The 55,389-nt window shown below is 70.6% G+C and carries 58 protein-coding genes (1 of these 58 only partly in view); 19 read left to right on the top strand and 39 right to left on the bottom strand.

Going from position 1 to position 55,389, the window contains the following annotated elements:
• Positions 1 to 144: 144 nt before the first annotated feature.
• The 4 genes from KZC57_RS13350 to KZC57_RS13335 form a co-directional block, all read right to left on the bottom strand.
• The gene (locus KZC57_RS13350; protein WP_247641959.1) at positions 145 to 1,911 is read right to left on the bottom strand and encodes an ABC transporter ATP-binding protein; all 1,767 of its coding nucleotides are present in this window, start codon (positions 1,909 to 1,911) and stop codon (positions 145 to 147) included.
• On the bottom strand, positions 1,908 to 2,873 hold the full coding sequence (locus tag KZC57_RS13345; protein ID WP_025104413.1) for an ABC transporter permease: 966 nt from the start codon (positions 2,871 to 2,873) through the stop codon (positions 1,908 to 1,910). The genes KZC57_RS13350 and KZC57_RS13345 overlap by 4 nt, the downstream gene beginning before the upstream one ends.
• Positions 2,874 to 2,907: 34 nt before the next feature.
• Positions 2,908 to 3,912: an ABC transporter permease gene (locus tag KZC57_RS13340; protein WP_060922593.1), complete on the bottom strand. Its 1,005-nt coding sequence runs from the start codon at positions 3,910 to 3,912 to the stop codon at positions 2,908 to 2,910.
• 83 nt (positions 3,913 to 3,995) lie between these two features.
• Positions 3,996 to 5,669, bottom strand: coding sequence for an ABC transporter substrate-binding protein (locus KZC57_RS13335; protein WP_060922594.1), 1,674 nt, complete (start codon positions 5,667 to 5,669; stop codon positions 3,996 to 3,998).
• 167 nt (positions 5,670 to 5,836) lie between these two features.
• On the opposite strand from KZC57_RS13335, the gene KZC57_RS13330 reads away from it, so the two are divergent.
• The gene (locus KZC57_RS13330) at positions 5,837 to 6,757 is read left to right on the top strand and encodes a sugar kinase (RefSeq protein WP_247641958.1); all 921 of its coding nucleotides are present in this window, start codon (positions 5,837 to 5,839) and stop codon (positions 6,755 to 6,757) included.
• A gap of 12 nt (positions 6,758 to 6,769) precedes the next feature.
• On the opposite strand, the gene KZC57_RS13325 is transcribed toward KZC57_RS13330, so the two are convergent.
• The 5 genes from KZC57_RS13325 to KZC57_RS13305 are packed head-to-tail and all read right to left on the bottom strand — an operon-like array spanning position 6,770 to position 12,274.
• Entirely contained in the window at positions 6,770 to 7,645 is an 876-nt protein-coding gene (locus KZC57_RS13325) for a MurR/RpiR family transcriptional regulator (protein WP_025104417.1), read from the bottom strand.
• A 14-nt stretch (positions 7,646 to 7,659) separates the two neighbouring features.
• A complete protein-coding gene (locus KZC57_RS13320) occupies positions 7,660 to 9,168 on the bottom strand; it encodes a glycoside hydrolase family 3 protein (protein WP_247641957.1) in 1,509 nt (502 codons plus the stop codon).
• On the bottom strand, positions 9,165 to 9,998 hold the full coding sequence (locus KZC57_RS13315; RefSeq protein WP_025104419.1) for a carbohydrate ABC transporter permease: 834 nt from the start codon (positions 9,996 to 9,998) through the stop codon (positions 9,165 to 9,167). Before KZC57_RS13315 ends, KZC57_RS13320 begins: the two co-directional genes overlap by 4 nt.
• On the bottom strand, positions 9,995 to 10,969 hold the full coding sequence (locus KZC57_RS13310; protein WP_025104420.1) for a carbohydrate ABC transporter permease: 975 nt from the start codon (positions 10,967 to 10,969) through the stop codon (positions 9,995 to 9,997). The genes KZC57_RS13315 and KZC57_RS13310 overlap by 4 nt, the downstream gene beginning before the upstream one ends.
• Before the next feature lie 15 nt (positions 10,970 to 10,984).
• On the bottom strand, positions 10,985 to 12,274 hold the full coding sequence (locus KZC57_RS13305; RefSeq protein ID WP_105949318.1) for a sugar ABC transporter substrate-binding protein: 1,290 nt from the start codon (positions 12,272 to 12,274) through the stop codon (positions 10,985 to 10,987).
• Positions 12,275 to 12,421: 147 nt separating this feature from the next.
• On the opposite strand from KZC57_RS13305, the gene KZC57_RS13300 reads away from it, so the two are divergent.
• The 4 genes from KZC57_RS13300 (at position 12,422) to KZC57_RS13285 (ending at position 15,721) form a co-directional block, all read left to right on the top strand.
• Complete coding sequence (locus KZC57_RS13300) at positions 12,422 to 13,687, top strand: LCP family protein (RefSeq protein ID WP_247641956.1); 1,266 nt, start codon at positions 12,422 to 12,424, stop codon at positions 13,685 to 13,687.
• Between the two features lie 30 nt (positions 13,688 to 13,717).
• Positions 13,718 to 14,578 carry a spermidine synthase gene (locus KZC57_RS13295; protein WP_247641955.1) on the top strand — a complete coding sequence of 287 codons (861 nt, stop codon included), beginning with the start codon at positions 13,718 to 13,720 and terminating at the stop codon, positions 14,576 to 14,578.
• Positions 14,579 to 14,660: 82 nt separating this feature from the next.
• Entirely contained in the window at positions 14,661 to 15,188 is a 528-nt protein-coding gene (locus KZC57_RS13290) for a hypothetical protein (protein WP_105949315.1), read from the top strand.
• 44 nt (positions 15,189 to 15,232) lie between these two features.
• A complete protein-coding gene (locus tag KZC57_RS13285) occupies positions 15,233 to 15,721 on the top strand; it encodes a SprT-like domain-containing protein (RefSeq protein WP_060922339.1) in 489 nt (162 codons plus the stop codon).
• Positions 15,722 to 15,752: 31 nt separating this feature from the next.
• On the opposite strand, the gene KZC57_RS13280 is transcribed toward KZC57_RS13285, so the two are convergent.
• The 11 genes from KZC57_RS13280 to KZC57_RS13230 form a co-directional block, all read right to left on the bottom strand.
• On the bottom strand, positions 15,753 to 16,295 hold the full coding sequence (locus KZC57_RS13280; protein ID WP_308194423.1) for a DUF3054 domain-containing protein: 543 nt from the start codon (positions 16,293 to 16,295) through the stop codon (positions 15,753 to 15,755).
• 26 nt (positions 16,296 to 16,321) lie between these two features.
• Positions 16,322 to 16,981: a 2-phosphosulfolactate phosphatase gene (locus KZC57_RS13275; protein ID WP_247641954.1), complete on the bottom strand. Its 660-nt coding sequence runs from the start codon at positions 16,979 to 16,981 to the stop codon at positions 16,322 to 16,324.
• Between the two features lie 18 nt (positions 16,982 to 16,999).
• Positions 17,000 to 18,460: an ABC transporter permease gene (locus tag KZC57_RS13270; protein ID WP_247641953.1), complete on the bottom strand. Its 1,461-nt coding sequence runs from the start codon at positions 18,458 to 18,460 to the stop codon at positions 17,000 to 17,002.
• Positions 18,457 to 19,218, bottom strand: coding sequence for an ABC transporter ATP-binding protein (locus KZC57_RS13265; RefSeq protein ID WP_025104429.1), 762 nt, complete (start codon positions 19,216 to 19,218; stop codon positions 18,457 to 18,459). Before KZC57_RS13265 ends, KZC57_RS13270 begins: the two co-directional genes overlap by 4 nt.
• Positions 19,219 to 19,386: 168 nt before the next feature.
• Positions 19,387 to 20,022, bottom strand: coding sequence for a response regulator transcription factor (locus tag KZC57_RS13260; protein ID WP_144880676.1), 636 nt, complete (start codon positions 20,020 to 20,022; stop codon positions 19,387 to 19,389).
• The gene (locus KZC57_RS13255) at positions 20,019 to 21,200 is read right to left on the bottom strand and encodes a histidine kinase (protein WP_247641952.1); all 1,182 of its coding nucleotides are present in this window, start codon (positions 21,198 to 21,200) and stop codon (positions 20,019 to 20,021) included. The genes KZC57_RS13260 and KZC57_RS13255 overlap by 4 nt, the downstream gene beginning before the upstream one ends.
• Before the next feature lie 54 nt (positions 21,201 to 21,254).
• On the bottom strand, positions 21,255 to 22,046 hold the full coding sequence (locus KZC57_RS13250; protein ID WP_060922344.1) for a class I SAM-dependent methyltransferase: 792 nt from the start codon (positions 22,044 to 22,046) through the stop codon (positions 21,255 to 21,257).
• A 105-nt stretch (positions 22,047 to 22,151) separates the two neighbouring features.
• Positions 22,152 to 23,303: an AMP-binding protein gene (locus KZC57_RS13245; RefSeq protein WP_082750067.1), complete on the bottom strand. Its 1,152-nt coding sequence runs from the start codon at positions 23,301 to 23,303 to the stop codon at positions 22,152 to 22,154.
• Between the two features lie 15 nt (positions 23,304 to 23,318).
• The gene (locus KZC57_RS13240) at positions 23,319 to 24,239 is read right to left on the bottom strand and encodes a 1,4-dihydroxy-2-naphthoyl-CoA synthase (protein WP_247641951.1); all 921 of its coding nucleotides are present in this window, start codon (positions 24,237 to 24,239) and stop codon (positions 23,319 to 23,321) included.
• 5 nt (positions 24,240 to 24,244) lie between these two features.
• Positions 24,245 to 25,207: a permease prefix domain 1-containing protein gene (locus KZC57_RS13235; protein WP_247641950.1), complete on the bottom strand. Its 963-nt coding sequence runs from the start codon at positions 25,205 to 25,207 to the stop codon at positions 24,245 to 24,247.
• A gap of 1 nt (position 25,208) precedes the next feature.
• On the bottom strand, positions 25,209 to 25,541 hold the full coding sequence (locus tag KZC57_RS13230) for a PadR family transcriptional regulator (protein ID WP_060922352.1): 333 nt from the start codon (positions 25,539 to 25,541) through the stop codon (positions 25,209 to 25,211).
• A gap of 89 nt (positions 25,542 to 25,630) precedes the next feature.
• On the opposite strand from KZC57_RS13230, the gene KZC57_RS13225 reads away from it, so the two are divergent.
• The gene (locus KZC57_RS13225; RefSeq protein ID WP_105949307.1) at positions 25,631 to 26,617 is read left to right on the top strand and encodes an o-succinylbenzoate synthase; all 987 of its coding nucleotides are present in this window, start codon (positions 25,631 to 25,633) and stop codon (positions 26,615 to 26,617) included.
• Here KZC57_RS13225 and KZC57_RS13220 read toward each other — a convergent pair.
• Entirely contained in the window at positions 26,614 to 27,240 is a 627-nt protein-coding gene (locus KZC57_RS13220) for a TetR/AcrR family transcriptional regulator (protein ID WP_025104438.1), read from the bottom strand. The genes KZC57_RS13225 and KZC57_RS13220 overlap by 4 nt on opposite strands.
• 129 nt (positions 27,241 to 27,369) lie before the next feature.
• Between KZC57_RS13220 and KZC57_RS13215 the strand changes: the two genes are divergently transcribed.
• The 3 genes from KZC57_RS13215 to KZC57_RS13205 all read left to right on the top strand — a co-directional run bounded on the left by KZC57_RS13215 (position 27,370) and on the right by KZC57_RS13205 (position 32,834).
• Positions 27,370 to 30,156, top strand: a complete 2,787-nt coding sequence (locus tag KZC57_RS13215; protein WP_247641949.1) for an efflux RND transporter permease subunit — start codon at positions 27,370 to 27,372, stop codon at positions 30,154 to 30,156.
• Complete coding sequence (locus tag KZC57_RS13210) at positions 30,153 to 32,120, top strand: YhgE/Pip family protein (RefSeq protein ID WP_247641948.1); 1,968 nt, start codon at positions 30,153 to 30,155, stop codon at positions 32,118 to 32,120. Before KZC57_RS13215 ends, KZC57_RS13210 begins: the two co-directional genes overlap by 4 nt.
• A 123-nt stretch (positions 32,121 to 32,243) precedes the next feature.
• A complete protein-coding gene (locus KZC57_RS13205) occupies positions 32,244 to 32,834 on the top strand; it encodes a 2'-5' RNA ligase family protein (protein WP_247641947.1) in 591 nt (196 codons plus the stop codon).
• Positions 32,835 to 32,940: 106 nt separating this feature from the next.
• Here the strand turns inward: KZC57_RS13205 and ccsB are convergent, their stop codons facing one another.
• The 5 genes from ccsB to KZC57_RS13180 are packed head-to-tail and all read right to left on the bottom strand — an operon-like array spanning position 32,941 to position 37,623.
• On the bottom strand, positions 32,941 to 33,921 hold the full coding sequence (gene ccsB, locus KZC57_RS13200) for a c-type cytochrome biogenesis protein CcsB (RefSeq protein WP_247641946.1): 981 nt from the start codon (positions 33,919 to 33,921) through the stop codon (positions 32,941 to 32,943).
• A 9-nt stretch (positions 33,922 to 33,930) separates the two neighbouring features.
• Positions 33,931 to 35,712 carry a cytochrome c biogenesis protein ResB gene (locus tag KZC57_RS13195; protein WP_247641945.1) on the bottom strand — a complete coding sequence of 594 codons (1,782 nt, stop codon included), beginning with the start codon at positions 35,710 to 35,712 and terminating at the stop codon, positions 33,931 to 33,933.
• A gap of 16 nt (positions 35,713 to 35,728) precedes the next feature.
• A complete protein-coding gene (locus KZC57_RS13190) occupies positions 35,729 to 36,496 on the bottom strand; it encodes a cytochrome c biogenesis protein CcdA (RefSeq protein WP_247641944.1) in 768 nt (255 codons plus the stop codon).
• A gap of 16 nt (positions 36,497 to 36,512) precedes the next feature.
• Positions 36,513 to 37,163, bottom strand: a complete 651-nt coding sequence (locus tag KZC57_RS13185) for a TlpA disulfide reductase family protein (protein ID WP_082749996.1) — start codon at positions 37,161 to 37,163, stop codon at positions 36,513 to 36,515.
• A 55-nt stretch (positions 37,164 to 37,218) separates the two neighbouring features.
• A complete protein-coding gene (locus KZC57_RS13180; RefSeq protein WP_105949300.1) occupies positions 37,219 to 37,623 on the bottom strand; it encodes a MerR family transcriptional regulator in 405 nt (134 codons plus the stop codon).
• Positions 37,624 to 37,678: 55 nt separating this feature from the next.
• Here KZC57_RS13180 and KZC57_RS13175 point away from each other — a divergent pair, with 55 nt between their 5' ends.
• On the top strand, positions 37,679 to 38,572 hold the full coding sequence (locus tag KZC57_RS13175; protein ID WP_247641943.1) for an NAD(P)/FAD-dependent oxidoreductase: 894 nt from the start codon (positions 37,679 to 37,681) through the stop codon (positions 38,570 to 38,572).
• A gap of 66 nt (positions 38,573 to 38,638) precedes the next feature.
• Here the strand turns inward: KZC57_RS13175 and KZC57_RS13170 are convergent, their stop codons facing one another.
• A complete protein-coding gene (locus KZC57_RS13170) occupies positions 38,639 to 39,280 on the bottom strand; it encodes a histidine phosphatase family protein (protein ID WP_101847304.1) in 642 nt (213 codons plus the stop codon).
• Position 39,281: 1 nt separating this feature from the next.
• Entirely contained in the window at positions 39,282 to 39,671 is a 390-nt protein-coding gene (locus KZC57_RS13165) for a DUF5684 domain-containing protein (RefSeq protein WP_025104449.1), read from the bottom strand.
• Between the two features lie 132 nt (positions 39,672 to 39,803).
• Between KZC57_RS13165 and aspS the strand changes: the two genes are divergently transcribed.
• Positions 39,804 to 41,582, top strand: a complete 1,779-nt coding sequence (gene aspS, locus KZC57_RS13160; protein WP_025104450.1) for an aspartate--tRNA ligase — start codon at positions 39,804 to 39,806, stop codon at positions 41,580 to 41,582.
• A gap of 105 nt (positions 41,583 to 41,687) precedes the next feature.
• On the opposite strand, the gene KZC57_RS13155 is transcribed toward aspS, so the two are convergent.
• Positions 41,688 to 42,461, bottom strand: coding sequence for a TSUP family transporter (locus KZC57_RS13155; protein WP_060921721.1), 774 nt, complete (start codon positions 42,459 to 42,461; stop codon positions 41,688 to 41,690).
• Between the two features lie 105 nt (positions 42,462 to 42,566).
• Here KZC57_RS13155 and KZC57_RS13150 point away from each other — a divergent pair, with 105 nt between their 5' ends.
• The 5 genes from KZC57_RS13150 to KZC57_RS13130 all read left to right on the top strand — a co-directional run bounded on the left by KZC57_RS13150 (position 42,567) and on the right by KZC57_RS13130 (position 47,168).
• Positions 42,567 to 43,082 carry a GNAT family N-acetyltransferase gene (locus KZC57_RS13150; RefSeq protein WP_247641942.1) on the top strand — a complete coding sequence of 172 codons (516 nt, stop codon included), beginning with the start codon at positions 42,567 to 42,569 and terminating at the stop codon, positions 43,080 to 43,082.
• A 135-nt stretch (positions 43,083 to 43,217) separates the two neighbouring features.
• On the top strand, positions 43,218 to 44,357 hold the full coding sequence (locus KZC57_RS13145; protein ID WP_247641941.1) for an ABC transporter substrate-binding protein: 1,140 nt from the start codon (positions 43,218 to 43,220) through the stop codon (positions 44,355 to 44,357).
• Positions 44,354 to 45,292 (top strand): ABC transporter permease, encoded by a 939-nt coding sequence (locus tag KZC57_RS13140; protein ID WP_374206613.1) that lies wholly within the window; start codon positions 44,354 to 44,356, stop codon positions 45,290 to 45,292. Before KZC57_RS13145 ends, KZC57_RS13140 begins: the two co-directional genes overlap by 4 nt.
• The gene (locus KZC57_RS13135) at positions 45,289 to 46,080 is read left to right on the top strand and encodes an ABC transporter permease (protein WP_247642186.1); all 792 of its coding nucleotides are present in this window, start codon (positions 45,289 to 45,291) and stop codon (positions 46,078 to 46,080) included. Before KZC57_RS13140 ends, KZC57_RS13135 begins: the two co-directional genes overlap by 4 nt.
• Positions 46,077 to 47,168, top strand: coding sequence for an ABC transporter ATP-binding protein (locus KZC57_RS13130; protein WP_247641940.1), 1,092 nt, complete (start codon positions 46,077 to 46,079; stop codon positions 47,166 to 47,168). The genes KZC57_RS13135 and KZC57_RS13130 overlap by 4 nt, the downstream gene beginning before the upstream one ends.
• 100 nt (positions 47,169 to 47,268) lie before the next feature.
• Here KZC57_RS13130 and KZC57_RS13125 read toward each other — a convergent pair whose 3' ends face one another.
• The 10 genes from KZC57_RS13125 to KZC57_RS13080 all read right to left on the bottom strand — a co-directional run bounded on the left by KZC57_RS13125 (position 47,269) and on the right by KZC57_RS13080 (position 52,851).
• Entirely contained in the window at positions 47,269 to 48,024 is a 756-nt protein-coding gene (locus KZC57_RS13125; RefSeq protein ID WP_060921706.1) for an amino acid ABC transporter ATP-binding protein, read from the bottom strand.
• The gene (locus tag KZC57_RS13120; protein ID WP_060921705.1) at positions 48,021 to 48,818 is read right to left on the bottom strand and encodes an amino acid ABC transporter permease; all 798 of its coding nucleotides are present in this window, start codon (positions 48,816 to 48,818) and stop codon (positions 48,021 to 48,023) included. Before KZC57_RS13120 ends, KZC57_RS13125 begins: the two co-directional genes overlap by 4 nt.
• A gap of 34 nt (positions 48,819 to 48,852) precedes the next feature.
• Positions 48,853 to 49,665: a basic amino acid ABC transporter substrate-binding protein gene (locus KZC57_RS13115; protein ID WP_060921704.1), complete on the bottom strand. Its 813-nt coding sequence runs from the start codon at positions 49,663 to 49,665 to the stop codon at positions 48,853 to 48,855.
• A 143-nt stretch (positions 49,666 to 49,808) separates the two neighbouring features.
• Positions 49,809 to 50,111, bottom strand: a complete 303-nt coding sequence (locus KZC57_RS13110) for a Dabb family protein (RefSeq protein ID WP_025104460.1) — start codon at positions 50,109 to 50,111, stop codon at positions 49,809 to 49,811.
• Positions 50,108 to 50,404 carry a glutaredoxin family protein gene (locus KZC57_RS13105; protein ID WP_060921703.1) on the bottom strand — a complete coding sequence of 99 codons (297 nt, stop codon included), beginning with the start codon at positions 50,402 to 50,404 and terminating at the stop codon, positions 50,108 to 50,110. The genes KZC57_RS13110 and KZC57_RS13105 overlap by 4 nt, the downstream gene beginning before the upstream one ends.
• Entirely contained in the window at positions 50,401 to 50,703 is a 303-nt protein-coding gene (locus KZC57_RS13100) for a rhodanese-like domain-containing protein (RefSeq protein WP_247641939.1), read from the bottom strand. Before KZC57_RS13100 ends, KZC57_RS13105 begins: the two co-directional genes overlap by 4 nt.
• A gap of 79 nt (positions 50,704 to 50,782) precedes the next feature.
• Positions 50,783 to 50,881, bottom strand: a complete 99-nt coding sequence (locus tag KZC57_RS13095) for a 30S ribosomal protein bS22 (protein ID WP_003792170.1) — start codon at positions 50,879 to 50,881, stop codon at positions 50,783 to 50,785.
• A gap of 114 nt (positions 50,882 to 50,995) precedes the next feature.
• Positions 50,996 to 51,187, bottom strand: a complete 192-nt coding sequence (locus tag KZC57_RS13090) for a helix-turn-helix domain-containing protein (RefSeq protein ID WP_025104463.1) — start codon at positions 51,185 to 51,187, stop codon at positions 50,996 to 50,998.
• A gap of 75 nt (positions 51,188 to 51,262) precedes the next feature.
• Positions 51,263 to 52,189, bottom strand: coding sequence for a cyclase family protein (locus KZC57_RS13085; protein ID WP_105949293.1), 927 nt, complete (start codon positions 52,187 to 52,189; stop codon positions 51,263 to 51,265).
• A gap of 245 nt (positions 52,190 to 52,434) precedes the next feature.
• On the bottom strand, positions 52,435 to 52,851 hold the full coding sequence (locus KZC57_RS13080; protein ID WP_060921700.1) for a helix-turn-helix transcriptional regulator: 417 nt from the start codon (positions 52,849 to 52,851) through the stop codon (positions 52,435 to 52,437).
• Between the two features lie 104 nt (positions 52,852 to 52,955).
• Here KZC57_RS13080 and KZC57_RS13075 point away from each other — a divergent pair, with 104 nt between their 5' ends.
• The 3 genes in view from KZC57_RS13075 to KZC57_RS13065 are tightly spaced (at most 58 nt apart) and all read left to right on the top strand, a layout consistent with a single transcriptional unit that may run on beyond the window.
• Positions 52,956 to 54,386, top strand: a complete 1,431-nt coding sequence (locus KZC57_RS13075) for a TrkH family potassium uptake protein (RefSeq protein WP_025104469.1) — start codon at positions 52,956 to 52,958, stop codon at positions 54,384 to 54,386.
• The gene (locus KZC57_RS13070; RefSeq protein ID WP_025104470.1) at positions 54,379 to 55,050 is read left to right on the top strand and encodes a TrkA family potassium uptake protein; all 672 of its coding nucleotides are present in this window, start codon (positions 54,379 to 54,381) and stop codon (positions 55,048 to 55,050) included. Before KZC57_RS13075 ends, KZC57_RS13070 begins: the two co-directional genes overlap by 8 nt.
• A 58-nt stretch (positions 55,051 to 55,108) precedes the next feature.
• On the top strand, positions 55,109 to 55,389 hold the start of the coding sequence (locus KZC57_RS13065; RefSeq protein ID WP_247641938.1) for an ABC transporter ATP-binding protein. It continues 496 nt past the right edge of the window; only the first 281 of its 777 coding nucleotides appear in the window; the start codon lies at positions 55,109 to 55,111; its stop codon lies off the right edge, out of view.

The raw sequence follows: 55,389 nt of genomic DNA, 5'->3' as shown, positions 1-55,389 counted from the left end.
GCGCAATCCTTGACCAATCTTCGATGCTGCGGTAATGGGACCGCCGAGACCCCGCCTGCGCGCCGAAACCCCGCCCTCGCCGCGGAGGCAGGGCGGGGTTTCGACGTGAAACCGGGGTCTCGGGTCAGGTCGGCTCGGCGACGGTCAGGAGGCGATGTTGAGCTCGTTGCCGGGGATCGAGGCGAGGAGGCGGCGCGTGTAGGGGTCACGGGGGTTCGTGAAGATCTCCTCCGACGACGCGGCCTCCACGAGCTTCCCGTCCTTCATCACGCACACGTAGTCGCTGATGAGCCGCACCACCGCGAGGTCGTGCGAGATGAACAGGTAGCTCAGCCCGTACTCGCGCTGGAGGTCGCCGAGCAGCCGCAGGATCTGATCCTGCACGAGCACGTCGAGTGCCGACACGGGCTCGTCGCACACGATGAGATCCGGCGAGAGGGCCAGGGCCCGCGCGATCGCCACCCGCTGACGCTGCCCGCCGGACAGCTCGGACGGGTAGCGCCGCAGCATCGACTGCGGCAGCGCGACGTCGTCCAGGAGCTGCCGCACGCGCTTGCGCCGGTCCGCCCCGCTCCCCCGCTTGTAGAACTCCAGCGGCTCCGCGATCAGGCGCTCGATCGTGAACATGGGGTTCAGGCTGGAGTACGGATCCTGGAAGATCGGCTGCACCCGCTGCCGGAAGTCCTTCGTCTCCGCACGGCTCAGCGTCGAGATGTCCTTGCCCTCGTAGCGGATGAGGCCGCTCGTGGGCTCGATCACCTTGAGCAGCATGCGCGCGGTCGTGGTCTTGCCCGATCCGGACTCCCCCACGATCGCGACGGTCTCCCCGCGCGGGATCGCGAGCGAGACGTCGTCGACGGCCACGAAGTCCTCGTGCTTGCCACGCACGGGGTACACCTTCGTGAGGTTCTCGATCTCGACGATGTTGCCCTTCGACGAGCTCAGGGACCCAGGCCCCTCGTGGGTCACTGAGCCTGTCGAAGCGCCGGACTGGGTCGCTGAGCCTGTCGAAGCGCCCGCTGAGCCTGTCGAAGCGTCCCGCACGAAGGCCTCCGGACGGAGCCGCGCCACCGCCACCGACGGCGCGGCCTTCACGAGCGACTGGGTGTACGGGTGCTGCGGGTCCTCGAGGATCCGCCGCGCGGGGCCCTGCTCCACGACCTTGCCGCGGTGCATCACGATCACCCGCTCGGCCCGCTCGGCGGCGAGCCCGAGGTCGTGCGTGATGAGGAGCACGGCCGTGCCCAGCTCCCTCGTCATCTCGCCGATCTGGTCGAGGATGGTCTGCTGCACCGTCACGTCCAGGGCGCTGGTGGGCTCGTCGGCGATGAGCAGCCGCGGCTTGCACGCCAGCCCGATGGCGATGAGCGCCCGCTGGCGCATGCCGCCGGAGAACTCGTGCGGGTACTGCTTGGCCCGACGCTCCGGATCAGGAAGACCGGCGGCGGTCAGCGCCTCGACGACCTTGGCCTGCACGTTCTGCCGGGTGGCGAGGCCGTGGGCGAGAAGCGTCTCGGCGACCTGGGTGCCGATCTTCGCGACCGGGTTGAGGTTCGACATGGGGTCCTGCGGCACCAGGCCGATGTCCCGTCCTCGGATCGATCGCAGCTCGTTCTCGGAGGCACGGGAGATGTCGCGCCCGTCGAGCTTGATGCTGCCGGCGGCCACCTTCCCCCCGCCCGCGAGCAGCCCGATGATCGCCATCGCGGTGGTCGACTTGCCGGAACCGGACTCGCCGACGATCGCCACGGTCTCCCCCGGGCGGATCTCGAGGTCGACGCCCTCGACGGCGTGCACGACGCCGTCCATGGTGGCGAAGTCCACCGCCAGGCCCTCGACCGACAGCAGGGGTTCGTCCGCCATGCCGTTCTCCTTCGCGGCGCGCACGGCGCCCTCGTCGCGGATGTTCATCGTGCCCTCGTCCTCGGGTCCATGGCCTCACGCAGCGCCTCACCGAGCAGGGTGAAGCCGAGCGCGGTGACGGCGATGCAGATGCCGGGGAGGAACGCCAGCCACGGGGCGATCGCCAGCTCCGCCTGCGCGTACGTGAGCATGCGGCCCCACTCGGCCGTCGCGGGGCCGCCGCCGCCGAGACCGAGGAACGACAGCGCCGCCGCATCGATCACGGCGGTCGCGAGGGTCAGGGTGCCCTGCACGATCACGGGCCCGATCGCGTTCGGGAGGACGTGCGACATCGTGATCCGGCCGCGGCCGAGACCGAGCGTCTGCGCCGAGAGCACGTAGTCGCTGGAGCGCTGCTGGAGCATGGACGCCCGCAGCAGGCGCGCGAAGATCGGCACCTGGGAGGCCCCGATGGCGATCATCACGGCGTACGGCGTCTGTCCGAGGATCGCGGCGATCGACACCGCCAGCAGGAGGTTCGGCACCGAGAGGATGATGTCGACGACGCGCATGATGACCGTGTCGACCCAGCCGCCGAACGTGCCGGCGAGGAGTCCGAGGATCATGCCGCCGACGAGGCCCATCGCGGTGGAGACCACGCCGATCAGCAGCGACGCCTGCGCGCCCCAGATGAGCTTCGACAGCACGTCGCCGCCGAACCGGTCCAGACCGAGCGGGAACTGCGGCAGCTCCCCCGGGCCGGGGATGTGCGTCGGCGTGATCTCCTTCGCCCCGGGGAGCGCGGTCTCCGGGTACGGGGCGAGGACCGGCGCGAGCACCGCGACGAGGAGGAAGAGGAGCACGATGACGGCGCCGATCCACGCCGTCGGATTGCGGCGGAGCCGGCGGAACACGTCCCGCCAGAACCCGCCGCCGCTCTCCTTGAGGTCGGCCTGGGCGATGGCGACGGTGTCGATGCTCCCGCCGCTCTCGGCGGACGGCCCCTGTGCGGGAGGGAGGGCGATGCTCATGCGAGCGCCTCCTTTCGGATGAGGGAGGAGGACATCACTGCACCCTCACTCTCGGATCGATGAAGCTGTACGACACGTCCACGGCCAGGTTGATGAGGGCGTAGGCGATCGCGATGAAGATGATGAACCCCTGCAGCACCGGGAAGTCGCGCGTGAAGATGGCCCGCGCCAGGAACGACCCGATGCCGGGGAAGGCGAAGACCGTCTCGGTGAGCACCGCCCCGGAGATGAGCAGTCCGGTCTGCAGGCCGATCGTCGTGATGACGGGGAGCATGGCGTTCCGGAGGATGAACCGGCTGCGCAGCGTCGCCGAGCCCACGCCCTTCGCCCGTCCCGTGCGCACGTAGTCGGCGTTCTGCACCTCCAGCACGCTCGCCCTGGTGATGCGGACGATGATCGCGAGCGGGATGGTGCCGAGGGCGAGCGCCGGGAGGATCAGATGGAGGATCGCATCCCACGCGGCGTCGAACTCCCCCGTGATGATGCCGTCCCAGACGTAGAACCCGGTGGGATGGGTGGCATCGATCCGGGGATCCTGCCGACCGTCCGAGGGCAGCCACCCCAGCTGCACGGCGAAGACGTACTTGAGGATGAAGGCCAGGAAGAAGACCGGGATCGTGATGCCGATGAGGCTCAGCACGACCGACGCGTGATCGGTGAACTTGCCGTGACGACGGGCAGCCCAGTATCCGAGCGGGATGCCGACGCCGATCGCGAAGATGAGCGCCGCGACGCTCAGCTCGATCGTCGCGGGGAAGCGGCGGAGGAACTCCTCCGTGACCGGCCGGTTGGTCTGGATGGACGTGCCGAAGTCGCCCTGCAGCAGCCGGGTGACCCAGATGAAGTACTGCTCGATGAGGGGTTTGTTGAAGCCGTAGAGCTCGTTGACCCTGGCGATGGCCTCCGGGGTGGCCTTCTCGCCGAGGAGGGCGACCGCGGGGCCGCCGGGGAGGGCCCTGACCCAGGCGAACAGCAGGATGCTGAGCCCGAACAGGGTGGGGATGAGGAACAGCAGTCGCCTGCCGATGGTGCGCAGCACAGAGTTCTCCGTCGATCAGAAGGTACGCCGTGCCCCGGTCCCGCGAGAGCGGAACCGGGGCTCGGCATATCAAATGGTCAGGCCTACTTCGTGAGGACGATGTCCGTGAAGACCTCGTCGTTCACCGGGCTGGCGGGGTAGCTCTCGACGCGCGGGTCGAAGGCGAGCGTCGGCGCGGGGTGCGCGAGCGGGACACCGGGGATGAACTCCGCGACCATCTCGTTGATGTCCTCGTAGAGCGCCGTCTGGTCGTCGAGGTTGGAGACCCCGCGCGCCTCGGTCAGCGCCTGGAACAGCTCCGGGTTGTCGAAGCCCCACTCGGAGCTCTTCTGGCCGAAGAACACGCCGACGAAGTTGTCGGTGTCGTTGTAGTCGCCGGTCCAGCCCAGCAGGTGGATGCCGTGGTCGGAAGTGCCGGTGGTGCGGTCGAGGTACTCGACCCACTCCTCGGAGACCGGGGTGGTCTCCACGCCGACCTCGGAGAGCTGCGACGACAGGACGGTGTAGATCTGCTCGGGGTCCGGCATGTACGGCCGCGAGACGTTGACCGGGTAGTTGAAGTCCAGCGCCAGCGGGTTGGCCTCGTCGTAGCCGGCCTCCGCGAGCAGCTCCTTGGCCTTCTCCGGGTCGTAGTCGTAGGTCGTGACCTCGTCGTTGTAGCCGTTGACCACCGGCGGGACGAACTGCGTCGCCTTCTCGGTGCCCTCGGGAAGGACCTGGCTGATCAGGGCGTCCTTGTCGATCGCGTAGGACAGCGCCTCACGCACCTTCGGGTCCTGCAGCTCCGGGATGGCCTGGTTGAAGGCGAGGTAGAGGATCGTGAACGGGGGACGCGACACCATGGTGAAGTCGTCCTCCTCCAGGGCCTTCGTGTCGGCGGGGCCCACGAGGTCGTAGCCGTCGATGGAGCCCGACTCGAGCGCCTGGCGACGCGCCGTCGGGTCGTCGATGGTGCGGAAGATGATCTCGTCGATCTGTCCGGCCTCGCCCCAGTAGTCGTCGTAGGCCTTGAGCTTGACCTGCTCGCCCGGCGCCCACTCCTCGAACTGGTAGGGGCCCGTGCCGACCGGGTGGCCCATGGCGTACTCGGACAGCTGCGGGGCCTCGGCGGTGCCGCCGACCTCGTCCGCGCCGAACTCCTGCATGGCCGAGGGGCTCTGCATGCCGAAGGCCGGGAGCGAGAGCGAGGCGATGAAGCCGGCGAACGGCTTGTTCAGCTCGATCGTGACGGAGTTCTCGCCGTCGGGCGTGCAGGACTTGTAGACCGCGTCCTCCGGGTTGGAGGCGTAGCCCTTGAAGAGCTTGTTGTAGTAGTAGCCGAAGGCCTCGGAGGCGGCGAGACCGGTCCAGTTGTACCAGCGGTCGAAGTTGGCGCAGACGGCCTCGGCGTTGAACGGCGTGCCGTCCTGGAAGGTCACGCCCTCCTTCAGCGCGAAGGTGTGGGACATGCCGTCCTCGGACGACTCCCACGACTCCGCCAGCAGCGGCGCCGGGTCGGCCGTGCCGGGCTCCGTGCCCACCAGACCCTCGAAGATCTGGCGGGAGACGCGGAAGGTCTCGCCGTCCTGCGCGAACGCCGGGTCGAGGCTCGCGGGATCCGACGAGGCGGCGAAGACGAAGGTGCCGTCGACGTCACCCGATCCTTCCGAACCGTTGTCCCCGCGCTCGCTGGCGACGCATCCGGCGAGTGCGAGAGCGGCGATGGTCGCTCCGGTGACGGCGGCGAGTCCTCGCCGAGGCATGGCTGACTGGTGCATGTGTGTATGACCTTCCCTGTCGGGCGCTTCCTTGCGCGTCTCCGGGCATCGTCGCCGCGGAGACGGTGATTCCTCGAAGGTACCCAGCGGCCCGGCGGATGCCAAGAGTCCGAGGTTGCGATCCGGTATCGACGCGGGGCCGCTCCTGATCCGGTAATGTCCAGAACGTGCCGGACACCACTCCCCGCGTCGTGTGCCTGGGCGAGGGCCTGGTCGCCCTCGTCGCCGCCACCGCCGGACCGCTCGAGACCTGCCGCACGTTCCACCGCTCCCTCGCCGGGGCCGAGTGGAACACCGCCATCGCGCTGGCCTCCGCGGGCATCCGCACCGCGGTCGTGTCCCGCGTCGGCGACGACGGCTTCGGACGCTTCCTCACCACCGAGCTCCGTGCGCACGGCGTGGACGATCGGGCCGTGGAGGTCGACCCCGTCGCACCGACGGGGATCTACGTCAAGGAGCTCTCACCCCGGGCGGACGGCGCTGTGGAGGGGACGATGCACTACTACCGCGCCGGATCGGCCGCGGCGGCGCTGTCGCCGGCGTCGCTGGAGTCGTCCGTGGCGGTGGACCTGCTCGCCGCGGCGGCCCTCGTGCACACCTCCGGCATCACGCCCGCACTCTCGCCCTCCGCACGCGCCGCCCAGGAGGCCCTGGTCGCAGCCCCGCGACCAGGTCGTCTCGTCAGCTTCGATCTGAACTGGCGCCCCGCGCTGTGGCGGGGCCGGGAGGACGAGGGACGTGCCGTCCTCACCGATCTCGCCCACCGCGCCGACGTGCTGTTCTGCACCCGCCCCGACGCCGAGGCCGTGTTCGGGACGAGCGCGCCGGACGACCTGCGCACGCTGTTCCCCGAGCCGCGGTACCTGGTCGTGACCGACCCCTCCGGCGCCGTGGCGTTCGACGGCGCCGACCGTGCCGCGAGCGATGCCCTCGATACGCCGGTCGTGGAGACGATCGGGGCGGGCGACGCGTTCGCCGCCGGCTTCCTCGCCGGCGTCCTCACCGGCCTGACGCTGCACGGAAGCCTGGCTCGCGCCCACCGCATCGCGACGCGCGCGATCGCCAGCACGCGCGACCACGTCGACTGAGCAGGCGGCGGCTCAGTCGGCGGGGTGCCCGCGCCGTGGCGGGACCGCATCGTGCGTGCGCTGCAAGGACACCGCGACGTGCTCGCCCCGGTGCTGCACGATGCGCACGAAGAGCACGTCGATGAGCGCGAGCTGCGCGATCCGGCTCGACATGGCGGCCATCCGGAACGGCGACTCCTGGGCTTGGCTGAGGAGCACGACGTCGGCGAGGGCCGCGAGCGGGGAGTCCGCCGCGCTCGTCACGGCCACGGCAAGGGCGCCCGCGGCCCGGGCGACCTCCAGGGCGCGGACCGTCTCGGCCGTCTCGCCGCCGTGCGAGAAGGCGATCGCCACATCCGCGGAGGACCGCAATGCAGCCGCGGTGACCGCGAGATGCGGATCGGCCGAGTGGGTCACGGAGCAGCCGATCCGGGAGAGCTTGAGCTGGAGATCCTGCGCCGTCAGCGACGAGGCCGCCTGCCCGAACAGGTCGATGTGGCGGGCGACGACCACCGCCCGCGCCACCCGGTCGAGGGCGTCCGCATCCAGGGCCCTGGCCGTCTTCTCGATCGCGTCGATCTCCTGCGCAGCGAGCTTCGCGGCGATCGCGGCCGGGCCGTCGTCGCGGTCGATCGCCGTGGAGTCGAGTCCGAATCGGGCCTGCTGCGCCTGGGCCAGGGTGACCGCCCGCGCGACGGCGACCCTCAGCTCCCGGTAGCCGCTGTAGCCGAGCGACTGCGCGAAGCGGGCGACGGTCGACAGCGAGGTCTGGCAGAGCTGCGCGAGATCGTTGATCGCGAGGTCCACCACGAGGGTGGGGTCTCCGAGGATCCTCTCGGCGACGCGTCCCTCCGCCGCGCTGAGCTTGGGGAGGGAGCGCCGCACCACGGCCAGAACGTCGTCGTCCATGCGCTGATCCCGTCTCAACCGGCGGCGGTCGTCCTCTGTCGCGGCCGGAACCGGCCGAGGATCGCGTCCCGCGCGGTCTGAGCACCGAGTCGGCTGGCAGCACCGACCTCGACGGTCGGCAGCGGCAGCGGCTCCTGCACGGGCAGGCCGACGTTCACGACGACCGCACTCGGGTCTCGGAGCGCGGTCCGCTCGATCAGCGCCCGCTGCGCCGGCTCGGCATCCGGTCGATCCACGAGGACGACCGTCGTGCCGGTCGTCGCGGCGACCTCGTCGATCACGGCGTCCTGCTCGGCCACGGGGCGTGCGGCCACGTCGAGCCGCACCCGGATGCCGTCGCCCGCGAGCGCCTCCGCGACGTACGAGGCGGCGCTGTCCACCGCGAGCGTCGAGCGACGTCGGGCATCGATCACCGCCAGGGCCTCCGCGGCCTCGGGGACGGCGCCGGCGAGCGACACGGACCGACGGACGATCTCGGCGGCGTCGAACGCGGCGGCCTCCTCGTCCGAGGTCGCGCTCGCGCGCAACCGGGTGGCGAGGGCCGACACCCGCGCAGCGGCCTCCTCGACGCGCTCCCGGGAGAGCGAGCCGTCCCGCAGCGCGGCGACGATCCCGTCACGGGCGGCGAGGAAGTCGCGCCGGTCCTGGTCGGGGAGAGCGGCCTCGCCGGGGTTGGTCGGGTTGCCGATGCAGAGCAGGTCGGCGCCGGCGGCCAGAGCGAGGGCGGCGCCCCCGCCGAGTCCGACGGTCTCGCGGATCGCGGCCATGTCCAGCGCGTCGGTGATGATGACGCCCCGGAAGCCCCACTCCCGCAGCATGCCGAGCACGCGCGGGTTGAGGGTGGCCGGCTGCGCGCCCCACGCCGGGACGACGATGTGCGCGGTCATGATCGCGTCCACCCCCGCCTCCACGGCGGCGCGGAACGGCTCGAGGTGCACGCGCTCGTACTCGGCGACGTCGAGCGCGATCTCGGGCAGTGCGTGGTGGGAGTCGAGGTGGGTGTCGCCATGGCCGGGGAAGTGCTTGACGCACGCAGCCACCCCGCCGTCCTGGATGCCGTCGACCGTGGCGACGACGTGTCGCGTCACCAGCGCCTCCTCGGAGCCGAACGAGCGCACGCCGATGACGGGGTTGCGCGGGTCGGTGTTGACGTCGGCGACCGGACCGAGCACGACGTTCGCCCCGACGGCGCGCACGCGGCGGGCGAGTTCCGACCCGGTCCGCTCCGATGCGACGACGTCGTCGAGGGCGCCGAGCTGCGCGGCACCGGGGAGGGTGGAGCCGCTCCCGGACTCCAGGCGCGTGACGCTGCCGCCCTCCTCATCCACACCGATCAGGGCATCCGGGTTGGCGTCGAGGATCTGCGCGCTCAGCGCGGGCAGTCCCTCGCCGACGTTCTGGCCGAAGTACACGACGCCGGCCAGGCCCTCGCGCAGCTCCTCCACGAGCCAGGCGGGGGCCGTGGTGCCGAGGAATCCGGGCCAGAGCACGCCGTTCGCGAGGCGCTCGAGCTCGTCGGTCATCCCTTCACCGCCCCCGCGACCATGCCGGCGGAGAGCCGGCGCTGCACGATGACGAAGAAGATCATGACGGGCACGGTGATGATCGTCGAGGCGGCCATGATGCTGCCCCAGTCGTTGGAGTACAGGCCGAAGAACGACTTGAGGCCGATCGAGACCGTGTACTGGTCGGTCTGCGCGCCGAGGATCGTCATGGCGAAGATGAACTCGTTCCACGCCGTGATGAAGCTGAAGATGCTCGTTGCGACGAGGCCGGGCATCACGAGCGGCAGCAGGATCGAGCGGAACATCCGCCACCAGCTCGCGCCGTCGATGTAGGCGGCCTCCTCGAGCTCGACGGGGACGGCCGCGACGAAGCCCCGCAGCATCCAGATGCCGAACGCGAGCGACAGCGCCACGTAGACGACCATGAGGCCGATGATGCTGTTGAGCAGACCGAGGCTCTTCACCTGGAGGAACAGCGGGATGACGAGTGCCTCGAGCGGCACCATCTGCACCACGAGGATCATCATCAGCACCGTGGTGCGGAACTTGAAGCGGAAGCGCGCGACGGCGACCGCCGCGAGCAGGCAGACGATGGCGCTGACGAGCACCGTGACGAGGGCGACGATCGCCGAGTTGCGCAGGTACGTGCCGAAGCCGCCCTCCGTGAGCACGAAGGCGAAGTTGTCCCACGTGAACTCCTGCGGGAGGAGCGACTGCCCGCCGCTGGAGGCCTTGGCGTCGAACGCGCTGGAGACCATCCAGTAGACGGGGAACAGGGTGAAGACGAGGACGGCGGCGACGCCGATGCCGAGTCCGATCCGCGACCGGAGCCTGGGGCGGGGGTTCACAGCTCGTCCTCCTTCATGAGGGAGCGGATGTAGACGATCGTGATGCCGATCAGGACGAGGGTCAGCAGCACCGCGAGCGCGGCACCGAATCCGTAGCGGTTCTGACCGAACGACTCCACGTACGACCACACGCCGAGGTTGAGCACCTGACGGTTGCCGCCGCTGCCGCCGGGCATGAGGTACACCTGCGCGAAGACCTTGAAGTCCCAGATCGTCGACAGGATGATGACGACGGAGAAGACGGGCTTCAGCGTCGGGAAGATGATCTTCCAGAAGCGGCGCCACGCGCCGGCTCCGTCGAGCGCCGCCGCCTCGAGCATCTCCTTCGAGACGCCCAGGAGCCCGGCGAGCACGGTGATGGCCACGAACGGGAAGCCGTGGTGGACGACGTTCAGCAGCACGATCGCGTAGAACGACCACTGGTTGGTGAACCAGTTGACCTGGCCGTCGATGAGGCCGAGGTCCTGCAGGACGCTGTTGAAGATTCCGCGGTCGGCATCGAAGATGAAGGTCCAGACGTACGTGCCGGTCACGGCGGGCATCGCCCACGCGACCATGATGCAGCTGGAGACGATGGTGCGCCACACGGTACCCAGGCGCGCCAGCAGCAGCGCGACGAGGGTTCCGAGTGCGACGGTGGTGAACACCGCGACGGCCGCGAAGCCGACCGTGTTGGGGAGCACCACCGTCCACAGGGTCGGATTGGTGAGCGCCTCGGCGTAGTTGGCCAGCCCGATCCAGTTGCTCTCACCGGTGTTGATCTCGCGCAGACCGTAGTCCTGCAGCGAGTAGAGGAACACCTGCACGAGCGGCCAGAGCATGAGCCCCGCGAGGATGATCAGCCCGGGGGCGAGGAGGAGCCAGGGGCGGGCCGTGACGATCGAGAGACCGCGACGCTTCCGGCCGCCGGCCACGGAGGCGGAGGAGGGCTCCGCCTTCGTGGCCGGCAGTGGCGCTTGCACCATCGACATGGAAGGAATGGTTCCTTACTGGTTGAGCAGTTCGGTCATCTCGGCGGCGGCGTCCTTCGTCGCGGTCGCGACGTCCTTCTGCCCGCTGAGGATGGCCTGGATCATGGCGTTGGTGGTCTTCTTCGCCTGCACGGCGCCGAAGTTCGGCGTGACCGGGACGGACGCGCCGCCGTCGACCATCTGCTCGGCGAACGGAGCGACGAGCGGGTCGGTCGAGGCGAGGGCCTCCTCCATCGCGGACTGGACGCCCGGGAAGTAGCCGGTCTCGTCGGACCACTGCTCGGCGAACTCACCGGTGGTCATGAGCTTGACGAACTCCCACGCGAGGTCGGCGTTCTTCGTGGTGTTGAACACCGACAGGTGCGAGCCGCCGAGCACGGACGGAGCGATGCCGCCGTCCTGGCCGGGGATCACGGCGGCGCCGATCTTGCCCTCGAGCTCGGGGTTGGCCTCGATGAGGGCGTTCGGCGTCCAGGAGCCGGAGAGCATCATCGCGACGTTGCCCTGCGTGAAGGCGTCCCGGAGGTCGGTCTCCTTCCACGTGGTCGCACCGGCCGACGAGAAGCCGTGCTCGGTGGCCAGGCCCGTGTAGAACTCGATGCCGGCCTGCGACTCGGCGCTGTCGAGCTCGCTGGTCCAGGTGTCGCCGTCCTTCGTGGCGATCTCGCCGCCGGCGCCCCAGACCCAGGGGTAGACCTGGAACTCGGCGTCACCCGCGACGGGGAAGGGCAGCATGTCGGGCTTGGCGGCCTTGATGGCCTCACCCGCGGCGACGATGTCGTCCCAGGTCTTCGGAGCCTCGAGACCGAGCTCCTCGAAGACGTCGGTGCGGTAGACGATGGAGCGGACACCCGCGTACCACGGCATGCCGTACAGCTCGTCCTCGTAGGTGCCGGCGACGGCGAGGCCCTCGACGAGGTCGTCACGCAGGCCGTCCTCGGCGTCGACGTACTCGTCGAGCGGCTCGAGCGCGCCGGCGTCGGCGAACTCCGCGGTCCAGGTGGTGCCGGTCTCGGCGATGTCCGGGGTGGTGCCACCGGCGATCGAGGTGACGAAGCGGTCGTGGGCGTCGGCCCACTGGATCTCCTCGATGGTGACCTTCGCTCCGGTCTCCTCCTCGAAGGCGTCCGAGACCTTGTCGTAGAAGGCGGTCGCGTCGGGGTTGGTCCCCTTCATGATCCAGACCGTCAGCTCCTGGCCCTCGCCATTGGTCGAGCCGTTGTCGCCGCTGCCGCCGGCGCAGCCGGCCAGAGCGATCGTGGCAGCGGCGCCGAGCGCCACCGCCGGAAGAATGCGCTTGTGCATGGGGGGATCTCCTCTTTGAAAGTCCAGGTGTGCATCGGGTGCGTACCGGGGATAGGAAAAAGTATTCACGACTAACTAATTCCCTGCAAGTTCCTCCCAGAATCGTCATACCCCCGTAACATCAGGCCTCCGGGGTAGGCTCCCCGCATGCCCCGCCGTGGATCAGACGCCGACCGCCCTCCGCTCCCCCGGCACGCACCGCCGTCGACGCGCGGCCGGACCTCCCGGGTCCTGCGGGGCCTCGCGATCGGGCTCGCCGTCGTCCTCGTCTCCACCGCGGCGGTGGCGGGATTCCTCGTCTGGGACGTCTTCAACCGCGTGGGCGACGGCGCCGTCACCCTGGAGGGCGCCCCGCAGGTCGACCCGCCCACCCTCGGCGCGTATCCCGACGACAAGGCCTTCAGCCTCCTCATCGTGGGGACGGACGAGTGCGGCCCGAAGGCCACCGCACTCTTCGACGAGCGCTGCGCCGAGGCGGACGGACTCAGCCGGAACGACGTGAACCTCCTCGTGCACGTCTCCGCCGCACCCCGGAACGTGACCGTCGTCTCGCTCCCCCGCGACCTCGGCGTCCCCGTACCGGAGTGCACCCGTGAGGACGGCTCCGTCGCGTCCGCGATGGAGAAGGCATCGATGAACTCGCTGTTCGAGCACGCCGGCCTCTCCTGCATCGCGAAGACCGTGAGCGAACTAGGTGACATCCCCGTGGAGTTCGCCGCCAAGATCAGCTTCGACGGTGTCATGGCCGTCACCGACGCGATCGGCGGCGTCGAGGTCTGCATCGCCGGCGACGGCATCCGCGATCGTCACACCGGCATCGACTGGCCGGCGGGCCTGCGGACGGTCTCGGGCGTGGAGGCCCTCCAGTTCATCCGCACCCGGCACGGCGTGGGGGACGAGAGCGACCTCGCGCGCATCTCCAACCAGCAGCAGTACATGTCACGGCTGGCCAAGAAGGTGCTCAGCGAGGACACTCTGACCGACATCCCCAAGGTGCTTCGCCTGACGAACGCCATCGCCGACAACATCGATCCCAGCGACGAGCTCGCCGACCCGCTGCGCCTGGCCCAGCTCGCACTCGCCCTCAAGGATGTGAACTTCAGCGACTTCGTGTTCGTGCAGTACCCGAACGTCGTCGACCCGTTCGACGACGACAAGGTCGTGCCGGACGAGGAGGCCGCGGCCGCGCTGTGGGACGCGGTGCGCGCCGGCCGCCCCCTGCAGCTCACCGGCGACGTGACGACCCATCGCGGCGTGGAATTGGTCACCCCCGCACCCACGGCGCCGGAGACGCCGGAGACGGAATCCACTCCCGAGGCGAGCGCCACGCCGGACGCGCGCGCGACGCTCCCGCCGGAGGTGTCGGGTCAGACCCTCGAGCAGGAGACCTGCGCGGTGGGCAACCAGCGCTGACCACCGCGCCCGCGGCGTAGGCTCGACAGCATGGGACGGACGCGATCACGGGACGCCGAGCACCCGCAGGCCCGCCTCGACCACGGTGGTCTCGCCCGCATCGTCCCCTCGGAGTTCACGAGCGGCTTCGAGCTCGTCGTGGACGACACACCGCAGTCGCACGTCGACCTCGACGATCCCACGCACCTGCACTTCGAGTACATCGTGCGGATGGGGGCGGTGATCGACCAGCTCCGCCCCGGTCCGCTCACCGCGGTGCACCTCGGCGCCGGGGCCCTCACCATCCCTCGGTACATCGACGCGACCCGCCCCGGGTCACGCCAGCAGGTCATCGAGCTGGAGGCCCCGCTGGTGCAGCTCGTCCGCGAGCACCTCCCGCTGCCCAAGGGGGCGGCCATCCGGTTGCGCATCGGCGATGCGAGGGAGGGGGTCCGTAAGCTTCCGGCGGCCCTGCCCAGCGCCTGCGACCTCGTCGTCTCGGATGTGTACTCGGGCGCGCAGACGCCCGCTCACCTCACGAGCGTGGAGTTCTACCGGGAACTCGCCGCGCTGCTCGCGCCGGGCGGCGTCCTGCTCGTCAACGTCGCCGACGGTCCCGGTCTCGCGTTCGCCCGCCGACAGGCCGCGACCATCGCCGAGGTCCTTCCCGAGATCGGGATCCTCGCCGACACCCAGGTGCTCAAGGGCCGCCGCTTCGGCAACCTCGTGGTCGCGGCCTCCGCCGCCCCTCTCCCGACGGAGTGGCTGCCGCGGATGCTCGCCGCGGGTCCGCATCCGGCGAAGATCGCCCAGGGGGACGAGGCCCGCGCCTTCCTCCAGGGCGCCCGGATCGTCACGGACGCCGACGCCGTCGCGTCCCCGCGACCCGATGCCTCGCTGTTCCTCCGCTGACGTGGCGCGCCGCCCCGAGGAGCGCGGAAGCGGCAGGCAGACTGGACGGGGACAGGTGCCGGGGACGCGCGGAAGGAGAGCAATGAGTTTGATCCGGGGATACGACCAGGAGAGCCTCCGCGAACAGGTCGATCTCGACGAGTGCGCGGCACGCCTGGCCGAGATCGAGGAGCAGCGCAGCCTTCCCGCCCTGCTGGAGCGGGTCTGGCTGCTGAAGGTGCTGGGACGCCTCGACGACGCCCTCGCGCTCGCCGACGAAGCCGTGCGGCAGGCCCGGATGGCCGGCACCCGCAAGGACGTGCTCCGCGCACGTGTGCTGCACGCGACGATCCTGCAGTACCGGGGCGCATACGCCGCGGCCGAGCAGGAGCTGGCGACCTGCGCCGCGGAGGCGGAGGGGCAGCGCTGGCTGTCGATCGCCGCTTTCGCCTATCAGCACCACGGCAAGAACGCCTACGACGCCGAGGACTACGAGACCGCGCGGGAGAGCTTCAAGCAGTCGCTGTTCCTGCGGCGCGAGTCCGGCGCGGAGGACCGGGAGCTGGAGACCGTGCTCCTCGCCATCGAGGCCGTGGAGCGCCGTCGTCCGGCACAGCTCGTCGCCGGCTGACGCCGATGCGCCCGAGTGTCCGCGGCATGCCTTAGCCTGAGCGCATGGCGGAACTTGACCGCGTGCGCGTCTGGGGCGAGGCACTGATCCGGTTGCATCTCGACGACAGCTGGTCGTTCGACTTCGACCATGCCAAGCGTCGCGCCGGCCAGTGCGACTACACACGCAAGCGCATCACCGTATCGCGGTATCTCGCCGCCCGCTTCGAGGACGACGAGATCCATCAGGTGCTCCTGCACGAGGTGGCCCACGCCCTCGCCGGGCACCAGGCCGCCCACGGCCCCACCTGGAAGCGCGTGGCCCGCGACCTGGGCTATGTCGGCGGCACGACGCACCGCGGGGAGACCGCCGTCGAGCTCGCTCCGTGGGTGGGCCGCTGCCCGGCCGGTCATGTCACGTATCGACACCGCCGCCCGAGCCGGGCCACGTCCTGCGCCCGCTGCTCCCGCACGTTCGATGCCCAGCACCTGTTCGCCTGGACGCGTCGCGAGATCACGACCGACGCCCGCCTCGCCGCGCAGGCCCCGCGCTGAGGGCCGAGGGAGCGGGGCCGCCGCTCCCGCTTCAGTCGGAGGAGCCGCCGGAATGCGGCTTTTCCTCGGAAGCGGAGGTGTCCCCCTCGGCAGGCGTGGCGTCCTCCGCGTCCGCGTCAGCGTCCGTCGGAGCAGGCTCCGCGGCTGCGTCCGGGTCCGCCGCGGAGTCGACAGACGCGGGAAGTCCTGTTCCGCTCTCGGTCTCGGTCTCGCGAGGGCTGCGGCGTCGACGGACGAGCGCGGCGAGACCACGCCAGCCGAGCAGGAACGCGCCGAGCACGAGCGTGGCGACGATGATGAAGGGCAGCTCCGCGGTGTCTCCGCTGAGCAGGCGCAGCAGCATGCCGACGACGACCGTCACCGCCCAGACCATCGCGCCCCACGGCAGCGACCACGGCCGACGCGGCCGTCCGGGGAGCAGCAGCGCGGCGGCGTGTCCCAGCAGCAGGGCCACGAGGAAGGGCCAGGCCGTGAGGAGGAACCCTGCCGGTTCCTCCTGGTGGGAAGCGCGCCCGATGGCGGCGAAGACGAGGACGAGGACGGCATCGACGAGGAGAGCGGGGAGGAACCTCATTCCTCGACCCTACGCGGATCGCGTGCTCACTCGAAGCGCGTGAACCGCCCGTCGCGCAGAACGGGGACCGCGTCCACTGCATCCAGGACGGCCGCGTCGGCGGTGCTCGTCGGCACCAGACCGGCAGCCCCGATCCGGTCCGTCGCCGGGACACCGGCCTGCAGCTCGCGTCCGGAGCCCGTCGCCCCGATCAGGTGCTTCAGCGCACGCCGCAGGGAGCGGAAGCCCTCTGCGGCCACCGCGGCGTCCGGGGCCGTGTGGTCGATGCCGAGATCGGTGAGCGCCGCGGCGATCGCTCCGGCCCCGAGCTGGTCCTCCACGGCGACGCGCAGGTCGCCCGCGGCATCGAGCTCGCCGGCCGGGATCAGCGCCACCGAGGTGCGACCCTGGCGGCGTTCCTGCTCCACCTGCACGGCCCTGGCCACGGCACCGGCGTTGCGGATCGCTCCCAACAGCACCGTGGCGCCGGTTGGGGCGGCGGCCGCCACCGCCGCCCCGTTCCGCGACCAGTCGAGCGCTCCGGCCAGCTCGACCTCCGCTCCCGCGGCCACCGCATCGGCGACCGTCGAGGAGAACCGGAGGACGTCGATCACCACGACGACATCGGCCGGGGCGAGACGGGCGAGCCCGGACACCCCCCAGTCGAGTCGGACCTGATACGGGGACTGATCGAACGGCGACGGCATCCGTCCAGCCTAGAGCCGTCAGTCGGCCGCGAGCGCCTCGACGGGAGCCACCCTGGTCGCCAGTCGGGTCGGCGTCGCGGCGGCCACGAGCGTGAGCAGCGCGGTCGCGGCGACGATGATCACCACGGGGAGCCACGGCACCTGCGGGGCGATCAACCCGGCGGGCGTGAACTCCGGAAGGACGGGCACGGAGCCGAGCAGCGACTGCGCCGCGATCCACCCGTACAGCACCCCGAGCACGAGACCGGTGAGGGTCGCCGCCACCGTGATGTGCGTCGCCTCCAGCAGCACCATGCGGCGCACCTGGCGGTTGGACAGACCGATCGAGCGCAGCAGTCCGAGCTCGCGGCGCCGCTGCACGACGCCGATGGTCAGGAGGTTGACGAGGCCGACGGCCGCGATCACGGCCGACACCGCGACGAGCACCATCATGATGGCCGCGAAGGCGTCGTACGGCGCGAAGAACTCTGCCGGGATCTCCTCCGTGGTCTGGCTGGTCATCAGGCGCTTCGACGACTCCAGCGCCACCGCGAACATGGTCACCAGGGTCACGCCCATGACGACGCCGATGGCCATCCGCGACGACCGCTCCGGGTACCGCAGGGCGTTCTCGGCCGCGAGACGCGCGGTCGCGCTCGAGCCGAAGAGGCGCCCCACGAGCCGGAGCACCGGCGGCATGAACAGCACGGACCCCAGGGCGAGTCCGGTGAAGGAGAGGATGCCGCCGAAGAACGCGACCACGACACCGAGCGGTGTGACGAGTCCGAGGACGACGCCGCCGGCGAGCAGAGCCGCGCCGGAGATCAGCAGCACCCAGGCCCCGACATGGCGGCCCTTCCGCCCGGAGACCTCGTCGCGCGTGCGCTCCACCGCGCCGCCCAGAGCCTGCAGCGGCGTCACCGCAAGCACGCGACGCGAACCCACCCAGGCGGCCGCCCAGGTGGTGAGCGCGACACCGACCGCCGGGAGGGCGAGAGCGGGCTGGGCGAGCGAGAAGGACGACGGTGAGGTGGCGACGAGCTGTCCGCCGAGCTGGACGGCCGCCGCAGAGAGGAGCAATCCGGCGAGCAGGCCGAGCCCCGCGCCGAGGAGCCCGACGACGAGACCCTGCCGGCCGACCTCCGCCCGTTGCGCACGCGACGTCGCCCCGATGAGACGCATGAGCGCGATCTGCCGGGTGCGTCCCGCGATGATCGTCGAGAACGTGTTCGCCGTGACGATCGCGGCCACGTACATCGCGACGGCGGTGAGCAGCACCGACAGGATCGCGACGACGACCGCGAGCGTGCCGCTGTCGCCGATGAACGGATCGGCCTGGAGGACGGCGCCGATGTAGGCCGTGATCTCGACGAGGAAGACGCCGAACGCCGAGGACAGCGCCGCGACGAGGACGCTCGCGCCCATGCCGCGGTCGCGGAGCCAGGCCAGCCGGGGTCCGGTCGTCCGCGTCTCCGGGACGACCGTGGCGAGCGCGGTCATGCCGACACCTCCGCGGCGAGCATGTAGGCCGAGATCTGCTCCGCGGTCTGCCGCGGGTGGTCCGCGACGATCCGGCCGTCGCCGAGGTAGAGCACCCGGTCGGCGTGGCTGGCCGCGATCGCGTCGTGCGTGACCATCGCGATGGACTGGCCGTGCTCCCGGCTGGCGGCCGCGAGCAGGCGCAGCACCTCCCGTCCGGTCTGGGAGTCGAGGTTGCCCGTGGGTTCGTCCGCGAACACGAGGTCGGGGGCGGTGGCGAGGGCTCTGGCGATGGCGACGCGCTGCTGCTGTCCGCCCGAGAGCTGGTGCGGCCGGTGGCCGAGGCGCTTGCCGAGGCCGAGCGTCTCGATGAGGCCGTCGATCCGTGCCCGCTCGATGGCGCTGGGGCGGCGGCCGTCGAGCTCGAACGGCAGCAGGATGTTGCCGAGGGCGTCGAGCGTGGGGACGAGGTTGAACGCCTGGAAGATGAACCCGACGCGGCGGCGGCGCAGGATGGTGAGGTCGAGGTCGCCGAGACCCGTGATCTCGGTGTCGCCGATCCACGCCCGCCCCTCCGTCGGACTGTCGAGGCCGGCCATGATGTGCATGAGGGTGGATTTGCCGGATCCGGACGGACCCATGATGGCGGTGAACTGTCCGCGGCGGATGCCGACGCTCACATCGTCGAGCGCGCGGACGGTGCCCTCGCCCGAACCGTAGGTCTTCTTCAGGTGCTGGACGCGGGCGGCGAGCCCGAGGTCGGTGGTCGTGATCTCCATGTCCACGACGCTATTTCCGCGCCCCCGGCCCCCGCGTCGCCCGCCGGGAGCATCCCGCTACATCGGGAGGATGATCCCGCGTCCTCCCGACCCACCCCCTTGCGTGCCTCCCACCCCTCTACGGACCGCCGCAAAGGGCCGGGTCGAACGGAAGGGGGTGGGTCGGCGTCAGGCGAGGCCGTGCTCGAAAGCGAACACGACGAGCTGCACGCGGTCGCGGAGCGCGAGCTTCGTGAGGATGCGGCTGATGTGGGTCTTCACCGTGGCCTCGCTGAGGAACTCCCGCGCGGCGATCTCGGCGTTCGAGAGTCCCCGGGCGGCGAGCGCGAAGATCTCCCGCTCGCGCTCCGTCAGCTCGGTGTACTGCGGCGGCACGGGCTTCGGAGCCTCCGCGAAGTGCTCGAACAGTTCCCGGGTCGCCGAGGCCGCGATCACGCTCGACCCCGCGTGCACGGTGCGGATCGCGGCGAGCAGGAACTCCGGATCGGCGTCCTTGAGGAGGAAGCCGCTCGCCCCCTGCCGGATCGCCCGGGCCGCCGCCTCGTCGAGGTCGAACGTGGTGAGCATGACGATGCGCGGGGGCTCCGGGCGGGACAGGATCTCGGCGGTCGCGGTCAGCCCGTCCATGACCGGCATCCGGATGTCCATGAGGACCACGTCGGGCCGGGTCGCGGCGACAACGGCGAGCGCCTCCTGCCCGTTCCCCGCCTCCCCCACGACCTCGAGGTCCGGCTGGGAGGCCACGAGCATGCGGATCCCGGCCCGGAACAGCGCCTGGTCGTCGACGAGCACGACTCTGATCACTGCGGGACTCCGATCGGAAGGCTGCTCTGGACGACGAACTGCGCACCACGGCGCTCGGCTTGCAGACTACCGCCCACGAGCTGCGCCCGCTCACGCATGCCGATGAGGCCGTGTCCTCCGGGGGCCCCCGGCATCGACTCCGGCGAGACGGTGTTGCGGACCTCGATGTCGACGCGATCGGGGAGCCATGCGAGATGCACGTCCACCGCGCCGTCGCCGTGGCGGATCGCGTTGGTCAGCGCCTCCTGGAGGATCCGGTAGACCGCGAGCTGGATCGCCCCCGGCGGCTCCCCCGGGGGCATGGGGTCGACGGTGACCCGCGGCTCGATGCCGGCCTGGCGCACCTGGGCGAACAGCGTCTCGAGGTCGGCGAGGGTCGGCTGCGGACCGTCCCCCTGCCGATGACGGAGCTGGGTGAGGAGCATCCGCACGTCGCTCAGGGCTCCGCGGGCGGTCTGCGCGATCGTGCCGAGGGCCTCCGTCGCGATCTCCGGCTTCACCGCCGCGGCATAGCGGGCACCGTCAGCCTGGGCGATGACGACCGCGAGCGAGTGGGCCACGACATCATGCATGTCCCGCGCAATGCGGACCCGTTCCTGCTCCTCGGCGGCCAGGGCCTCGGCCTGCAGCTGCGCCGAACGCGTGCGCCGGTTGCGCAGCACGACCCGCCAGAGGAGACCGCACACCCACGCGAACCCCAGCGCCATGATGGAGGCCGCGACGAGCAGGGTGCCGCCGGTCACGAGCTCCCATCCGCTGCCGGAGCCGAACATGACGCCCCCGACGACGACCATGTACAGCGCGGCGACGATGCCGCCGACGATCACCGATCCGAACCCCCACCAGAGCACGCGGCGGGTGCCCCACGCGGAGGTCGCGTACAGCACGAGGAGGATCGCGAAGTCGGTCGGCAGCGGCCCGAACCCGGCGAGCATCTGCACGATGGCGCCGGCCCAGGCCGCGGCGAGCGCAAGACCGGGGGCCAGACGTCCGATCGCGACACCGCCGAACAGGAACACCGACGACGAGATCAGACCGATGACGTTGACCGCGGAGGACCCGGCCAGGTCCGGTTGGGGCGCATAGAACACGACCCCGAGCGGCGTCAGAAGCGCGAACAGCAGCACCGCCCCGACGATGTCGAGGACGAGGCCGGTACGGGACAGCGGACGGATCACTCCCCCACGCTACGCGAGCGCCCGGGGACTGGCATCCGTCGCGGGATGTATCCGTCAGGCGCGGGCGAGGATCTCCCCGTGCGGCACGAGGAACCAGCCGTCGCCGTCGTCGGACCAGCGCTTCCAGGCGTCGCTGATCTCCTGCAGGTCGGCGGCGGAGGCCATCTCCTGGTCCACGAGCTGCCGCGCGAGCGCCGACTCCAGGATGCGGTCGGCCCACATCCCGCCCCACCAGGCGCGCTCGGACGGCGTCGCGTAGCACCAGGTCGACGCGGTCGCCGAGACGTCCTCGAAGCCCGCCGCCCGCGCCCAGGCCAGGAGGCGGCGGCCGGCGTCCGGTTCTCCGCCGTTCGCCCGGGCGGCGGCGCGGTACAGCGCGAGCCAGCGGTCGATTTCCGGAAGCACGGGGAACCACAGGAAACCCGCGTAGTCGGCGTCGCGGGCGGCGATGAGTCCCCCGGGCTTCGCGACCCGGCGCATCTCCCGCAGCGCCTGCACCGGATCGGCGACGTGCTGCAGCACCTGGTGCGCGTGCACGACGTCGAAGGAGTCGTCGGCGAAGCTCAGCGCGTGCACGTCCTCGACGGAGAAGGCGATGTTCGTGACGCCTCGCGCGGTGGCGAGGTCCCGGGAGAGGGACAGCGCAGCATCGTCGATCTCGGTCGCCATGACGTGCGCGACCACACCCGCGAAGTCCACCGTGATCGACCCGGGTCCCGCTCCCACGTCGAGGAGCCGGGTTTCTGCCGTGAGGTGCGGTCGAAGGTAGGCCGCCGAGTTCGCGATGTCCCGCACACTGTGCGAGCGGAGGACGGATTCGTGGTGTCCATGCGTGTACGAGGCCATGCCCTCAGTCTGGCACTCCCGCCGACCCACCCCTTTCCGTGTGTCCCGGCCCCTTGCGGCCGTCCGGAAGGGGCCGGGTCGGCGCGAAAGGGGTGGGTCGACGGGCTAGAGGGAGGCGACCATGCGGCGGATCGCCTCGCGGTCGGGTTTGCCGGAGGAGAGGACGTCGAGTTCGTCCACGAGGATCAGGCGGGACGGACGGGCGTGGGCGCCGATCTCGCCGGCCACCGCCTCCCTGGCCTGGGCGAGCTGCTCGGACTCGCTGCGCCGCAGGGCCTCCCCGCGCGCCGCGACGATGACCGAGGCCTCCCCCCAGCGGTCATCCGACACCCCCACGACCACGGCCTGATGCAGCCCGGGGACCGAGCGGACGATGCGCTCCACCCGGTCGAGCGAGATGTTGATGCCACCCGACACGATCACGTTGTCCGCGCGACCGTGCACGCGCACCACGCCGTCCTCGAGGAGCCCGAGGTCGCCGGTGCGGTACCAGCGGATGCCGTGCTCGTCCCTGACGAACGTGCGCGCGGTCAGTGCCGGGTCGCCCAGATAGCCCTCCGCGAGCATGGGGCCGGCGATCCGCAGCTCGCCGTCGACCGCCCGGACGTTCACGGTGTCGAGCGGGACGCCGTCGTACACGCAGCCGCCGCTGGTCTCCGTCGAGCCGTAGGTCCGCACGAGACGCACTCCGAGGTCGGCCGCCCGCTCCCGCAGCGGCTCTGGCAGCGCCTGGCCCCCGACGAGGATGGCTTCGTAGGCTTGCAGCGCCGCGAGCACCCCCGGCTCGGTACTCGCGTCGAGCAGCGTCGCGATCTGCGCCGGGACGAGGGAGGTGTAGAGGGCGGGGAGGACGCCCGCGGTCGTGACGTGCCGCATGCTCCGCGTGGCCTCGGCGAACGCCCGCGGGGTGAACCGCCCCTCGATCCGGGTCGGCTCCGTGCCCGCGAGGATCGACCGCACCATCACCTGCAGCCCCGCGACGTAGCCGGCCGGGAGAGCGAGCAGCCAGCGACCGCTGCCGATCCGTGCGGCGGTGGCCTCCGCACTCGCCCGCAGGGCCTCGCCGCTCAGCGCCACCCGCTTCGGGACGCCGCTGGATCCGGAGGTCGCGATGACCGCGGCGATGCCGTCGTCCACCTCCGCCGGGGCGTCGGCGAGCATGCCGAAGCCGAGAGCCGGTCCCGCGTCGAGAGCTCGGAGCAGCGCCTCCCGCAGGAGCCCGGTGTCTTCGGCGTCGGTCGGGATGAGGGCGGTCACGATCGTCCCTCCGGCTCAGTAGTGCCAGGGGAACGAGGACCAGTCGGGGGCGCGCTTCTCGAGGAACGAATCCCGCCCCTCCACCGCCTCGTCGGTGCCGTAGGCGAGACGCGTGGCCTCGCCGGCGAACACCTGCTGCCCTACGAGCCCGTCATCGACGGCGTTGAAGGCGAACTTCAGCATCCGGATCGCGGTCGGCGACTTCGTCAGCACGGTGCGCGCCATCTTCAGCGCCTCACGCTCGAGCTCGGCGTGCGGCACGACGCGGTTCACGGCGCCCGCCTCGTAGGCCCGCTGCGCCGAGTACTCCTCGGCGAGGAAGAACACCTCCCGCGCGAACTTCTGCCCCGTCTGCCGGGCCATGTAGGCGGAGCCGTACCCGGCATCGAAGCTGCCGACGTCGGCGTCCGTCTGCTTGAAGCGCGCGTGCTCGGCCGACGCGATGGTCAGGTCGCACACCACGTGCAGCGAGTGCCCGCCGCCGGCCGCCCACCCGGGGACCACGGCGATGACGACCTTCGGCATGAACCGGATGAGCCGCTGCACCTCGAGGATGTGCAGCCGCCCGACAGCGGGGGCGGCTCCTTCCCCCTGGGTTGCTGAGCCTGTCGAAGCATACTTGTACCCGTCCCGGCCGCGGATGCGCTGATCACCGCCGGAGCAGAACGCCCAGCCGCCGTCCTTCGGGCTCGGTCCGTTGCCGGTCAGCAGCACCGCCCCGATACGCGCGTCCTGTCGCGCGATGTCGAGCGCCCGGTAGAGCTCGTCGACCGTGTGCGGGCGGAAGGCGTTGCGCACCTCGGGTCGGTGGAAGGCGATGCGGGCGACCCCGCCGTCGCGGCTCACGTGCGCCGTGATGTCGGTGTAGTGCTCGGCGCCGGGCGCCAGCTCCCACTCGGCGGGATCGAACAGGTCGGAGACGAAGGCATCGGTCACGATCTTCAGCCTATTCCCCGGGCACGCGCCGTCTTCATCCACCCGTCGACGATGTCCCAGGCCGGGAAGGCCACGAGGCAGACGCCGGTGATCACCGTGAGCACGCGCATCGTGTCGGCATCCACCCCGTTGTCCGTGAACACGAACTCGAGGAAGGCCGGGTTGAGGAGCTCGCCCTGCAGGAGCAGGGTGAGGGCCCACACGGCGAAGCCGACGGCGAGGACGGTGTTCACGACGGCCGCGGCGACGGTCCACCGCCGACGCGCGTACACGGCGACGGCCAGGACGGCCTCCGCGATCATGAGCGCGAGGAGGATGCCGATGCCCACCGGCCAGAGCGCGGGCGCCAGGATCGGGATGGGGTCGCCGCCGGTCGGGAAGAATCCGAGCGTCGCGTCCCACACGATCGCGCCGATGCCGGCGAGGAGGAACACGAGCGAGGCGATCACGTCGGCGCGGGCGGCCCCGTGCTCCGTCGGCTCGGGAAGCTGGTCCACGTTCCAGCGCACGCCGGTGTCGGCGCCGGTGCGCTCCAGCACGACGAAGACGAGCGTGACCCAGAAGCACAGGTGCACGATCACCGACAGCGTGACCGAGACGACCGCGCCGATCACCTCTCCGGGTCCGCCGCCGTTGATCAGCTGCCCGATCGCGACGCCCACCGCGGCGAACGGCGGCACGATGAACAGGAGCAGCTTCAGCAGCCGCCACCAGGTGAGGTAGTACCGAGGACCGATGAGGTGGAGCGGTCGGTCGGCGTATCCGGCGGCGAGGATGCCCGGGTCGCCGAGGTCGGTGAGGACGGCGCGCTCCGCATCCTCCGGGCTCTCGCCCTGTTCCCGCCGCGCGTCGACGGCGTCGGCGATGGCCGCTTCGAGTTCGGCGCGGACCTCGCCCTGCGCCTCCGGCGCGAGGCTGCGGATCGTGGCGCTGATGTAGCGCTCGGTGAGCGTGCTCGTGGGGGTCATGTCAGTTCTCCTCGGGGGTGAGGGAGGCGATCGCGGCGGTCAGCGCGCGCCACTCGTCGGTGAGGGTGTCGGCGAGCCGGGCCCCGGCTTCCGAGGTGCGGTAGAACTTGCGAGGCCGGGCCTCGTCGGTGTTCCACTCGCTCGTGAGGTACTCCTGCTTCTCCAGACGACGGAGCAGCGGGTAGAGCGTGTTCGCATCGGTGGCGAAGCCCCGACTCTCGAGCTGCTCGAGCAGCGCATACCCGTACTCCGGCGTGCGCAGCAGCTGCAGGCAGGCGAGCACCACGGTGCCGCGGCGCAGTTCCTGCAGATGCGTGTCGAGCGATTCGTTCATGCCCACCACATTAGTGTGCGTCACACACCATTGTCAATGGCACAGATACGTGCCACATCCTGTCGAGGGTCGTGGCGCACAATGGGGTCATGATCCCCGCCGTCACGGAGCTCCTCGATTCCGCCCGCGTCGTCGCCCTGCCGATGCAGACCCGCTTCCGCGGCGTCGACACCCGCGAGGCCCTGCTGTTCGAAGGGCCGGAGGGCTGGGCCGAGTTCTCCCCGTTCGTCGAGTACGACGACGCCGAGGCCGCGACCTGGCTGGCAGCCGCGATCGACTACGCGTACGCCCCCCAACCCGCACCGCTGCGCGACCGCGTCGGCGTCAACGCCACTGTGCCCGCCGTCGACGCCACCCGCGTGCCCGAGGTCCTCGGGCGTTTCGCCGGATGCCGGACCGCGAAGGTCAAGGTCGCCGAGCCGGGACAGGTACTGGCGGACGACGTCGCCCGGGTCCGCGCTGTCCGGGAGACGCTCGGGCCGGAGGGCCGCATCCGGATCGACGCGAACGGCCTCTGGAACGTCGATGAGGCCGAGCACGCCGTGCACGCCCTCGCCGTCTTCGACCTGGAGTACATCGAGCAGCCCTGCGCCTCCGTGCCCGAGCTCGTCGAGCTGCGCCGGCGCATCGCCTACATGGGGATCCCGGTCGCCGCGGACGAGAGCATCCGGAAGTCCGGCGACCCCCTCGCCGTCGCCCGCGCGGGCGCGGCGGACATCGTCGTCATCAAGGCCCAACCGCTGGGCGGCCTGACCCATGCCCTGCAGATCGTCACAGCGGCCGGCCTTCCCGCGGTCGTCTCCAGCGCCCTGGACACCGCGATCGGCCTGTCGCAGGGGGCCGCGCTGGCCGCCGCGCTCCCCACCCTCGACTACGACTGCGGTCTGGGCACGGCCTCCCTGTTCCAGGACGACGTCGCCGACCTCCGCCCCGTGGACGGCGCGATCCCGGTGGGACGCCTGTCCCCCGACCCGGCAGCGCTCACCCGGCTCGCCGCCGCGGACGAGCGTCGGGAATGGTGGCTGGCCCGACTGGCCCGCTGCCACCACGAGCTGCTCGCAGCCCGCAGCGCCTAGGACTCGACGAGGAGTTCCACGAGCCGCCCCAGCTCCTCGCCGCCGGAGTGCCGCAGGGCCGCGTCGTCACGACCGGCCATCGCACCGCGGACGGTCATGCCCTCCCAGAGAATCATGAGCATGCGCGCCGCATCGGTGGCCGGCAGCCGGAGGCGCAGCGTCCCCGCCGCCTCCACGATGTCCTCCACGATGCGCGCGATGCTCGCCACCATCTCGCGCTCTTGGGCGAGGTAGGCCTCGCCGAACTGCGGATCACGCAGGGCGCGGATGCGGATCTCGCTCATCAGCATCACGCCCAGGCGGTCGTCGCTGCCGAGCTCCATGATCTGCTGGACGAGATCCTTCGGGTCGCAGTCGTCGGCGAGCTCGCCGTCCGCCCGCATCTGCTCCACGCGAGTCCGCACGGCTGCCACCCTCGCGTCGGCGACCCCGGCCGCGAGGGTCAGGAACAGCTCGTCCTTCGAGTCGAAGTTCGAGTAGAACGCCCCGCGCGTGAAGCCGGCGCGCTCGCAGACCGCCTCGACCGAGGCACCGTCCAGGCCGACCTCGGCGAACACCTGCGCGGCAGCCTCCAGCAGACGCGCCTTCGTGTTCTCCCGGCTGCGGGTGGCGGGTGACGACATCGGAACCTCCTGGCCTTCCCTCTCGACGATTCACACCCGTTGCACAGACTCCGGATGGCGGATGACCTTACGATACATCTATGTATCGGATACATCTGTGTATCCACCCGGCACCTCACGGAGATTCGCGTGTCCACACTCCTCTCGTCCCTCGGACGCTGGTCCTTCCGCCACCCGTGGCGCGTCCTCGTCTCCTGGCTCCTCGCCCTCGGCATCGCCGGAGCCGGAGCCGTGGTCCTCGGCGCCGGCACCGACAACACGTTCTCCATCCCCGGGACCGAGTCCCAGGCCGGCCTCGAGCAGCTCTCCCGCTCCTTCCCGCAGGTGAGCGGCACGAATGCGCAGTTCATCGTCGTGGCCGCCGACGGCGACGAGATCACCGATGACGAGTACCGCGAGCCGATCGAGGATGCCGTGTCGGACCTCGGCGACCTCGACGAGGTCCTCGCCGCCACCTCGCCGTACGACGAGATGGTCAACGGCATGATCAACGACGACGGCACGGCGGCCATCGTGCGCCTGCAGTTCGACGGTGAGTCCACCGACGTCTCCGAGGAGACCAAGGACGCCCTGCGCTCCACCGTCGACGAGCTCGCGGCAGAGCTCCCCGACGGTGCGCAGGCCTCTCTCGGCGGCGACCTCTTCGCGATCTCGATCCCCGGCGTCACCCTCACCGAGGCGGTGGGCCTGCTCATCGCGCTCCTCGTGCTCATCGTCACGTTCCGGTCGTTCGTGGTCGCCGGACTCCCCCTGCTCACCGCGATCCTCGGTGTCGGCATCTCCATGGCCGGGATCTTCACGGCGACCGCCTTCGCGACCGTCTCCTCCACCACGCCGCTGCTCGCCCTGATGCTCGGGCTCGCGGTCGGGATCGACTACGCGCTCTTCATCGTCGCGCGCCACCAGGACCAGGTCCGGGACGGCGTTGAACCTGAGGAGTCGGCCGCCCGCGCGGTCGGCACGGCCGGATCGGCGGTCGTCTTCGCCGGCGTCACCGTGCTCATCGCGCTGATCGGCCTCGGCTTCGCGGGCATCCCGTTCCTCACCACCATGGGCGACGCGGCGTCCGTGGCCGTCGCGGTCGCCGTGGCGATCGCGGTGACCCTGACCCCTGCGCTGCTCGGATTCCTCAAGGGCCGCGTGGCCGGACGGCCGAAGCGCGCGAAGGCCCCGAAGAAGGCGGCCGCGAAGGACGCCGTCACGAAGCCCCGCGGCAGCCGTCGGTGGGTGGAGGGCGTGACGAAGCACCCCGTCCTCGTCTCCCTCGCGGTCGTCCTCGGACTCGGCATCGTCGCCGTCCCCGCCCTCAGCCTCGACCTCGCCCTGCCGAACGCCGGCGTCCTGCCGAAGAACTCCGAGGCGCGACAGAACTACGACCTCGTCGGCGAGCAGTTCGGCCCCGGCTTCAACGGCCCCCTCATCCTCACCGGCACCATCGTCACCTCCACCGACCCCCTCGGTCTCATGGAAGACCTCGGAGACGCGGTGGCCGAGGTTCCCGGCGTGAAGGAGGTCGCCCTCGCGACGCCGAACGAGACCGCCGACACCGGCATCGTCCAGATCATCCCGGAGACGGCTCCCGACGACCCCGCGACGGCCGACCTCGTGCGCGAGCTCCGCAGCCACCACGACGAGTGGCTGGACGAGTTCGGCATCGACCTCAAGGTCACCGGCTTCACCGCCGTCGGCATCGACATCTCGGATCAGCTCGGGGCGGCTCTGCTGCCGTTCGGGATCTTCGTGATCGGCCTCTCGCTGATCCTCCTCACCATCGTGTTCCGTTCGCTCTGGGTGCCGATCACCGCCGCGGCCGGCTACCTGCTGTCGATCGTCGCCGCCTTCGGCGTCGTCGGGGCGGTCTTCGAGTGGGGCTGGTTCGCCGACCTCCTGCACGTCGCGAAGGTCGGACCGATCATCAGCTTCATGCCGATCATCCTCATGGGCGTGCTCTTCGGCCTCGCGATGGACTACCAGGTGTTCCTCGTGTCGCGGATGCGCGAGGACTTCGTGCACGATCCCGACCTCCGCCAGGGTGCGGGAGTTGTGAACCGCGCCACCCGACGGGCCGCGGCGCTGCGCGCGGTACGGAGCGGGTTCACCGGTTCGGCGAAGGTCGTCACGGCGGCCGGTCTCATCATGTTCGCGGTGTTCGTCGCCTTCGTGCCGGAGGGCGACTCCTCCCTCAAGCCCATCGCCCTCGGACTCGCCGCCGGCATCGCCTTCGACGCCTTCCTCGTGCGCATGACGCTGATCCCGGCGCTCATGGCGATCCTCGGCGAGCGCGCCTGGGAGATCCCGTCCTGGCTCGAGCGGATCCTCCCCCGCGTGGACATCGAGGGCGAGGCGGTGGAACGCGAACGGCACCTCGAGGCGTGGCCGGGCGACGGGTCGCTCGTCGCGGCCGATGACCTGGAGCTCGGTGCCGGCCCCTCGGCGACGGAGGGACTGTCGCTGCGGCTCGCGCCCGGCGCAGCCCTGGTCGCGAGTGGCGGGGATGCCGGGACGCTACGGGCCCTCGCTCTCACCGTCGGCGCCCGCATCGCCCCGGCCGACGGACGCCTCCGCGTCGCCGGACACCTGCTCCCCGGTCGTGCGGCCTGGGTCCGTTCCCACGTGGGCTGCGTGCTCGCGGGAGACGACGCCCCGGTGCTCGCCGACCTCCGCGAAGCCCTCCGCGGTCGTTCCGAGCTCGTGGTGATCGACGGCGCGGACCGGCTCCGCGGCGGCGAGCGCGACCAGGTCGCCGCGATGCTGCGCGATGCGAGGTCGCGCCGAGAGCTCGCCGTCTTCGCCACCGCCGTCGATCCCGACGCGGCCCGTTCCCTCCTCACGGACGCCGGATGGCCGTCCGCCGACGTACTCGACACGCGCGCGCCCCGCCCGAGCGCCGCAGAAACGACCGAGGTGCCCGCATGACCCTCCCCCTCGAGCGCGCCCGCTCACGCAAGCCCATCACCTGGCTCACGATCCTCGGCGTCCTGCTGCTGCCCGCCGCGATCGGCGGCATCCTCATGGCGGCGCTCTACAACCCGACCGAGCGCCTCGACTCCATGACCGCGGCGATCGTGAACCTCGACGAGCCCGTCGAGATCGACGGCCAGACCGCGCCTCTCGGGCGGCAGCTCGCGTCCGGGCTCGTCGAGGGCTCGGACGATCTCGACTCGAACCTCACGTGGGTCATCTCCAACGAGGAGGACGCCGCCGACGGGCTCGCCGACGGCACCTACCAGGCCGTCATCACGATCCCCGAGGACTTCTCGGCCGCGGCGACCTCCGCAGGTCAGGCGGTCGCGGACGGCGGCGGGGACGCGGAGCAGGCGACGATCCAGGTGACGACGCCCGACGACGGCCTCGTGGCGGACGACCTCATCACCGGGCAGATCGCCGACGTGGCGGCCTCGACGCTCGGCACCACGCTGTCCGAGGCCACGACCGAGAACATCCTCGTCGGCTTCACCACCATCGGCGACCAGATCGGCGACGCGGCGGACGGGGCCCTGGAGCTGGCGAGCGGGGCGCGTGACGCGGCGACCGGCGCCGCGGCCCTCCCGGAGGGTGCGACGCAACTCGCCGCGGGCGCCGGAGAGCTGGGCACCGGGGCCTCGACCCTCGCGTCCGGCCTCGACACGATCGCGGGGCAGACGCGGCAGGCGGCAACCGGCGCAGGGACGATCGGCGCGGGACTCACCTCCGCGGCGACTGAGCTGCAGGGCCGGGTCGCCGGCGTCCAGAAGCTCACCGGTAGCATCCAGTCGGCGGGCGCGTCGGCGAAGTCGGCCGCGACGGACTCGGCCACGGTCGCACAGGGTCTCGGGACGATGGCGGCCACGGCGTGCGCCGCCGACCCGGACTCGGCGGAGTGCGGGCAGCTCTCCGACCTCGCCGCGAAGGCGGCGGCAGCGGCGAAGTCAGCGGGGACCGCCTCCGGCATCCTCAACAGCCCCCAGGTCGCGGGTGGAATCGCCGCGCTTCCCGCGTCCTTCTCCACGCTCGCCACCCAGCTCGGCGAGGCGGGCGCCGGGGCGACCGAGCTCGCCGGCGGGCTCAACCGCCTCGCGACAGAGGGCGTGGATCAGTCGGCCGCGGGAGCGCGGGCGCTGTCGTCGGGCGCGACGCAGCTCGCCGACGGCGCGACCCAGCTCGCCGACGGCAGCACGGAGCTCGCCACCGGTCTCGACACCCTCGCGACCGGCACCGGCGATCTCGCGGGCGGACTGCGCACCGCGGCCGACTCCCTCCCGTCCTTCAGCGACGAGGAGTCGACGTCGCTGGCGTCGGTGATCGCCGACCCCGTGGCGACCGACTCCTCGATGGGCTCGCTCTTCGGCCCCACCGCGATCCCGCTGCTCACCGCGGTGGTGCTGTGGTTCGGCGGTCTCGCGTCCTTCCTCGTGCTCCGTGCCCACACGGCGCGCACCCTCACCTCGCGACGCTCCTCCGCCTCCCTCACCCTCCGCGCGTTCTGGCCCGCTGCGGCGATCGGCGCGGCGCAGGGTCTGCTCGTCTCGCTCATCGTGCAGATCGTGGCCGACTACGACGTCGCGGAGTGGTGGGCCTTCGCGGGAACCGCCGTCCTCACCGGGGTGGTGTTCGCCGCGGTGAACCAGGCCCTCGTGGCGGTGTTCGGCGGCGTCGGACGCTGGATCGCCGCACTGATCGGTGTCATCGCCGTGGCGACGGGACTCATCTCGACCGTGCCCGACTGGCTCGCGAGCATCGGGGCCGCCCTCCCCACCGCACCGGCCTTCGCAGGTCTCGTGGAGGCGAGCGGGGCCGCCGCCGCCGCCCTCGTCGTCTGGGGCGTGCTCTCGCTCGTCGCCACAACGGTGGTCGTCGCGGTCCGCCGCACGACCACGGCTCGTGCCGTCGTCACCGCCTGACTCCGGGCACAACTTCGGAGATCACGCACGACACGCCGCCGGACAGCCCGCTCCGGCGGCGTGTCGGGTCCGATCTCCGAGACTGTGCCCGGACACGACGGCGATACCCCGTACCCTCGTGCCATGCGCCGACCGTTCATGGACACTCCGGACCAGCTCGCGAGCCTCGACGGGCAGCAGTATCTCGTCCTCCGGCCGACGGGTGCCGTCGCCGTGGAATACCGGGCGATCCAGGAGGCTGCGCTCGGTCGTCTGGACACGCCGCTGCGGCATCCGCACACGGAGCACGTGACGCTTCGAGGCTTCTTCGAGCCGGAGCGTCGGGAGGAGCTGCGAGCCGTGATCCGCGCCTGGGCCACGGAACAGAGTCCTCTCGAGCTCACCGCCGACGCCGTGGACGTCTTCCCCGCGCCGTGGCAGATCATGATCATGCGCCTCGCCCGCACGCCCGCCCTCGTGCACGCATACGCCTCGCTGACGGAGGTGCTCCGGCCGACGGACTTCCGCCGCCTCGACGAGCTCTCCGTCGAGGACTGGACCTTCCACCTCTCGGTGCTCTACGGCAAGACGCTGGATCCCGAGACATGGCAGCAGCTCGCCGCCACCGAGGTCCGTCCGCTCACACCCGTCCCAACGGAGGTCGTCACCGAGGCCGAGTTCGTCTGGTACGAGGGCGGCGTCGAGCACGCCGAGGTCATCCCGCTCGGCGGCTGAGCCCTGCTCCGGCAGGCACGACGTCGGAGATGGCGGACGACACGCCGTGACCGAGCCCCGCCCGGCGGCGTGTCCCTCGCGACCTCCGAAGCTGTGCTCGGCGGCCTCAGCTCAGGCCGGAGTAGGCGTGCAGGCCCTTGAAGAAGACGTTGACGATGGTGAAGTTGAAGATCACGGCGGTGAAGCCGACGATCGAGAGCCAGGCCGAGGGGTTGCCGCGCCAGCCGCGCGTCGCCCTGGCGTGGATGTACCCGGCGTAGAGCACCCAGATCACGAAGGTCCAGGTCTCCTTCACGTCGAAGCCCCAGAAGCGGCTCCACGCGTAGTACGCCCAGATGGACCCGGCGATGAGCGTGAAGGTCCAGAGGATGAAGCCGATGATCGTGAACAGGTACGCCAGGCTCTCCAGCCGCTCCGCCGGCGGGAAGGTCCGCAGGAAGCCGGGGCCGGTCTTCGCCGCCCCCTCGCCGAGCAGCCGCTCGCGTCGCGCCTGCATGAGCTGGATCACCGAGAGCGCGAAGGCGAGGGCGAAGAACGCGGTCGCGAGCGAGGCGACGAACACGTGGATGATGAGCCACACGCTCTTCAGCGGGTCCATCAGCGGCGAGACCTCGACGTAGAAGTTCGTCGCGCCGAGGCCCAGGAGGACCACCACGAGGCCCGTGATGAAGGTGCCGAGGAAGCGCAGGTCGAGGCGGGTGAGCACCGCCAGGTAGACCGCGATGATGAGCAGCGTTCCGACCATGCCGAACTCGTACAGGTTCGCCCACGGCACCCGACCGGCCGCGATGCCGCGCGTCACAGCGGCGGCGAGGTGGAACACGAAGCCCAGCACCGTGAGCGAGGTGCCGATTCGTGCCATGACGAAGCGCTGCGGCTTCGGAGCTCCGGGCGCATCGACGGGCGCGGAAGCCGAGACGCCACCGGAACGACCGGCGGCCACGAGCTCGCCCTCGCGGACGGTGTGGGCGTCGGCCGTCGCCTGCGAGCGACGCGCGAGATCGAAGGCATAGGCCACGAAGGCCGCCGCGTAGATCGCGATCGCCGTCCAGAGCAGGACCGGCGAGATCACGTTGAGCTCGAGCATGGTGTCAGTCTACTTTCCGGGTGCCGGGGCCGCGGGGTCCGCGGCGGCGTCCGCGGCGTCCTCGTCGGCGTCTTCAGGGGTGCGGGCGATCGTGCCGCCCGCGGCGTCGAGCAGCCGGGCGTGACCGGCGCGGAGGTCGTCCACGGCGCGGGCGAGCGTGGGGTCCTCCCCTCGGGCCAGGGCCGCGTACTCGAGGTCGACGGCGCCCTCCGCCGCGGTGGCCTTCACCCATACGCGCCGACGCGGCACGAACAGGGCGAGCATGAGGCCGCCGAGCGCCAGCAGTGCGAACCCGAGCACGAACACTCCGGACTCGTCGCGGTGGATCTGCAGGGAGGCGAAGCGCTTGACGGACTCCGAGGAGTCGGTGGCGCCCTCCGGCGACTCGTCGTCGAAGGTGACCGAGCCCAAGCCGTTCGGCAGCTGCGCGGTCTCACCCGGTGACAGCTCGATCGACTCGACGTCGGTGCTGCGTCCGGTGAGCTTGGTCATGTCGGAGGTGTCGAGCACGTACACCGAGCGCGGCACGCCGTCGTTGATCCCGAGGTCGCCCGTGTACACGTCGAGCGTGAGCGTCGGGTTGGTGAGGTCGGGGTAGGCGGAGAAGAAGGCGCCCGTGTCAAGCACGCCGGTGGTCGGGTAGAAGAAGCCGACGAGGCCCACCTGCTCGGCCAGGCCGTCCGGCACCTTGAGCACGCCGAGCGAGGTCATGTTGTTGTCCTGCGGGAGGAACGGCGTGCTGTTGTGGAACACCACGTTGCCCTCGGGGTCGCGCACGGTGACCGTCGGGGCGTACCCGTTGCCGAGCAGGAACACGTCGTCGTCGGCCACGCCCAGCGGCTCGTTGACCTTGACGGCGCCCTCGCGCTCCTCGCCGTTCTCCTGGATGGTCATGTTCGCGGAGAAGTTCCCGGCCTGGCCGGAGCCGGGCTCACCGAACGGCTGATACGTGACGTCGAAGGAGTCCAGCCGCATCGAGTACGGCGCGAAGGAGTCGTCGGCCACGAAGCGCCCGCGGTTCATGGAGTCGTAGTCGAGCAGCGTGTTGGCGAAGGTCTCCCCCTCGACGAGCACGCGCTGGCCCGTGTACGCGAAGCCGCCGCCGACGCCGATCGTCACGAGCACACCGACGAGGGCGAGGTGGAAGAGCAGGTTGCCCGTCTCCCGCCAGTAGCCGCGCTCGGCCGACACCGAGTACGTGTGCCCGCGGTCGTAGCGCTCCACGCGGTAGCCGAATGCCTTGAGCTGCTTCGTGGCGACGTCGATCGAGGCGGCGGCCTCCGCGGCGGCGTCCCCCGTGCGCGTGCCGGAGTCGGCGACGGTGTCGCGGGTGACGGCGCGGTAGTCCTCCAGACGTCGCAGCCGTGCGGGCGTGCGCGGCGGGCGGGCCTGCAACGCCTTGGCGTGGTGCTTGATGCGCGGGATGACGCAGCCGACGAGCGAGGTGAACAGCAGCAGGTAGATCGCCGAGAACCAGGGCGACAGGTACACGTCGAAGAGCTTGAGCCCGTCGAGCACCGGGAACAGATCGGGGTTGTCGCGCTCCCACTGCGTCACGCCGTTCGGGTCGGCCATCCGCTGCGGGAAGATCGATCCGGGGATCGCCGCGATCGCCAGGACGAGCAGCAGGACGAGCGCCGTGCGCATCGAGGTGAGCTGACGCCACCCCCACCGCAGCCAGCCGACGAAGCCGAGCCGCGGCTGGGTGATGGTGTCGTCGCCGTCGACGTGGTCGGACGGGCGGAGCGGATCGCTGGAGTCGTTGGTCACGGCACTCTTGTTCTTCGTCATGGTCGTCTCGGAGCGGTCAGAGCGGGAGGATGACACTGCCGATCACCGCCGTCAGCCGCGACATGATGTCGGTCCACAGGCCGGTGACCATCAGGACACCGAGGAGGATCAGCAGCACGCCGCCCAGGATGTTCACGACCCGGATGTGGCGGCGCAGGAACCCGATGGCCTTGGTCGCCCAGCCGAATCCGAGCGCCACGAGCAGGAACGGGATGCCGAGGCCGAGGGAGTACGCGAGGCCGAGGAAGCCCGCACGGACGGGGTCGCCGGCGTTGAAGGAGAGCGCCAGGATGGCGGCGAGCGTGGGGCCCATGCAGGGCGCCCAGCCGATGCCGAGCGCGACGCCGAGGAGCGGGGCACCGACCATGCCGGCCTTCGAGTCGACGTGGAAGCGGAGCTCCTTCTGCGCGAACCCGAAGAGCCCGAGGAAGACCAGGCCCATCGCGATGATGACGACGCCGAGGATGCGGGTGATGAGGTCGCCCCACTGGAGCAGGAACACGCCGGCGGTGCCGCCGAGCACCGTGTAAAGGATGAAGACCACGGTGAAGCCGAGGATGAACAGCAGCACGCCGAGGACGAGGCGGCTGCGCGTCGCCGTCTGCGTGGTACCGCCGCCGGACGTCGAGGTGTTCCGCGGCGTGACGGCTCCCCCGAGGAAGCCGAGGTACCCCGGAACGAGCGGGAGCACGCACGGCGAGAGGAACGAGACGAGTCCGGCGAGCATCGCCACCGGGACCGCGATCCAGAGCGCTCCGGATCCGATGATCGCGTCGGGGTTCACGACGACCTCGCGGACATCAGGAGTCCTCCGCCAGCGCGTCCTTGACGAGCGTGGAGAGCACGGAGGTGCCGTCGATCGGACCGATGATCTTCGCGGCGACGCGGCCCTGCTTGTCGAGCACGAGCGTGGTGGGGGTGGCCGAGATCGGCACGACCTTCGCGAAGGCGAGCTTGGCCTGGGCGGTGTCCACGTCGATGAGGCTCGGGTAGGTGATCCCGAACTCGTCGGCGAACGCGACAGCCGTGTCCGCCTGGTCGCGCGTGTTGATGCCGATGAACTGCACGTCCGCGTCCTGGTGCTCCTGCCAGACGGCCTCCAGGTCGGGGGCCTCGACGCGGCACGGGGCGCAGCCGGCGTACCAGAAGTTCACGACCGCGACCTTCCCGGCGATGTCGGCGCTGTCGAAGTCCTCGCCGTGCTCGGTGACCCCGGCGAACTCGACCGGCTCGCCGCGTTCGGCGACGGGGATCTCGACGATCGCGCCGTCGGCCGCGACATAGCCGGTGTTCTCGCCGTTCAGGAACGACTCGCTCACGGCGTCGGGAGCGCAGGCGCTCAGACCGACGGCGAGCACCGCAGCGAGCGCGGCTCCGCCCAGGCGGCCGAGGGGCCGAAGACGGGAGGGGCGGCCGTTGCGGATCGGGTGAATCCTGGAAGCGCGGGACACGTCTCCGAGTTTACGCAGAGCTTCCTATGCATCGGCCGGGTACCCCCGGGGGGAGTCAGAAGCGCGCGAGCACGTCGTCCACCCCGGCGCGGAACCGCGGACAGGTCGCGATGTCGTGCGCCCGGCACCCCATGGCGTGCTCGGTCATCTCCCGCGATCGCCGCATCTCCTCCATCCGCCGGTCGAGGTCGTCGAGATGTTGCTGCAGCACCTGATGCCGCCCGGCGCTGCCGTCGTCGAGGAGCACCGCGATCTGGTCGAGGCTCATCCCGGCGGCCTTGCTGCGCTGGATGACGGCGATGCGTACGACTTCGTCCTCGCCGTACCGTCGCCGGCCCGCCGGGTCGCGGGGCGGCCGCAGCAGTCCGACCGTCTCCCAGTGCCGCAGGACGTTCGTCGGAAGGTCGAACCGCGCGGCGACCTCGCCGACGGACCACGGGTGCGGGGCGCTTGACTTCATGTTGACATGAAGTCACAGACTGGTGCCGAACGCAAGACGCGAGAAGGGAACCCCCATGTACGACGCGATCGTGATCGGTGCCGGCCCCGCCGGACTCCAGGCGGCGCTCACCCTCGGACGGATGCACCGGCCCGTGCTCCTGCTGGACTCCGGCGAGTACCGCAACGGCACCGTGCGGCACATGCACAACATGATCGGCGCCGATGGGAAGGCCCCGGCGGACCTCCGCGCCCAGGCCCGCACGGAGCTCGCGGCCTATGCGGACGTCGAGGTGCGCGACGTCGCGGCGCAGCGGATCTCGGGCGACGCGGAGACGGGCTTCACGGTGAGCTTCGCCGACGGATCGGCGACCGACGCCCGACGGGTGGTCCTGGCGACCGGCGTTGCGGACGACCTCCCGCCGGCGCCGGGTCTCGCCGAGCTCTGGGGCGTCCGCGTCTTCAGCTGCCCGTTCTGCGACGGACACGAGCACGCCGGGAAGCCGATCGCGATCCTCGGGGCGGCTCCCCGGGCGGCCCATCTGATCGGGTTGCTCGGCCGTATCGTCGGCGAGATCACGGTGGTCCCGGTGGGAGAGCCGTTCGCCGCGGAGGACCGTACCGCGCTGGAGGAGCTCGGGGTGCGGGTGGCCTCCGCTCCGGTCGAGGCTGTCGCCGCAGACGGAGACGGGGTGCGGGTGCGCAGCGCAGAGGGCGACCTCGACGTCGCGGGGGTGTTCGTGGCCTCCGGCACGATGCGGCACCGGGCGCCCTTCGCCGCGGACCTCGGGCTCCGGCTCCTGGAGTCGGGGTCCATCGAGATCGACGAGTTCGGGAGGACGTCGCTCCCGGGGGTCTTCGCCGCGGGCGACCTCGCCCATCGCGCGACCCTCCCCGGCCCGATGGCCTCGGTCCTCCTCGCCGCCGCCGCAGGACAGCTCGCCGCGGTGGGGGTGCTCCAGTCCCTCTGACTTCGAGTCGCCCGATTGGTCCCATCTCCGGGCCGGATGGGGCCATTCAGGCGATTCGAACGTGGGTCAGACGGCCCCGACGTCGACAGCACCGCCGGTCGCGGCGGGCTCGGCGTACGAGACCTCGCGCCAGACGTCGCCCACGCGTTCGAACGAGGTCACACTCGACAGGGCGCAACGGCGGGTCCGCGGATCGTGCTGCAGCGGGAGGCCGGCCACGCGGAGGTGCGTGATCCAGATCGGCGCCTGATGCGACACCATCACGATGTCCCCCGCGGTCGGGATCTCGGCCGCGGCCGTCCACGCCTCGTCCATCACGCCGAGCATGCGCTCCGCGATCGAGGCGTACGGCTCCCCCCAGCTCGGCAGCGACGGCTGACGCAGGTGCCACCAGTTCATCGGGTTCATGAGCGACCGCCGCATCCGGGTGCCCTCGAACACGTTCGTCGGCTCGATCAGGCGGATGTCCGTCTCGGGCTCGAGGTCGAACACCTCCGCGAACGGGGCGGCCGACTCCTGCGCACGCTCCAGCGGCGACGCGAACAGGGCGGTCACGGGATCGCCGAGCCCCGCCACGTGCTCCGCCGCCGCCTGGGCCATCTCCTCCCCCGCGGTGCTGAGGTGATAGTCGGGCAGCCGTCCGTAGAGCACGCGGGACGGGTTGTGCACCTCACCGTGGCGAACGAGGTGCAGAAGTGATGCCGCCACGTCAGACCTCGCGGTACCGGGAGTCGCCGAACCCGAGGATCAGATAGCCGATGTAGGGGAACAGGAACAGCAGGAAGAACGAGAACACCCCGCCTTTGCCGAAGCGCGCGCCGAGCTTGAACGCGACGATGACCCCGAGGATGAAGTTCGCGATCGGCACGAGGTAGAGCAGGGCGAACCAGCCCGACATCCCGGCGATCTTCACGAGGAACACGACGTTGACGATCGGGATGATCGCGAGGATGCCGGGGTACCCCGCCTTCGTGAAGACCTTCCACAGGCCGACCACGACGAGGATGTAGAAGATGAGGGCGATGAGTCCCGTCGTGCCGGAGAAGATCGCGCCGAACAGGTCGGGAAGGCCGTTGCCATCCGAGATGGAGAGGTGCATGGGGGTCCGCCTTTCGTCGTGGCGATCCTACTGAGGTGCCGCTGCTCCGCGCTGGCGACCCGGCCGGGAAGGGCCGGGACGCCCGCGTAGACTGGGCGGGTTCATCTTTCCCCGGATCAGGAGGAATCCTCCGTGCTGCGCACCCACTCCGCAGGCTCCCTGCGCGCCGAGAACATCGGTCAGACCGTCACCCTCACCGGGTGGGTCGATCGTCGTCGTGACCACGGAGGCGTCGCTTTCATCGATCTGCGGGACGCGTCGGGCATCGCCCAGGTCGTCATCCGCGACGAGGAGATCGCCCACCCGCTGCGCAACGAGTTCGTCCTCAAGGTCACCGGCGAGGTGTCGCGGCGCCCCGAGGGCAACGCGAACCCGAACCTCCCCTCCGGCGAGATCGAGGTCATCGCGGCCGACGTCGAGGTGCTGAACGAGTCGGCCCCGCTGCCGTTCCAGGTCTCGACCGCACTGGCCGACACCGAGACCGTCGGCGAGGAGGCGCGCCTGAAGTATCGCTACCTCGATCTCCGCCGCCCGGCCGCCGCCTCCGCGCTGCGCCTGCGGTCCGACGTCTACAAGGCGATCCGCGACGTGCTGCACGCCGAGGACTTCACCGAGGTCGAGACCCCGACCCTCACCCGTTCCACGCCGGAGGGCGCCCGCGACTTCGTCGTCCCGGCCCGTCTGCACCCGGGCAGCTGGTACGCCCTGCCCCAGTCGCCGCAGCTCTTCAAGCAGCTGCTCATGGTCGGCGGTGTGGAGAAGTACTTCCAGATCGCCCGCTGCTACCGCGACGAGGACTTCCGCGCCGACCGTCAGCCCGAGTTCACGCAGCTCGACATCGAGATGAGCTTCGTCGACCAGGAGGACGTGATCGCCCTCATGGAGTCGCTCATCGTGGCGATGTGGAAGACGATCGGCGTCGAGGTGCAGACCCCGCTGCCGCGGATGACGTACGCCGACGCCATGGCGAAGTACGGCTCCGACAAGCCCGACCTCCGCTTCGGACTCGAGCTCGTCGAGGCGACGGACTACTTCAAGGACACCCCGTTCCGCGTGTTCCAGGCCGAGTACGTCGGTGCGGTGCGCATGCCCGGCGGTGCCAGCCAGCCGCGCAAGCAGCTCGACGCCTGGCAGGACTGGGCCAAGCAGCGCGGCGCCCGTGGTCTCGCCTACGTGCTGTTCAACGAGGACGGCACCCTGGGCGGCCCCGCCGCGAAGAACCTGTCCGAGGCCGAGCAGGCCGGACTGGCCGAGTTCGTCGGCGCCGAGCCGGGCGACTGCGTGTTCTTCGCCGCCGGTGCCACCAAGGAGAGCCGGGCGCTGCTCGGCGCCGCACGGGTCGAGATCGGCCGTCGCCTCGGCTACCTGAACCCGGACGAGTTCGCCTTCACCTGGGTCGTCGACGCCCCCATGTTCGAGCCGGCCGCCGACGCGGTCGCCTCCGGTGACGTCGCGGTCGGCGCGGGTGCCTGGACGGCCGTGCACCACGCGTTCACGGGTCCGAAGCCCGAGTTCGAGGACACGTTCGACACCGACCCCGGATCGGCCCTCGCCTACGCGTACGACATCGTGTGCAACGGCTCGGAGCTCGGCGGCGGGTCCATCCGCATCCACCGCGAGGACATCCAGAAGCGGGTCTTCGAGGTCATGGGCATCAGCGACGAGGTGGCGCAGGAGCAGTTCGGCTTCCTCCTCGACGCGTTCAAGTTCGGCGCTCCCCCGCACGGCGGCATCGCGCTCGGCATGGACCGGGTGCTCCAGCACCTGACGAAGACCGAGTCGATCCGCGACGTCATCGCCTTCCCGAAGTCCGGGAACGGTTTCGATCCCCTCACCTCCGCTCCCGCGCCGATCACCCCCGAGCAGCGCGCCGAGGCCGGTGTGGACTTCACCCCCGAGGACGAGGCCTGACCCGCCGAGACCCCGTCTTGCCGCCGAGACCCCGGGACACTGCCGCTGGCAGCCCGGGGTCTCGTCGCGTACCCGGGGTCTCGGCGAAGAGAGAAAGAAGGGAAATCAGGCGAAGAGGGGGGCGAGGTTCTCGTTCCACACGTCGACGCCGAGCTTCGCGATGAGAGCCACCACGACGACGAGGAACACCACGCGGATGAACGTCGTGCCGCGGGAGATGGCCATCCGCGAGCCCAGGTAGCTGCCCCCGACGTTCGCGACCGCGAGGATGCCCCCGAGCAGCCACAGCACCGAACCGTGCGGGATGAAGAGGAGCAGCGCCCCCGCGTTCGTCGCGAGATTCACGATCTTGGCCTTCGCGCTCGCCTGCAGGAAGTCGTAGCCCAGCAGCGCGACGAGGGTGATCACGAGGAAGGTGCCCGTCCCCGGACCGATCATCCCGTCGTAGAACCCGATACCGAGCCCGGCGAGCCCGGCCATGATGTGGTGCTTGTGCCCGTGGAAGCGCAGCTGCGTCGCCGCCCCGAGCTGCGGCCGGAGCGCCGTGAACAGGGCCACCGCCAGCAGGGCGATCACGATGATGGGCTTGAAGGCGGCCGGGGGCAGCACCGTGGCGACCGCCGCGCCCCCGAACGAGCCGATCAACGCGATCACCGCCATCGGCAGGGCCGTACGGAGGTCGGGCTTGGCCCGGCGGTAGTAGGTGATGCTGCTGGTCGCGGTCCCGAACACGGAGGCGAGCTTGTTCGTCGCGAGCGCCTGGACCGGGGCGATGCCGGGGATGAGGAGGAGCGCCGGGAGCTGCAGCAGCCCTCCGCCGCCGACGACCGCGTCGATCCACCCGGCGCTGAACGCCGCCACGATGATGAGGATCAGCATCCCCCAGGTGAGCTGCTCGAGTCCGAGGAGGCTGCCGATATCCACTCCGCCATGATTCCAGACACGCGGGCGCCGTCCCGCATCCACCGCTGGCAGACTGGGCTCATGCTCGCCGCTCTCCCGCTTCCGCATCCGTTCGCGTCGAGGAGCGGGGACGCCATGCTCCGGCGGGCGACCGAGGCCGATGCCGACGCCGTCATCGCGCTGCTCGCCGACGATCCGATCAGCGCCGCCCGCGGCGACGTGGCGTCCGACGAGGACCGTCCGGCGTACGAGCGCGGCCTCCGCGAGATCCTGGCCGATCCCTCCAACGACCTCCTCGTGGTCGAGCTCGACGGCGCGGTGGTCGGCACCCTTCAGCTCACGTCGATCCCGGGCATGGCACGCCGCGGCGCCCGGCGGCTGCTCGTCGAAGCGGTCCGGGTGCGCAGCGACCTGCGCTCGTCCGGCATCGGCTCCGCGGTCATGCGCTGGGTCGGCGACGCGGCGGCGCCCGCGCTCGGTGCGGCCATGGTGCAGCTCACCTCCGACGCCGCCCGCACCGACGCCCACCGGTTCTACGAGCGCCTCGGCTACGTGGGCTCGCACCGCGGCTTCAAGTACACCGTCCCGCAGCGGTGAATCCGCGGCGCATCGCCGCGCCACCCGCCCGACACCGACCGTTCACCCGCACCGCTCCGTGTGGCTACCTCGGACTCGTAGTGTCCTCTCGCAACCCGACACCGGCTCACAGCGCCGGACACCGAGAGGACACTCATGGCACGCTCCATCCGCCGCGCACGCATCGGCGCCGGCATCGCCCTGGCCACCGCGGCCGTCATCGCTCTGACCTCCTGCGCCTCCGCGACCGACACCCCGGCCGCCGGTGACGACGCCGTGGACGCGGCGAGCGCGACCTCCGTCGAGGACTTCGGCTCGTTCGCCGATCTGGAGGCGGCCGCGAAGGAGGAGGGTCAGCTCAATGTCATCGCCCTCCCCCGCGACTGGGCGAACTACGGCGAGATCCTCGACCTGTTCGCGGAGAAGTACCCCGAGATCACCATCAACGAGGCCTCGCCCGACGTCTCCAGCGCCGAGGAGATCCAGGCGGCCGAGACGAACAAGGGCCTCGACACCGCCCCCGACGTCTTCGACCTCGGCCTCACCGTCGCTCTGCAGAACACCGATGCCTTCGCTCCTTACAAGGTCCAGACCTGGGACGACATCCCCGACGAGCTGAAGGAGCCCACCGGCCTCTTTGTCGGCGACTACGGCGGCTACATGTCGATCGGCTACGACTCCTCGAAGTTCGAGGCGCCGGCTGAGCTGTCCGACCTGCTCTCCGCCGACTACAAGGGTGCCGTGGCCATCAACGGCGACCCGACGCAGGCCGGCGCCGCCTTCGCCGCCGTGGGCCTGGCGACGGTGCAGTCGGACGGCACGCTCGACGACTTCCAGCCGGGCATCGACTTCTTCGCCGACCTGCAGAAGGCAGGGAACCTCCTCAAGGTCGACGTCACGACCGCGACCGTCGCCAGCGGCGAGACCCCCGTGGTCTTCGACTGGGACTACCTGAACGCGGCCCACACGGCCGACAACCCGGACTGGAAGGTCGTGGTCTTCGACGGCACCGGCTACGCGGGCTACTACAACCAGGCCATCAACGTCGACGCCCCGAACCCGGCCGCCGCGCGTCTGTGGCAGGAGTTCCTCTACAGCGACGAGGTGCAGAACCTGTGGCTGAAGGGCGGCGCCCGTCCGGTGCGCATGGAGGCGATGACCGAGGCCGGCACGATCGACGAGAAGCTCGCGGCCGCTCTCCCCGAGGCCCCGGAGGAGACCGTCGTGCCGACCGAGGAGCAGTCCGAGAACGCCGGCACGCTGCTCGGCGAGAAGTGGGCAGCGGCGGTCCAGTGACCACCGTCGTCGCACCGGGGGTGGACGCCGCGGCGTCCGCCCCCGGCACCACCGCCGGACCCGCGTCGCACACGCGGGCCCGGCGGTCGGTGCCATCCGTGGCGTGGCTGGGGCTCGTACCGTTCGCCGCCTACGTGCTGCTCTTCCTCGCCGTGCCGACCGTGCTCGCGATCGGCTCCGGGTTCTTCGACGGCGACGGTGCTTTCACCTGGACGAACGTCGCCGCCCTCGGCGACCCGGTGGTGCTCACGACCTTCGCGAACTCGGCGGGGCTGTCGCTGCTCACCGCGGCGGTCGGTGCGGTCGTGGGCGCCCTCGTCTCCTACGCTCTGCTCGGCATGAACCCGGACGGCGTCGTGCGCCGCTCCGTGGACGCGGCCGCCGGGGTCCTCGCGCAGTTCGGCGGCGTCATGCTCGCCTTCGCCTTCATCGCCACGATCGGCATCCAGGGCGTGGTCACGGTCTTCCTCCGCGACACGTTCGGCATCGACATCTTCGCCGAGGGCACGTGGCTGTACGAGCTTCCCGGCCTCATCCTCCCGTACATCTACTTCCAGGTGCCGCTCATGGTCATCACCTTCCTGCCCGCCCTCGCCGCCCTGAAGCCGCAGTGGGTCGAGGCGAACCTCACCCTCGGGGGCAGCAGGGCGAGCTTCTGGCTGCGGATCGGCCTCCCGGTGCTGGCGCCGTCGTTCCTCGCCAGCCTGCTGCTGCTCTTCGCGAACGCGTTCTCCTCGTACGCCACGGCCGCGGCGCTCGCGAGTCAGGGCTCGCAGATCGTCCCGCTGCAGATCCGCACGGCGCTCACGAGCGAGACCCTGCTCGGCCGGGAGAATCTCGCGGGCGCTCTCGCCCTCGGCATGATCGTCGTGGTCGGCGTCGTGATGGCGCTGTACTCGGTCATCCAGCGACGCGCCGCGCGGTGGCAGGCATGAACGGCCTCGCCCCGTCCCGCGCGAGCCGTGCGGTGATCGGCATCGTGGTCGGCGCGTTCTTCGCTGTGCCTCTCGTGTCGACGTTCCTCTTCACGCTGCGCGGCACGGACGGCCTCTCCTTCGCGCACTGGGCCGCCCTCTTCGACCCCGCGGCGTCGGCGACCCTCAATCCCATCTGGACGGGGCTCGGCAACTCGCTGATCCTCGCAGTGGTGACCGTGGCGATCGTGCTGTTCCTCCTGGCCCCCACGATGATTCTCGTGAACCTGCGCTTCCCCAGACTGAAGGCGGCCTTCGAGTTCGTCGCGCTCCTCCCGATCTCGATCCCCGCGATCGTCCTCGTGGTGGGCCTCGCGCCGATCTACCTGCAGATCGGTCGCACCGTCGGCACCGGCACCTGGACCCTCGCCTTCGCCTACGGCGTCACCGTCCTCCCCTTCGCGTTCCGCTCGATCCAGGCATCCATCGATGCCGCCGATCTGCGCACGCTGTCCGAGGCAGCACGCTCGCTCGGGGCGGGGTGGACGACGGTCGTGCTCCGTGTCCTCGCGCCGAACCTCCGACAGGGCCTGCTCGCCGCCGCGCTGATCTCCATCGCGGTGGTGCTCGGGGAGTTCACGATCGCGTCCCTCCTCAACCGGCACGTCTTCCAGACGGCGATGGTCGTGGTGCAGAAGCAGGACCCGTTCGCGCCCGCGATCTTCACGCTGCTCGCCCTGCTGTTCGTCTTCCTCCTGCTCTTGCTCATCGGCCGCGTCGCCCGCGGTCCGCGAAAGGCCCGCTCATGACCCTCGATCACGCGCTCCCGCGCACCAAGGACAACCTGCTGCTCGCCCAGGCCGGCGAGGGCACGCGGGTCGAGCTGCACGGCATCGTGAAAAGCTACGGCGGCACGAGGGTGCTGCACGGCGTCGACCTCGACATCGCTCCCGGGGAGTTCGTCTCGCTGCTCGGCCCGTCCGGCTGCGGGAAGACCACCCTGCTCCGCGTGCTCGCCGGACTCGAGGGCGCCGACGAGGGGACTGTCCTCCTCGGCGGCGGAGATGTCTCGCGGGTGCCGACCAACCGGCGCGACATCGGGATGGTGTTCCAGTCGTACTCGCTGTTCCCGCACCTCCGCGTCGTCGACAACACGGCCTTCGGGCTCCGTCGTCGGGGTGTCGGCACGACCGAGGCGGCGCGACGGGCCCTCGACGCGCTCGCCCTCGTGGGCCTCGCCGACCTCGCCGACCGGTTCCCGCACCAGCTCTCCGGCGGACAGCAGCAGCGGGTCGCCCTGGCTCGCGCCCTCGTCACGGAGCCTCGGGTGCTGCTGCTCGACGAGCCCCTGTCGGCGCTCGACGCCAGGGTGCGCGTGCAGCTCCGCGACGAGATCCGGCGCATTCAGCTGCGGCTCGGCATCACGACCGTGTTCGTCACGCACGATCAGGAGGAGGCCCTCGCGGTGTCCGACAGGATCGCGGTCATGAACGCGGGTCGCATCGAGCAGATCGGCTCCCCGGAAGAGCTGTACACGACCCCTGCGACCGCCGAGGTCGCCGCGTTCGTGGGCCTCTCCAGCGTCGTGTCCGGGGTCGCCGAGGGCGATCACGTCGTCGTGTGGGGGCAGCGTCTTCCCTTGCAGACCCCCGCCGACGGCCCCGTCGACGTATACCTCCGTCCGGAGAACGTCCGCTTCACCTCCGCGGAGGACGCCGCCACCGATGCGCTCGTGGAGGAGAGCACGTTCCTCGGCAGCATGCGGCGGACCCTCGTGCGCACGGAGTCGGGTGAGCTCGTCCGCGTGCAGCACGATCCCGCCGTGCACCCGTCGTTCGGCGACCGCGTCCGCATCGCGGTGACCCCTGTCCCGGTGGTCGCGCGCCCCCGCGGCTGATCGAGACCCCGGGTTCACGACGAGACCCCCGGCTGCAGACGTCTGCGGCCGGGGGTCTCGGCGAATGCCCGGGGTCTCGGCGACTCCGGGGCGAGGAGAACTACAGGACGCGGGAGAGGAAGTCCTTCGTGCGCTGGTGCTGCGGATTCGCCAGCACCTCGCGGGGGTCGCCCTCCTCGACGATGTGTCCGCCGTCCATGAAGATCAGCCGCGAACCGACCTCGCGCGCGAAGCCCATCTCGTGCGTGACGACGAGCATCGTCATGCCCTCGTCGGCCAGCGACCGCATGACCTGCAGCACCTCGCCGACGAGCTCCGGGTCGAGGGCCGACGTCGGCTCGTCGAACAGCATCATGTCGGGGTTCATGCACAGCGCCCGGGCGATGGCCACGCGCTGCTGCTGCCCGCCCGAGAGGTGCCCGGGGTACGCGTCGGCCTTCTCCGCGAGACCGACGCGCTCGAGCATGGCGCGGGCCACCTTCTCGGCTTCCGCCTTCGAGCGCTTCTTCACCCGCTGCTGCGCGATCGTGAGGTTGCCGAGCACGCTGAGGTGCGGGAAGAGGTTGAAGCTCTGGAACACCATCCCGATACGGGTGCGCACGCGGTCGATGTCGATGTCGGGATCGGTGATGTCGATGCCCTCGATGAGCACCTTGCCGCCCGTGGGCTCCTCCAACAGGTTCACCGAGCGGAGCAGCGTCGACTTCCCGGATCCGGACGGGCCGATCACGCAGACGACCTCGCCGGCGAGCACCGTCAGGTCGATGCCCTTGAGCACCTCGTTGTCGCCGAAGCTCTTGTGCAGGTCCTGGATCGCGATCGCCGGGGCCTGCACGTCGATCAGGTCGGTGCTCATCGTGTCCTCGCCATCCGACGCTCGAGCCACGCGCTGAGACGCGTGAGCGGGATCGTCACGATCAGGTAGAGGATCGCCGCCATGATCAGCGGCGTTCCGTTGGCGTTCTGCGTCGCTGCGTCACGAGCGAAGTTCGTGAGCTCCTTCGACCAGATGAAGGAGCCCGCGACGAACAGCAGCGACGTGTCCTTCAGCAGCAGCACGAACTCGTTCGTCAGCGGCGGGATGATGATCCGGAAGCCCTGCGGGACCACGATCCAGAAGGTCGTCTTCATGGGCGACATGCCGAGCGAACGCGCCGCCTCGGTCTGTCCCTTCGGGACTGCCTGGATTCCCGCCCGGATCGTCTCTGCCATGTAGGCGGAGGCCACGAGGATCAGACCGATCAGGCCCAGGACCACCGGCCCGCCGAGGCGGGTCGCCGGCACACCGAGACCGATCGGCAGGATGAACGCGATCGCGAAGATCGTGAGGATTGCGGGCAGACCGCGGAACAGCTCGATCCACGCCGTCGCGATCCACCGGAACGGCGCGATCACCGAGAGCTTCATCAGCGCCAGCAGGATGCCGAGCAGCAAGCCGCCTGCGAACGCCACCGCCGTGAACCACAGGGTGTTGACGAGCGCCGTGGTGATGATGCCCGGGAGCATCTTCGCCGCGACCTCGGGGTTGAAGTAGAGCTGCGCGATCCGCGCCCAGTCGGTGCTGACGATCGCCCAGACGACGATCGCGAGCAGCACCGCGTAGATCGAGTACCGGTACAGCTTCTGTTTCGTGGTGCGCCTCAACGCCATTGTCAAGGTCCTCCCGACCGACTCAGCTCTCGACTCAGTTGGCCGTGAAGTACTCGTTGTAGATGGTGTCGTACTCGCCGTTGTCCCGGAGCTCCTGCAGAGCCTCGTTCACGGCCTCGCGGAGTTCGTCCTTCTCCCCCTTGGCGAAGGCGAAGCCGTAGGACTCGTCGGTCTCGTACGTCTCGACGATCTTGTAGGCGGAGTCGGCCTTCTCGTGCTCGAGGTTGACGGGCTGATCCTGCAGGATGGCGTCGATCTGCCCGGCCTGCATCGCGGGCCACAGTTCGCCGTCGGACGGGTACTGCACGAGCTGCGCGCCCTTCGCGTTCTCCGTGGCGTAGGCCTCGCCGGTCGTGCCCTGCTGAACGCCGACGTTCTTGCCGTCGAGGTCGTCGATGGACTTGATCCCCGAGTCGGTGCGCACGAGGAGCGACTGCAGCGAGTCGTAGTACGGGTCCGAGAAGTCGATGTTGGCCTTGCGCTCGTCGGTGATCGTCATGGCCGAGGCACCGATGTCGCACTGGCCGGCGGCGAGAGTCGTGCCGGACTGCAGCGCATCGAAGCCCACATCCTGCACGGAGAGCTCGAGGTCGAGCTGCTCGGCGATCGCACCGAGGAGGTCGATGTCGAAGCCGGTGTACTCACCGTCGTCGCCCTCGAACTCGAACGGCGGGTAGGGGATGTCGGAGCAGACGGTCAGCTTGCCCGCCTCGATGAGTCCGTAGTCGTCACCGGCAGCGGACTCGCCGCCGCTGCCCGCATCGGAGGAGCCGGTGGCGCATCCGGCGAGTGCGAGGGTGGCGGTGGCCGCGATCGCGAGGCCGGCGAAGAGGTTACGACGGGACATGTCGGCTCCTGGGAGTCGGGGGGCGGGTGAGCCCACGGACGGGTAGGAGTTCATCTAAACACGCGGCTAGTCGCGTGACCAATGACATCCCCTCGCGCCGCATTACGTTTGTGTTTCGGTGCCGCGGGGACGACGCTCGACGCTCAGAGCTCGGCGTCGACCGCCACACGGCCGGAGACGACCGAGCGGATGTACCCGGCGACCTCCTCGTGCGCAGGGTGCACCTGGTACTGCTCGAGGTCGGCGACGGAGTCGAAGTCCGCGACCAGCGTCACGTCCCAGTTCGCGTCCGGGTAGACGTCGTTCGCACCGGCCCAGATGCTGCGCAGCTGCGGCACGACTCCGTCGAGGGCGTTGAGCCGACGGGCGACCTCGGCCGCCTGGGCCTGTCGCTCCCCCGCGTCCTCAGCGGCGAGCTTCCAGGTCACGACATGGCGGATGGTCATCGCAGCTCCTTCTGGTCGGCGCGGGCCTCCGCGTCGACGGCTTCTTCCAGCGCCTCGCGCAGTCGGTCGGGGGACACCCGCCAGTGCGCATGCATTCGCCCGTCGATGAGGACGACGGGGATCTTCTCCCACCACTGCTCGTACAGGGCGGGGTCGTCCTGGATCGACGCCTCGACGATCTGGATGCGCTCCGCGGCGGCGTCCGGCAGTTCGGCGACGACCGCGTCGACGACCTCGGAGGCCACGGCGCACAGATGGCAGTCGGGCTTGCCGATGAGGGTCAGCGTCGTCACGACGACGGGACCTCGACCTCGCGTCCCTGCGCGATCCACTCGCCGGTACCGCCCTCGACGTTGGTGGCGTCGTAACCGCGGGCCTCGAGCGCCTCGACCACGCGGGCCGAGCGGCCGCCGGCCTGGCAGATCACGTCGAACGACTCGGCGGGGAGCTCGTCCAGGCGGTTGCCGATCTCCGACATCGGGATGTTCACGGCGCCGGGAACGTGGCCCGCCTGGAACTCGTTCGCCTCCCGGACATCGATGAGGGGCGTGCCGGAGCGCTCGGCGAGTTCGGCGACGGTGATCGACTTCATGACATCCTCTCGGCGGTGCGGAACGGCGCGCAGAGACACAAAGCGCCCGTCCGAAGACAGGCGCTCGGTGTCTGGCCGCTTACTTCTTGTTGCGGCGCTGGTGGCGAGTCTTGCGAAGCAGCTTGCGGTGCTTCTTCTTCGCCATGCGCTTGCGGCGCTTCTTGATGACAGAACCCACGGAAACCTCACTAAGTCAGGGGCTGGGTGTCGCCGGAATCGGACACCCGGGTACGAGCACGAAAAATGCCTCGGATCATCCTAGCAAACTCAGAAGGGTGCCCCGCGCCCTCCGTCAGCCGGCGTCGGCGATGGGCCGCTGCAGAGCCTCCGCGACGGCGGACTCCGGCACGCGGTAGCTCCGTCCGAATCGGATGGCGGGGAGGTCACCGGCGTGCACGAGCCGGTACACGGTCATCTTGGACACGCGCATGAGCTCGGCGACTTCGGCCACCGTCAGGAATCGGACGTCTGGAACCTCGGGCATCCCACGTACCCCTTTCTCGATGAGCACACTCTATGGGGTCGCTGGGACGCGTGTAAACCCGCGTGGCTGTTGTGATCAGTGGGATGTCGGCACGGTCGCGAACGCCCGGACCGGGAACGTCCCGAACCCGTGGATCGCCGGAGGCGCCGCGGTGAACCGCGCCCCGCGCGCGGGGAGGCGATCCAGAGCGGTGAGGTGCTCGACGACATGCACGCCCGCCGCGAGGAGGATGCTGTGCGCCGGCCGCTCCCCGCCGCTCTCCGTGTCGTCGATGTTGAGCGCGTCGATGCCGACCAGGCGCACCCCCGCGTCCACGAGGAAGCGCGCCGCGTCCTCGGTGAGGAAGGGCGAGCCGGTGCCGTATGCGGGCGTGCCGAACAGCCGGCTCCAGCCGGTGTCCAGGAGCACCGCGCTGTCGCGGAGCTCACGATCCGCGAGCGTCGCAGCCTTGATGCCGCGCCGATCGGGCGTCCACGCGTCGCGGAGGTGGAAGACCTCGGCGGGCAGGTCCACGAGGGTGTCAAGGTCGAGCGACGCCAGGTCGGCCCCGTCCGCATAGCGGTGGAACGGCGCGTCGAGATAGGTGCCCGTGTTGCCGATCATCGTGATCACGTCCATCGCGAACTCCGTCCCCGGCGCGTAGCGCTCGCGCGAGGCCGCGCGGGTGAGGTGCGGGGTGATGGTCGGCGCCGGCAGCCCGGGATAGGTGACCATGCCCTCCGCGATCGGGTGGCTCAGGTCCACGACCCGTTCGGTGCGGTCTCCACGAGCCGGAGCCGCGACGCCACGGCTGCCGCGGTGCGGCTCGGCGACGATCTGCAGGTCGCGGAGCTCGACCTCGCCCACGAGTGCCAGACCGAGGTGCGACACGAGCAGCCCGGAGATCTCCTCGACCGTCATGTCTCTCGTCGGCAGATCGAGTCGGAACCCCTGCCCCTGCAATCCGCCGCCGTTGGCGAAGGTGATCGCGAAGTCGAAATGCGCGCGGTACTCGTCCGTCATGGGCCCATCCTGCCGGAGACAGCCGACACCGTGATGTGCGCGCCCGCCCTGCTCGAACCAGCACACCGACGTCCAGCCCGCGCATAGCCCGCATTGCCCGATCGCTCAGACAGCCCTGCCACTGTCGGTGCGGGACCCGTGCCGGCACCTGCCGAGTCCGCGCGGATCTGGGGTCCGCACACCGCCCCCGACGGCATCCCCCCTGCCGTCGGGGGCGGTTCCCGTCCGTGCAGGGGCGCGCGGGATCAGGCGCCGAGGCGCTTCAGCGCGTTCGTGACCACGTGCTTGGCGGACGCGGCCGCACGCCCGACGACCTCGGCCGCGTGCGCAGCGCTGTCGGGGATCGGGGCGCCGGGGTACGCGATGTCCGGGGCGGCATCGCCGAACGCGTCGACGAGGAAGGGGACCAGCCAGTCGTCGACGGCCTCCAGCGGCGCGACGGACAGGCTGTAGAAGCGACGCTGCCCGTCTTCGCGGACGGTGACGAGCTCGGCGTCGCGGAGCACCTTGAGGTGCTTGGAGACCGTGGGCTGGCTGATGCCGAGGTCGGCCACGATCTGGCTCACGCTCGTGCCGGACTCGCCTTCGGACGTGCGTCGGAGCAGGAGCTGGAGGATGTCGCGCCTCGTACCGTCTGCGATCACGTCGAAGATGTCCGTCATGTGATCAGGGTAGTGCGCCCCGGCACGGAGTACCATGACGAAGGCTCGGCGAGAGGCGCCGCGCGGCCGCCGGGGAACGGACGGCGCAGAAGAAGGGGGCAGCGATGTCGGGCATCGTTTCGGCGTCGTCTCCTCGCACCGGTCTCCCCGGAGCCGCCGGCCGGGTGAAGCACCTCATCACCTCGTCGCCGTCCCGGTTCGCCATCGCGGTCTTCGCGCTGCTGATCCTCGTGTTCACGGTGCTGTTCTCGCTGCCGATCGCGTCCGCCAGCGGCACGGTGACACCGCTCAGCGACGCGCTCTTCACCGCCGTCTCCACGATCTGCGTGACGGGCCTCGCGACCGTCGACATGGCCAACCACTGGTCGCCGTTCGGGCACGTCGTCGTGTTCATCGGCGTCAACATCGGCGCCCTCGGCGTGCTGACCCTCGCCTCCCTCATGGGGATGCTCATCTCGAAGCGCCTCGGGCTGCGCGCGAAGCTCATGGCGGCGGGCGACACGAACCCGCTCCGGGCGCACGGCGGCGTGGTCAACGAGAGCCAGACCGTGCGCCTCGGCGAGGTGGGCCAGCTGCTCACCACGGTCGCCCTCTCCGCCCTCTTCATCGAAGCGGCCCTCGCGGCCCTCCTGTATCCGGCGCTGGTGATGGCGGGGGTCGACCCGATCGCCGCGCTCTGGGAGGCCCCGTACTTCTCGGCGATGGCGTTCACCAACACCGGCTTCGCCCCGAACGACGGCGGAGTGGCCGTCTTCGCCGACGACTACCTCGTGCTGTCGCTGCTCATGGTCGGCGTGTTCCTCGGGAGCATCGGCTTCCCGGTGATCTACACGCTCGCGAAGCACGTCTGGCACGTCAAGCGGTGGTCGCTGCACTCGAAGCTGACCATCGTCACCACGGTGCTGCTCTTCATCCTCGGCGCGGCCGCCTTCCTCATCCTCGAGTACGACAACCCCAAGACCTTCGGGTCGATGGACGCCGCGGACACGACCTTCCAGGCGTTCTTCCTCTCCGCGATGACCCGCTCCGGCGGCTTCAACGTCATCGAGATGGACGACCTCAACGGCTCGTCGCTGCTCGCCGCCAGCATGCTCATGTTCGTCGGCGGCGGGTCGGCGTCGACGGCGGGCGGCATCAAGGTGACCACGCTCGCGGTCCTCGCGATCGCCGTCTGGTCCGAGGCGAAGGGCCGCCAGTCCGTCGAGGCGTTCGGCCGCCGCATCCCCAGCGACGTGCAGCGCGTCGCGCTCAGCGTCGTCGCCTGGGGCGCGACCATCGTGGCCCTGTCGACCATCGTGATCGCGCAGATCACCAAGGCGGACATCAGCCATGTGCTCTTCGACGTCATCTCCGCGTTCGGCACGGTCGGGCTCTCGACGGGCCTCACCGGGGAGCTTCCGGATTCCGCCTCGTACGTCATGGCCGCGACGATCTTCATGGGCCGCGTTGGTACAGTGACTCTCGCTGCGGCAGTCGCCGCGACATCGCGCACGCAGTACTACTCACTGCCCGTGGAAAGGCCAATCGTTGGTTGAAGTCCTTCGGGGGGACGCTCCCGTCCTCGTCATCGGTCTCGGCCGGTTCGGTGCCGCCTGCGCCGGCGAGCTCGACCGCCTCGACCGCGAGGTCCTCGCGATCGACGACAACCTCGAGCTCGTGCAGAAGTGGTCGGACCGCGTCACGCACACCGTGCAGGCCGACGCCCGCAACATCGACGCCCTCCGCCAGATCGGCGCCCAGGACTTCCAGGTCGCGGTCGTCGCCGTCGGATCCTCGATCGAGGCGTCCGTGCTCATCACGGCGAACCTCGTCGACCTCAAGGTGCCGCAGATCTGGGCGAAGGCGGTCTCGCAGTCGCACGGCAAGATCCTGGCCCGCGTGGGCGCCAACCACGTCATCTACCCCGAGCGTGAGGCCGGCGAGCGGGTCGCCCACCTCGTGAGCGGGCGCATGCTCGACTTCATCCGCTTCGACGACGACTTCGTCCTGGCCAAGATGTACCCGCCGAAGTTCATCCGCGGCGTCGGCCTGAACGAGTCCGGTGTGCGCTCGAAGTACAAGGTCACGGTCGTCGGCGTGAAGAGCCCTGGCAAGCCGTTCCGCTACGCGGAGGCCAACACGATCGTGACCAACCACGACCTCATCATCGTCTCCGGGACGAACAGCGACATCGAGCGCTTCGCCGCCCTCGACCGCTGAGCCGGGTCCTCCCCGCGGCGGATGCGCCGGTCGCGGCAGGCGTGGTGGGATGGGGGGCATGAGCGATCACGCCCCCGCACCGCCCGTCCTCGCCCTCCGCGGGCTCCGCAAGCAGTTCGGCCAGAAGCTCGCCGTCGACGCGCTGTCGCTGGACGTCCCCGCGGGCTCGATGCTGGGGCTGCTCGGCCCGAACGGTGCGGGCAAGACGACGACGCTCGCCATGACCACGGGGCTCCTGCGCCCGGACGCCGGGACCGCCTGGGTGCTCGGCGCCGACGTCTGGCAGGATCCGGCCGCCGCGAAAGCGCGGATGGGGGTGCTCCCCGACGGCATCCGGAT

Origin of the sequence: Microbacterium sp. KSW4-4 (assembly GCF_023091185.1) — a bacterium.
In the GTDB taxonomy this organism is placed as follows: Bacteria; Actinomycetota; Actinomycetes; order Actinomycetales; family Microbacteriaceae; genus Microbacterium; species Microbacterium paraoxydans.
This window is presented reverse-complemented; position numbering and strand designations above follow the sequence as displayed.

Bases quoted from the DNA above. Each gene is read 5' to 3' on its own strand.
- KZC57_RS13350 (WP_247641959.1), bottom strand. From the start codon at position 1,911: ATGAACATCCGCGACGAGGGCGCCGTGCGCGCCGCGAAGGAGAACGGC.
- KZC57_RS13345 (WP_025104413.1), bottom strand. From the start codon at position 2,873: ATGAGCATCGCCCTCCCTCCCGCACAGGGGCCGTCCGCCGAGAGCGGC.
- KZC57_RS13335 (WP_060922594.1), bottom strand. From the start codon at position 5,669: ATGCACCAGTCAGCCATGCCTCGGCGAGGACTCGCCGCCGTCACCGGA.
- KZC57_RS13325 (WP_025104417.1), bottom strand. From the start codon at position 7,645: ATGGACGACGACGTTCTGGCCGTGGTGCGGCGCTCCCTCCCCAAGCTC.
- KZC57_RS13320 (WP_247641957.1), bottom strand. From the start codon at position 9,168: ATGACCGACGAGCTCGAGCGCCTCGCGAACGGCGTGCTCTGGCCCGGA.
- KZC57_RS13310 (WP_025104420.1), bottom strand. From the start codon at position 10,969: ATGTCGATGGTGCAAGCGCCACTGCCGGCCACGAAGGCGGAGCCCTCC.
- KZC57_RS13305 (WP_105949318.1), bottom strand. From the start codon at position 12,274: ATGCACAAGCGCATTCTTCCGGCGGTGGCGCTCGGCGCCGCTGCCACG.
- KZC57_RS13300 (WP_247641956.1), top strand. From the start codon at position 12,422: ATGCCCCGCCGTGGATCAGACGCCGACCGCCCTCCGCTCCCCCGGCAC.
- KZC57_RS13295 (WP_247641955.1), top strand. From the start codon at position 13,718: ATGGGACGGACGCGATCACGGGACGCCGAGCACCCGCAGGCCCGCCTC.
- KZC57_RS13290 (WP_105949315.1), top strand. From the start codon at position 14,661: ATGAGTTTGATCCGGGGATACGACCAGGAGAGCCTCCGCGAACAGGTC.
- KZC57_RS13285 (WP_060922339.1), top strand. From the start codon at position 15,233: ATGGCGGAACTTGACCGCGTGCGCGTCTGGGGCGAGGCACTGATCCGG.
- KZC57_RS13280 (WP_308194423.1), bottom strand. From the start codon at position 16,295: ATGAGGTTCCTCCCCGCTCTCCTCGTCGATGCCGTCCTCGTCCTCGTC.
- KZC57_RS13275 (WP_247641954.1), bottom strand. From the start codon at position 16,981: ATGCCGTCGCCGTTCGATCAGTCCCCGTATCAGGTCCGACTCGACTGG.
- KZC57_RS13270 (WP_247641953.1), bottom strand. From the start codon at position 18,460: ATGACCGCGCTCGCCACGGTCGTCCCGGAGACGCGGACGACCGGACCC.
- KZC57_RS13265 (WP_025104429.1), bottom strand. From the start codon at position 19,218: ATGGAGATCACGACCACCGACCTCGGGCTCGCCGCCCGCGTCCAGCAC.
- KZC57_RS13250 (WP_060922344.1), bottom strand. From the start codon at position 22,046: ATGGCCTCGTACACGCATGGACACCACGAATCCGTCCTCCGCTCGCAC.
- KZC57_RS13235 (WP_247641950.1), bottom strand. From the start codon at position 25,207: ATGACCCCCACGAGCACGCTCACCGAGCGCTACATCAGCGCCACGATC.
- KZC57_RS13230 (WP_060922352.1), bottom strand. From the start codon at position 25,541: ATGAACGAATCGCTCGACACGCATCTGCAGGAACTGCGCCGCGGCACC.
- KZC57_RS13225 (WP_105949307.1), top strand. From the start codon at position 25,631: ATGATCCCCGCCGTCACGGAGCTCCTCGATTCCGCCCGCGTCGTCGCC.
- KZC57_RS13220 (WP_025104438.1), bottom strand. From the start codon at position 27,240: ATGTCGTCACCCGCCACCCGCAGCCGGGAGAACACGAAGGCGCGTCTG.
- KZC57_RS13210 (WP_247641948.1), top strand. From the start codon at position 30,153: ATGACCCTCCCCCTCGAGCGCGCCCGCTCACGCAAGCCCATCACCTGG.
- KZC57_RS13205 (WP_247641947.1), top strand. From the start codon at position 32,244: ATGCGCCGACCGTTCATGGACACTCCGGACCAGCTCGCGAGCCTCGAC.
- ccsB (WP_247641946.1), bottom strand. From the start codon at position 33,921: ATGCTCGAGCTCAACGTGATCTCGCCGGTCCTGCTCTGGACGGCGATC.
- KZC57_RS13195 (WP_247641945.1), bottom strand. From the start codon at position 35,712: ATGACGAAGAACAAGAGTGCCGTGACCAACGACTCCAGCGATCCGCTC.
- KZC57_RS13180 (WP_105949300.1), bottom strand. From the start codon at position 37,623: ATGAAGTCAAGCGCCCCGCACCCGTGGTCCGTCGGCGAGGTCGCCGCG.
- KZC57_RS13175 (WP_247641943.1), top strand. From the start codon at position 37,679: ATGTACGACGCGATCGTGATCGGTGCCGGCCCCGCCGGACTCCAGGCG.
- KZC57_RS13165 (WP_025104449.1), bottom strand. From the start codon at position 39,671: ATGCACCTCTCCATCTCGGATGGCAACGGCCTTCCCGACCTGTTCGGC.
- KZC57_RS13155 (WP_060921721.1), bottom strand. From the start codon at position 42,461: ATGCTGATCCTCATCATCGTGGCGGCGTTCAGCGCCGGGTGGATCGAC.
- KZC57_RS13150 (WP_247641942.1), top strand. From the start codon at position 42,567: ATGCTCGCCGCTCTCCCGCTTCCGCATCCGTTCGCGTCGAGGAGCGGG.
- KZC57_RS13145 (WP_247641941.1), top strand. From the start codon at position 43,218: ATGGCACGCTCCATCCGCCGCGCACGCATCGGCGCCGGCATCGCCCTG.
- KZC57_RS13135 (WP_247642186.1), top strand. From the start codon at position 45,289: ATGAACGGCCTCGCCCCGTCCCGCGCGAGCCGTGCGGTGATCGGCATC.
- KZC57_RS13130 (WP_247641940.1), top strand. From the start codon at position 46,077: ATGACCCTCGATCACGCGCTCCCGCGCACCAAGGACAACCTGCTGCTC.
- KZC57_RS13125 (WP_060921706.1), bottom strand. From the start codon at position 48,024: ATGAGCACCGACCTGATCGACGTGCAGGCCCCGGCGATCGCGATCCAG.
- KZC57_RS13120 (WP_060921705.1), bottom strand. From the start codon at position 48,818: ATGGCGTTGAGGCGCACCACGAAACAGAAGCTGTACCGGTACTCGATC.
- KZC57_RS13115 (WP_060921704.1), bottom strand. From the start codon at position 49,665: ATGTCCCGTCGTAACCTCTTCGCCGGCCTCGCGATCGCGGCCACCGCC.
- KZC57_RS13110 (WP_025104460.1), bottom strand. From the start codon at position 50,111: ATGACCATCCGCCATGTCGTGACCTGGAAGCTCGCCGCTGAGGACGCG.
- KZC57_RS13100 (WP_247641939.1), bottom strand. From the start codon at position 50,703: ATGAAGTCGATCACCGTCGCCGAACTCGCCGAGCGCTCCGGCACGCCC.
- KZC57_RS13090 (WP_025104463.1), bottom strand. From the start codon at position 51,187: ATGCCCGAGGTTCCAGACGTCCGATTCCTGACGGTGGCCGAAGTCGCC.
- KZC57_RS13085 (WP_105949293.1), bottom strand. From the start codon at position 52,189: ATGACGGACGAGTACCGCGCGCATTTCGACTTCGCGATCACCTTCGCC.
- KZC57_RS13080 (WP_060921700.1), bottom strand. From the start codon at position 52,851: ATGACGGACATCTTCGACGTGATCGCAGACGGTACGAGGCGCGACATC.
- KZC57_RS13075 (WP_025104469.1), top strand. From the start codon at position 52,956: ATGTCGGGCATCGTTTCGGCGTCGTCTCCTCGCACCGGTCTCCCCGGA.